Annotated in this window: 56 protein-coding genes; 38 read left to right on the top strand and 18 right to left on the bottom strand. The window is 49.2% G+C overall.

The window, feature by feature from the left end; translation table 11 throughout:
• Positions 1 to 24: 24 nt before the first annotated feature.
• From rpmF to ACNI23_RS17555, 23 genes are all read left to right on the top strand, one after another.
• Positions 25 to 204, top strand: a complete 180-nt coding sequence (rpmF, locus tag ACNI23_RS17665; RefSeq protein WP_015850548.1) for a 50S ribosomal protein L32 — start codon at positions 25 to 27, stop codon at positions 202 to 204.
• Positions 197 to 1222: a phosphate acyltransferase PlsX gene (gene plsX, locus ACNI23_RS17660; protein WP_420250627.1), complete on the top strand. Its 1026-nt coding sequence runs from the start codon at positions 197 to 199 to the stop codon at positions 1220 to 1222. The genes rpmF and plsX overlap by 8 nt, the downstream gene beginning before the upstream one ends.
• 124 nt (positions 1223 to 1346) lie before the next feature.
• Complete coding sequence (locus tag ACNI23_RS17655; protein WP_420250626.1) at positions 1347 to 2333, top strand: beta-ketoacyl-ACP synthase III; 987 nt, start codon at positions 1347 to 1349, stop codon at positions 2331 to 2333.
• 187 nt (positions 2334 to 2520) lie between these two features.
• Complete coding sequence (fabG, locus tag ACNI23_RS17650) at positions 2521 to 3264, top strand: 3-oxoacyl-[acyl-carrier-protein] reductase (RefSeq protein WP_321405048.1); 744 nt, start codon at positions 2521 to 2523, stop codon at positions 3262 to 3264.
• A 35-nt stretch (positions 3265 to 3299) separates the two neighbouring features.
• A complete protein-coding gene (gene acpP / locus ACNI23_RS17645) occupies positions 3300 to 3530 on the top strand; it encodes an acyl carrier protein (protein WP_015850544.1) in 231 nt (76 codons plus the stop codon).
• A gap of 121 nt (positions 3531 to 3651) precedes the next feature.
• Positions 3652 to 4890 (top strand): beta-ketoacyl-ACP synthase II, encoded by a 1239-nt coding sequence (gene fabF, locus ACNI23_RS17640; RefSeq protein ID WP_420250625.1) that lies wholly within the window; start codon positions 3652 to 3654, stop codon positions 4888 to 4890.
• Between the two features lie 346 nt (positions 4891 to 5236).
• Complete coding sequence (gene glyA / locus ACNI23_RS17635) at positions 5237 to 6475, top strand: serine hydroxymethyltransferase (protein ID WP_420250624.1); 1239 nt, start codon at positions 5237 to 5239, stop codon at positions 6473 to 6475.
• Between the two features lie 211 nt (positions 6476 to 6686).
• A complete protein-coding gene (locus tag ACNI23_RS17630) occupies positions 6687 to 7142 on the top strand; it encodes a deoxycytidylate deaminase (RefSeq protein ID WP_420250623.1) in 456 nt (151 codons plus the stop codon).
• Positions 7126 to 8259: a bifunctional diaminohydroxyphosphoribosylaminopyrimidine deaminase/5-amino-6-(5-phosphoribosylamino)uracil reductase RibD gene (gene ribD / locus ACNI23_RS17625; RefSeq protein WP_420250622.1), complete on the top strand. Its 1134-nt coding sequence runs from the start codon at positions 7126 to 7128 to the stop codon at positions 8257 to 8259. The genes ACNI23_RS17630 and ribD overlap by 17 nt, the downstream gene beginning before the upstream one ends.
• Positions 8260 to 8262: 3 nt before the next feature.
• Positions 8263 to 8919 carry a riboflavin synthase gene (locus tag ACNI23_RS17620; protein ID WP_420250621.1) on the top strand — a complete coding sequence of 219 codons (657 nt, stop codon included), beginning with the start codon at positions 8263 to 8265 and terminating at the stop codon, positions 8917 to 8919.
• Positions 8920 to 9061: 142 nt separating this feature from the next.
• Positions 9062 to 10279 (top strand): bifunctional 3,4-dihydroxy-2-butanone-4-phosphate synthase/GTP cyclohydrolase II, encoded by a 1218-nt coding sequence (locus ACNI23_RS17615; protein ID WP_015850538.1) that lies wholly within the window; start codon positions 9062 to 9064, stop codon positions 10277 to 10279.
• Between the two features lie 14 nt (positions 10280 to 10293).
• On the top strand, positions 10294 to 10764 hold the full coding sequence (gene ribH, locus ACNI23_RS17610) for a 6,7-dimethyl-8-ribityllumazine synthase (RefSeq protein WP_420250620.1): 471 nt from the start codon (positions 10294 to 10296) through the stop codon (positions 10762 to 10764).
• A 180-nt stretch (positions 10765 to 10944) separates the two neighbouring features.
• Positions 10945 to 11412, top strand: a complete 468-nt coding sequence (nusB, locus tag ACNI23_RS17605) for a transcription antitermination factor NusB (RefSeq protein ID WP_015850536.1) — start codon at positions 10945 to 10947, stop codon at positions 11410 to 11412.
• Between the two features lie 254 nt (positions 11413 to 11666).
• Positions 11667 to 14162 (top strand): leucine--tRNA ligase, encoded by a 2496-nt coding sequence (gene leuS, locus ACNI23_RS17600; protein WP_420250619.1) that lies wholly within the window; start codon positions 11667 to 11669, stop codon positions 14160 to 14162.
• Between the two features lie 156 nt (positions 14163 to 14318).
• Positions 14319 to 14816, top strand: coding sequence for an LPS assembly lipoprotein LptE (lptE, locus tag ACNI23_RS17595; RefSeq protein WP_420250860.1), 498 nt, complete (start codon positions 14319 to 14321; stop codon positions 14814 to 14816).
• Between the two features lie 22 nt (positions 14817 to 14838).
• Positions 14839 to 15819 carry a DNA polymerase III subunit delta gene (gene holA, locus ACNI23_RS17590; protein ID WP_420250618.1) on the top strand — a complete coding sequence of 327 codons (981 nt, stop codon included), beginning with the start codon at positions 14839 to 14841 and terminating at the stop codon, positions 15817 to 15819.
• A 225-nt stretch (positions 15820 to 16044) separates the two neighbouring features.
• Positions 16045 to 16722: a RadC family protein gene (gene radC / locus ACNI23_RS17585; protein WP_420250617.1), complete on the top strand. Its 678-nt coding sequence runs from the start codon at positions 16045 to 16047 to the stop codon at positions 16720 to 16722.
• A 27-nt stretch (positions 16723 to 16749) separates the two neighbouring features.
• Complete coding sequence (locus tag ACNI23_RS17580) at positions 16750 to 17022, top strand: acylphosphatase (RefSeq protein WP_420250616.1); 273 nt, start codon at positions 16750 to 16752, stop codon at positions 17020 to 17022.
• A 182-nt stretch (positions 17023 to 17204) separates the two neighbouring features.
• On the top strand, positions 17205 to 19724 hold the full coding sequence (gene lon / locus ACNI23_RS17575) for an endopeptidase La (protein ID WP_420250615.1): 2520 nt from the start codon (positions 17205 to 17207) through the stop codon (positions 19722 to 19724).
• Between the two features lie 126 nt (positions 19725 to 19850).
• Positions 19851 to 20840, top strand: coding sequence for a methyltransferase domain-containing protein (locus ACNI23_RS17570; protein WP_420250614.1), 990 nt, complete (start codon positions 19851 to 19853; stop codon positions 20838 to 20840).
• Between the two features lie 133 nt (positions 20841 to 20973).
• The gene (locus tag ACNI23_RS17565) at positions 20974 to 21228 is read left to right on the top strand and encodes an FmdB family zinc ribbon protein (protein ID WP_015850528.1); all 255 of its coding nucleotides are present in this window, start codon (positions 20974 to 20976) and stop codon (positions 21226 to 21228) included.
• A gap of 34 nt (positions 21229 to 21262) precedes the next feature.
• Positions 21263 to 22189 (top strand): hydroxymethylbilane synthase, encoded by a 927-nt coding sequence (gene hemC / locus ACNI23_RS17560; RefSeq protein WP_420250613.1) that lies wholly within the window; start codon positions 21263 to 21265, stop codon positions 22187 to 22189.
• 183 nt (positions 22190 to 22372) lie between these two features.
• Positions 22373 to 22594, top strand: a complete 222-nt coding sequence (locus ACNI23_RS17555) for a hypothetical protein (protein WP_015850526.1) — start codon at positions 22373 to 22375, stop codon at positions 22592 to 22594.
• A 157-nt stretch (positions 22595 to 22751) separates the two neighbouring features.
• On the opposite strand, the gene ACNI23_RS17550 is transcribed toward ACNI23_RS17555, so the two are convergent.
• Genes ACNI23_RS17550 through cobT form a run of 3 tightly spaced genes read right to left on the bottom strand, consistent with a single transcriptional unit; the run spans position 22752 to position 25731 of the window.
• On the bottom strand, positions 22752 to 23555 hold the full coding sequence (locus tag ACNI23_RS17550; RefSeq protein WP_420250612.1) for an arylamine N-acetyltransferase family protein: 804 nt from the start codon (positions 23553 to 23555) through the stop codon (positions 22752 to 22754).
• Between the two features lie 52 nt (positions 23556 to 23607).
• Positions 23608 to 24648 (bottom strand): selenide, water dikinase SelD, encoded by a 1041-nt coding sequence (gene selD, locus ACNI23_RS17545; RefSeq protein WP_420250610.1) that lies wholly within the window; start codon positions 24646 to 24648, stop codon positions 23608 to 23610.
• 3 nt (positions 24649 to 24651) lie between these two features.
• Positions 24652 to 25731 carry a nicotinate-nucleotide--dimethylbenzimidazole phosphoribosyltransferase gene (gene cobT / locus ACNI23_RS17540; protein ID WP_420250609.1) on the bottom strand — a complete coding sequence of 360 codons (1080 nt, stop codon included), beginning with the start codon at positions 25729 to 25731 and terminating at the stop codon, positions 24652 to 24654.
• A 71-nt stretch (positions 25732 to 25802) separates the two neighbouring features.
• On the opposite strand from cobT, the gene ACNI23_RS17535 reads away from it, so the two are divergent.
• Positions 25803 to 26642, top strand: coding sequence for a WcbI family polysaccharide biosynthesis putative acetyltransferase (locus ACNI23_RS17535; RefSeq protein ID WP_420250608.1), 840 nt, complete (start codon positions 25803 to 25805; stop codon positions 26640 to 26642).
• On the opposite strand, the gene ACNI23_RS17530 is transcribed toward ACNI23_RS17535, so the two are convergent.
• The 3 genes from ACNI23_RS17530 to pyrR are packed head-to-tail and all read right to left on the bottom strand — an operon-like array spanning position 26639 to position 28379.
• Complete coding sequence (locus ACNI23_RS17530; RefSeq protein ID WP_420250606.1) at positions 26639 to 27235, bottom strand: hypothetical protein; 597 nt, start codon at positions 27233 to 27235, stop codon at positions 26639 to 26641. The genes ACNI23_RS17535 and ACNI23_RS17530 overlap by 4 nt on opposite strands.
• A complete protein-coding gene (thrB, locus tag ACNI23_RS17525; protein WP_420250605.1) occupies positions 27235 to 27789 on the bottom strand; it encodes a homoserine kinase in 555 nt (184 codons plus the stop codon). Before thrB ends, ACNI23_RS17530 begins: the two co-directional genes overlap by 1 nt.
• Before the next feature lie 53 nt (positions 27790 to 27842).
• Positions 27843 to 28379 (bottom strand): bifunctional pyr operon transcriptional regulator/uracil phosphoribosyltransferase PyrR, encoded by a 537-nt coding sequence (pyrR, locus tag ACNI23_RS17520; protein ID WP_420250604.1) that lies wholly within the window; start codon positions 28377 to 28379, stop codon positions 27843 to 27845.
• Between the two features lie 139 nt (positions 28380 to 28518).
• On the opposite strand from pyrR, the gene ACNI23_RS17515 reads away from it, so the two are divergent.
• Entirely contained in the window at positions 28519 to 31005 is a 2487-nt protein-coding gene (locus ACNI23_RS17515) for a heavy metal translocating P-type ATPase (protein WP_420250603.1), read from the top strand.
• A gap of 1 nt (position 31006) precedes the next feature.
• A complete protein-coding gene (locus tag ACNI23_RS17510; RefSeq protein WP_420250602.1) occupies positions 31007 to 31846 on the top strand; it encodes an arginase family protein in 840 nt (279 codons plus the stop codon).
• Positions 31847 to 31932: 86 nt separating this feature from the next.
• Here the strand turns inward: ACNI23_RS17510 and ACNI23_RS17505 are convergent, their stop codons facing one another.
• Positions 31933 to 32544, bottom strand: coding sequence for a tetratricopeptide repeat protein (locus tag ACNI23_RS17505; protein WP_420250601.1), 612 nt, complete (start codon positions 32542 to 32544; stop codon positions 31933 to 31935).
• Positions 32545 to 33143: 599 nt separating this feature from the next.
• Here ACNI23_RS17505 and ACNI23_RS17500 point away from each other — a divergent pair.
• Positions 33144 to 34520 (top strand): alanine/glycine:cation symporter family protein, encoded by a 1377-nt coding sequence (locus ACNI23_RS17500; RefSeq protein ID WP_420250600.1) that lies wholly within the window; start codon positions 33144 to 33146, stop codon positions 34518 to 34520.
• Positions 34521 to 34654: 134 nt separating this feature from the next.
• On the opposite strand, the gene ACNI23_RS17495 is transcribed toward ACNI23_RS17500, so the two are convergent.
• Complete coding sequence (locus ACNI23_RS17495) at positions 34655 to 35209, bottom strand: TetR/AcrR family transcriptional regulator (RefSeq protein ID WP_420250599.1); 555 nt, start codon at positions 35207 to 35209, stop codon at positions 34655 to 34657.
• A gap of 194 nt (positions 35210 to 35403) precedes the next feature.
• On the opposite strand from ACNI23_RS17495, the gene ACNI23_RS17490 reads away from it, so the two are divergent.
• The gene (locus tag ACNI23_RS17490; protein ID WP_420250598.1) at positions 35404 to 35712 is read left to right on the top strand and encodes an IscA/HesB family protein; all 309 of its coding nucleotides are present in this window, start codon (positions 35404 to 35406) and stop codon (positions 35710 to 35712) included.
• Between the two features lie 191 nt (positions 35713 to 35903).
• Positions 35904 to 36791, top strand: a complete 888-nt coding sequence (locus ACNI23_RS17485) for a tetratricopeptide repeat protein (RefSeq protein ID WP_420250597.1) — start codon at positions 35904 to 35906, stop codon at positions 36789 to 36791.
• Positions 36792 to 36801: 10 nt separating this feature from the next.
• Here ACNI23_RS17485 and ACNI23_RS17480 read toward each other — a convergent pair whose 3' ends face one another.
• Positions 36802 to 37560 (bottom strand): substrate-binding periplasmic protein, encoded by a 759-nt coding sequence (locus ACNI23_RS17480; protein WP_420250596.1) that lies wholly within the window; start codon positions 37558 to 37560, stop codon positions 36802 to 36804.
• A gap of 161 nt (positions 37561 to 37721) precedes the next feature.
• Positions 37722 to 38381, bottom strand: coding sequence for a CBS domain-containing protein (locus tag ACNI23_RS17475; protein WP_420250595.1), 660 nt, complete (start codon positions 38379 to 38381; stop codon positions 37722 to 37724).
• A gap of 354 nt (positions 38382 to 38735) precedes the next feature.
• On the opposite strand from ACNI23_RS17475, the gene ACNI23_RS17470 reads away from it, so the two are divergent.
• The 6 genes from ACNI23_RS17470 to ACNI23_RS17445 all read left to right on the top strand — a co-directional run bounded on the left by ACNI23_RS17470 (position 38736) and on the right by ACNI23_RS17445 (position 43622).
• Positions 38736 to 39086, top strand: a complete 351-nt coding sequence (locus tag ACNI23_RS17470) for a hydrogenase maturation nickel metallochaperone HypA/HybF (RefSeq protein ID WP_420250594.1) — start codon at positions 38736 to 38738, stop codon at positions 39084 to 39086.
• Positions 39087 to 39101: 15 nt separating this feature from the next.
• Positions 39102 to 39758 (top strand): hydrogenase nickel incorporation protein HypB, encoded by a 657-nt coding sequence (gene hypB / locus ACNI23_RS17465; RefSeq protein WP_420250593.1) that lies wholly within the window; start codon positions 39102 to 39104, stop codon positions 39756 to 39758.
• A 109-nt stretch (positions 39759 to 39867) separates the two neighbouring features.
• Entirely contained in the window at positions 39868 to 41202 is a 1335-nt protein-coding gene (locus ACNI23_RS17460) for a sigma-54 interaction domain-containing protein (protein WP_420250592.1), read from the top strand.
• 132 nt (positions 41203 to 41334) lie between these two features.
• On the top strand, positions 41335 to 41805 hold the full coding sequence (locus ACNI23_RS17455; protein WP_420250591.1) for a NifB/NifX family molybdenum-iron cluster-binding protein: 471 nt from the start codon (positions 41335 to 41337) through the stop codon (positions 41803 to 41805).
• Between the two features lies 1 nt (position 41806).
• Positions 41807 to 42166: a NifB/NifX family molybdenum-iron cluster-binding protein gene (locus tag ACNI23_RS17450; RefSeq protein WP_420250590.1), complete on the top strand. Its 360-nt coding sequence runs from the start codon at positions 41807 to 41809 to the stop codon at positions 42164 to 42166.
• 190 nt (positions 42167 to 42356) lie between these two features.
• Entirely contained in the window at positions 42357 to 43622 is a 1266-nt protein-coding gene (locus ACNI23_RS17445) for an iron-sulfur cluster carrier protein MrpORP (RefSeq protein WP_420250589.1), read from the top strand.
• Between the two features lie 106 nt (positions 43623 to 43728).
• On the opposite strand, the gene ACNI23_RS17440 is transcribed toward ACNI23_RS17445, so the two are convergent.
• The 6 genes from ACNI23_RS17440 to rfaD form a co-directional block, all read right to left on the bottom strand.
• Positions 43729 to 44874, bottom strand: a complete 1146-nt coding sequence (locus tag ACNI23_RS17440) for an ABC transporter substrate-binding protein (protein ID WP_420250588.1) — start codon at positions 44872 to 44874, stop codon at positions 43729 to 43731.
• Positions 44875 to 44947: 73 nt separating this feature from the next.
• The gene (locus tag ACNI23_RS17435) at positions 44948 to 45136 is read right to left on the bottom strand and encodes a hypothetical protein (RefSeq protein ID WP_015850502.1); all 189 of its coding nucleotides are present in this window, start codon (positions 45134 to 45136) and stop codon (positions 44948 to 44950) included.
• A gap of 17 nt (positions 45137 to 45153) precedes the next feature.
• Complete coding sequence (gene alr / locus ACNI23_RS17430) at positions 45154 to 46278, bottom strand: alanine racemase (RefSeq protein ID WP_420250587.1); 1125 nt, start codon at positions 46276 to 46278, stop codon at positions 45154 to 45156.
• A 29-nt stretch (positions 46279 to 46307) separates the two neighbouring features.
• A complete protein-coding gene (gene mutL / locus ACNI23_RS17425) occupies positions 46308 to 48206 on the bottom strand; it encodes a DNA mismatch repair endonuclease MutL (protein ID WP_420250586.1) in 1899 nt (632 codons plus the stop codon).
• 133 nt (positions 48207 to 48339) lie between these two features.
• Positions 48340 to 50592, bottom strand: coding sequence for an LPS-assembly protein LptD (locus tag ACNI23_RS17420; RefSeq protein WP_420250585.1), 2253 nt, complete (start codon positions 50590 to 50592; stop codon positions 48340 to 48342).
• 110 nt (positions 50593 to 50702) lie between these two features.
• Positions 50703 to 51680, bottom strand: coding sequence for an ADP-glyceromanno-heptose 6-epimerase (rfaD, locus tag ACNI23_RS17415; protein ID WP_420250584.1), 978 nt, complete (start codon positions 51678 to 51680; stop codon positions 50703 to 50705).
• A 454-nt stretch (positions 51681 to 52134) separates the two neighbouring features.
• On the opposite strand from rfaD, the gene ACNI23_RS17410 reads away from it, so the two are divergent.
• From ACNI23_RS17410 to ACNI23_RS17400, 3 genes are all read left to right on the top strand, one after another.
• Complete coding sequence (locus ACNI23_RS17410) at positions 52135 to 53454, top strand: L-cysteine desulfidase family protein (RefSeq protein ID WP_420250583.1); 1320 nt, start codon at positions 52135 to 52137, stop codon at positions 53452 to 53454.
• A 113-nt stretch (positions 53455 to 53567) separates the two neighbouring features.
• Positions 53568 to 54638 carry an OmpA family protein gene (locus ACNI23_RS17405; RefSeq protein ID WP_420250582.1) on the top strand — a complete coding sequence of 357 codons (1071 nt, stop codon included), beginning with the start codon at positions 53568 to 53570 and terminating at the stop codon, positions 54636 to 54638.
• Between the two features lie 69 nt (positions 54639 to 54707).
• Entirely contained in the window at positions 54708 to 55127 is a 420-nt protein-coding gene (locus ACNI23_RS17400; RefSeq protein WP_420250581.1) for a hypothetical protein, read from the top strand.
• Between the two features lie 227 nt (positions 55128 to 55354).
• On the opposite strand, the gene ACNI23_RS17395 is transcribed toward ACNI23_RS17400, so the two are convergent.
• Positions 55355 to 57358 carry a methyl-accepting chemotaxis protein gene (locus tag ACNI23_RS17395; RefSeq protein ID WP_420250580.1) on the bottom strand — a complete coding sequence of 668 codons (2004 nt, stop codon included), beginning with the start codon at positions 57356 to 57358 and terminating at the stop codon, positions 55355 to 55357.
• Positions 57359 to 57368: 10 nt separating this feature from the next.
• Positions 57369 to 57671: cytochrome c family protein (locus tag ACNI23_RS17390; protein ID WP_420250579.1), on the bottom strand; the 303-nt coding region annotated here is incomplete at its 5' end.

Genomic DNA, 57671 nt, shown 5'->3' with positions numbered 1-57671 from the left:
AAAAACTCTTTAGGAGACTTAGTCATGGCACAGCCGAAAAAGAAAACTTCCAAATCCCGCAGAAACATGCGTCGTTCCCACGACCACGTAGCAACCCCCAACGTAGTATACTGCGAGTGCGGTGAACCCATCATCCCTCACAGAGCTTGCTCTTCTTGCGGTTCCTACAAAGGTCGTCAGGTAATCAATTCCGAAGATGCCTAGCATAATACCCCGCATTGCCGTAGACGCCATGGGTGGCGACTACGGTCTTTCGGTTATAGTTCCCGCCGCGGTGAATGCCGCTAAAACGGGACTTCCGATTACGCTGGTAGGTGATGAGCACATGATCCGGTCCGAGCTTGAAAAGCTTGATACCGGATCATGTGTTATTGATATTGTCCACGCTTCTCAGGTTGTCACAATGGAAGACAAACCTGCCGATGCTATGCGCAAGAAGAAGGACTCGTCAATTCAGGTCGCTTGCAGACTGGTCAAGGAAGGCAAGGCCGACGGTGTCGTCAGTGCCGGTAACTCCGGGGCTACTGTAGCATGCGGCATGTTCACTATCGGCCGCATCAAGGGTGTCCTGCGTCCGGGTATGGCCGGAATTCTGCCCACCGAAAAGAAACCCATGGTCCTCCTTGATGTGGGGGCCAATGTGGATTCCAAACCGGAGCACCTTTTCCAGTTCGGCATCATGGCCGATGTACTGGCCCGTGATGTGTTGGGTTACGAAAATCCGCGCATCGGTCTTTTGACCATCGGTGAAGAGGAAGGCAAAGGCAATACACTGGTAAAGACCACCTACGATATGCTCAAAAATTCATCCTTGAATTTCATGGGTAATATTGAAGGACGCGATATCTTTACCGGGGATGTCGATATTGCCGTTTGTGACGGATTCGTGGGCAACGTGGCACTCAAACTGGCCGAAGGGCTGGCCCACAGTTTCGGCAGCCTGCTGAAAGGCGAACTCAAGCGCGACATAGTTTCCAAGCTGGGAGCCATGCTCGCAATGAAGGCTTTTAAAAGATTCAGTAGACTGTTAGACAAGTCTGAGTACGGCGGAGCTCCGGTCCTCGGACTGAAAGGAATTGTCCTTGTCTGCCACGGTAAAGCCGATTCCCGGGCAGTGGAGAAAGCCATTGAAATGGCTGCTACCTTTGTCAAAAACGATGCTGTCGCCCACCTGAAAGAAGGGTTGGCCGCGCATAAGGAAATCACCGCACCTAAATTCTAGTGTAATGCCCTCGAACTCTTTGCGGGGCACATCACCAGAGCGGACTTCCTGCGGTCCTGTTTCGGACAGTAGGCGCATCACCCGGAAAATCGATCCCTTTCCATCCTAAAACAGGAATGGCGTAATGAGTACTTTCTCACATATCAGGGGCCTTGGTTTCCATGTCCCTGAGCGGCTATACACTAACAGTGATCTTGAAAAATTCGTTGATACCAACGATGAATGGATAACCACCCGCACCGGAATCAAACAGCGCCATGTTGTTGAAGACGAAACATGTCTGGATCTGGCTTATGAGGCATCTGTAAAAGCTCTCAAAGCCGCAGACATGGAAGCGGAAGAACTCACCCACATAATCATCGCCACCTTCACCGGCGATATGCCTGTTCCCACCACATCATGCCTGCTCATGGAGCGGCTGGGTATCAAAAACAGGGCAGCCATGGACCTTTCTGCGGCCTGCTCCGGCTTTGTATACGCTGTTGAGGTGGCCCGGGCACTCATCAATCTCGATCCCTCTTCAAAAATTCTGGTTTGCGGTTCCGAAGTCGTCACCAGCCGGGTCAACTGGGAAGACCGTTCCACCTGCGTTCTCTTTGGAGACGGTGCAGGCGCTGCGGTAATGACTGCCGGCACTGAAGGTGAACCCGGGAGAGTACTCGACACCCTCGTTCGCGCCGACGGCGGTCCGGGCATGAACCTGACCATTAAAGGCGCAGGCTCAGCTTACCCCTATAAAATGGGTGATACCGTAGGCGTTGAGAACTTCGTTGAAATGCAGGGACGTGAAATTTACAAACATGCAGTCCGGTCCATGACCTCCATCTCCAATGAAATACTTGAGAGACAGGGGTTAACCATTAAGGATGTTGACGTACTGCTCCCCCATCAGGCCAACATGCGCATCATCGAGGCCGTGGGCAAAAAGCTGGGTATTGAACGCGAAAAGGTTTTTGCAAATGTGGACAAATTCGGCAACACCTCTGCCGCATCAATCCCCATCGCACTCGCCGACGCAAAGGAATCCGGCTTTATCAAAGATGGGGATCTGGTCCTTCTGGCCACTTTTGGCGGCGGCCTGACCTGGGGATCTTCTTTGGTCCAATTCTAATGCGGTGTTTTCTAAAATTCTGCTGTTTTGCACTGAATTTTAACAACACCTCTGTATAAAAGGGAAAAACAACATTGTGCAAACGCACATGTATGTTTAAACAAATTAATTTAGATTAAATTTGCAGTCAAAGCCGCTTTAGGCTATGAGACGCAGGACTAGATTAATTCAACATAGAGGGAAGTAAATGAGTGAACTGCCAAGCACCGCCCTTGTAACGGGCGGTTCCAGAGGAATCGGAGAAGCCTGCGCCAAGAGGCTCGCCAAAGACGGCTTTGAAGTGATCATCACATACGTAAGCCGCCCCGACGGAGCTGAAAAAGTCTGCGCTGAAATTGAAGCTGCAGGCGGCAAGGCCCGCTCATTCAAGCTTGATTCTTCTGACCGTGAAGCTGTAACTGCCTTTTTCAAGGAAGAGATCAAAGGTAAGGTAAAGCTGGATGTTCTGGTGAACAACGCCGGAATCACCCGTGACGGCCTTCTGGTCCGCATGAAGGATGAAGACTGGGACAAAGTCCTGGACATCAACCTGACCGGAGCCTTCACCTGCCTGCGCGAATCCGCAAAGATCATGATGAAGCAGCGTTACGGAAGGATCATCAACATTTCCTCTGTAGTTGGACAGGCCGGCAATGCCGGACAGGCCAACTACGTTTCGGCCAAAGCCGGCCTCATCGGGCTGACCAAGGCCAGCGCCATTGAACTTGCTCCGCGCGGTGTCACAGTGAATGCCGTTACCCCGGGATTCATTCAGACTGACATGACCGCAGAACTGCCTGAAAAAGTCATGGCGCAGATGATGGATAACATACCGCTGAAAAAACTCGGCACATCCGATGATATAGCAAACGCGGTTTCTTTCCTTGCCAAGGACGAATCCGGTTATATCACAGGCCAGACTCTCGCTGTTAACGGCGGGATGTACATGTAATCAAGAAACACTAAAATAATGATTTGGAGGGGACTATGTCCGCAGCTGAAAAAGTAAAAGCAATTATCGTAGACCAGCTTGGCGTATCCGAAGACGAAATTAAACCCGAAGCTTCCTTTGTTGAAGACCTCGGTGCTGACTCTCTCGACCTGACCGAACTCATCATGGCTATGGAAGAAGAGTTCGACGTTGAAATCGAAGACGAAGAAGCTCAGAAGATCCTCAAAGTCAAGGATGCTATCGCATTCGTTGAAAGCAAGCAGTAGACTGATTGCTTACAAGGGTTTTTTAAAAAGAGCGCCTTATTGCTCCGCACGGGCGTAAGGCGCTCCTTTTGTATTACCCTCCAAAAAAATTAACCCCAACATATTTTACAGGTTTAAATATATGAACAGGGTAGTAGTAACGGGCGTTTCCGCCATCACCCCTATCGGTAATGACATCGATACCAGCTGGGAAAACCTGCTCGCAGGGAAATCCGGTATTGCTGAAATTACCGCCTTTGATGCCAGTGAATTTACCGCCCGCATCGCAGGTGAAGTCAAAGGCTTTGACGCTAAAGAATTCATCCCCGTTAAACAGGCCAAGCGTATGGAAAGGTTCACACAGTTCGCTGTAGCAGCCAACCAGATGCTCATGGAGTCCACCGGACTTAAGCTTGAAGGGGAAGAGCGTGAACGTGCCGGAGTTGTTATCGGTGTTGGCCTCGGTGGTCTCGACACTATCGAGAAACAGCATGCCAAACTGGTAAAATCCGGTCCCAAGAAAATAACCCCATTCTTCATCCCGATCATTATCGGCAACATGGCAGCCGGACAGGTTTCCATCTTTGCCGAAGCGCAGGGCCCGAACCTTTGCATGTGTACTGCATGTGCATCGGGTACCCACGCCATCGGAGCTGCGTATACCGACATCATGCTCGGTCGTGCCGATGTAATGATCTGCGGCGGAGCTGAATCCACCATCACCCCTCTGGGTTTTGCCGGATTCACCGCCATGAAGGCTCTCTCCACCCGCAATGACGATCCCGAAACCGCTTCCCGCCCCTTTGATGCGGGTCGTGACGGTTTTGTTATGGGTGAAGGCGCAGGTCTGCTTCTGCTGGAATCCCTTGAGCACGCACAGAAACGCGGTGCTGAGATTCTTGCTGAAGTTGTGGGCTTCGGTGCATCTTCCGATGCCTACCACATGACCGCACCTCCGGAAGACGGAGCAGGCATGGCTCGGGCCATGAATGCGGCTATCCGTGAAGCGAAAATTGATCCTTCTGAAATTGATCACATCAACGCACACGGTACTTCCACCAAGCTTAACGACTTCTGCGAAACCAAGGCTATCCACAAAGTCTTCGGTGACCACGCTAAAAATATTGCTATCAGCGCAAACAAGTCCCAGATCGGCCACCTTCTCGGTGGTGCAGGCGGTGTTGAGGCAGCTTTTGCTGTTAAGACTATCGCAACCGGCATCATCCCCGGCACTGCAAACCAGATTGAAGCTGATCCTGACTGCGATCTCGATTACGTTAAAGACGGTAAACGCGAACAGCAGGTCAACTACGCACTGAGCAACTCATTCGGCTTCGGCGGAACCAACGGCTGCATGCTGTTTAAAAAATTCGAAGAATAAGATACCTACGGCGGCTGGGGGAAGGGAAACTCTTGCAAGAATTTCCCCTTCCCCAGACTCCATCCCCTTCAAAAAACTTTTTAATATGGCTTTCGCCCTGAGTGGCTCAGGCCACCTGCCCGCAAAGTCCAATAATACTTCCCTTGCAATCTTTCCCGTATACAAATAAGAAAAACCAACTTACCGATTAAATTTGTTTGAAAGGTAATCTTTTTTTTAAATTTACGCAGAAGAAATATTTCACTCGCTCTGGCGAAGCCTAATAAAACAATTTGGGATTCTTAAGCCCTTTTGGGAAAGGGTTTGAGCCGCCGGAGGCAAATAATTTTAAAATCAGGAGCTTGTCATGGAAGAACTGATGATGAAAGACCCGGCAGTAGCGGCTGCAATCGGACAGGAAGTAACCCGCCAGATGACCAAGCTTGAACTCATCGCTTCGGAGAACTTTACCTCCACAGCGGTCCGTCAGGCCATGGGCAGTGTGATGACCCACAAGTACGCAGAAGGTTACCCCGGAAAACGTTACTACGGCGGTTGTGAATTTGTTGACCTCGCAGAAGACCTCGCCCGTGACCGTGCAAAAGAAATTTTCGGCTGCGAATACGTAAACGTACAGCCCCACTCCGGTTCTCAGGCAAACATGGCTGTTTACTTTGCAGCTCTTCAGCCCGGCGACACCGTTCTCGGTATGGACCTTTCCCATGGTGGTCACCTGACCCACGGCTCCCCGGTTAACTTTTCCGGCAAGCTCTTCGACATCAAATTCTACGGTGTTGATCCCGAAACAAAGACCATCAACTACGACAATGTCCTTGAGATTGCCAAAGAGTGCAAACCCAAGATGATCATTGCCGGTGCATCCGCATACCCCCGTATCATCGACTTCGCACGTTTTCGCCAGATAGCTGACGAAGTAGGTGCAGTTCTCATGGTAGACATGGCTCACATCGCGGGTCTCATCGCAGCAGGCGTACACCCTTCCTGCATCGAGCACGCACACTACACCACTACTACCACCCACAAGACCCTGCGCGGTCCCCGCGGCGGTATGATCCTCTCCACCGAGGAAAACGGAAAAGCACTGAACTCCAACATTTTCCCAGGTATTCAGGGCGGCCCGCTCATGCACGTTATCGCTGCTAAAGCAGTTGCTTTCGGTGAAGCACTCAAGCCTTCCTATGTTGAATACCAGAAACAGGTTGTTGCCAACGCACAGGCTCTGGCCAAGAACCTCATGGATGCAGGTTTCGACCTCGTATCCGGCGGTACCGACAACCACCTGATGATGCTGGACCTGACCAACAAGGACATCACCGGTAAAGATGCCGAACACGCCCTTGATGAAGCAGGTATCACCGTCAACAAGAACACCATCCCCTTCGAAACCCGTTCCCCGTTCGTGACCTCCGGCGTACGTATCGGTACCCCGGCTCTGACCACCCGCGGAATGAAAGAAGAAGAAATGATGAAAGTCGCAGGCTGGATCACCGCTGCCATCGACTCCGTCGGCAACGACACCAAGCTGAACCAGATCAGCAAAGAAGTTGCTGAATTCGCAAAAGACTACCCGCTCTTCGCATACTAGGAAGTTCTGCAGGGACAATTACCCGCACAATTTGCCTAACAAAGCGGCGAAGCCAGACTAAAAAAGTTTGGGACTCTTAAACCCTTTTCAAAGGGTTTAAGCCGCCGGAGGCAAAACTCTTCCATCAAAAGCGCGAAGCGCAACATAACCAATAAAAACGGGCCCGAATATTCGGGCCCGTTTTCTCAGCTTCAAAGAAGGGAGCATTTTCATGGATAACAGAATGCCTTGGCCGGACTATTTCATGCGCATCGCGCACCTTGTTGCAGAACGCGCAACCTGCACTCGCCGCAAAGTAGGCGCTGTGGCTGTGCTCGACAAACGCATCCTCGCCAGCGGCTACAACGGGCCGCCCTCCGGCACTGCACACTGCGCTGATGTGGGCTGCATCCGTGAGAAGCTGGGGGTACCCTCCGGCGAACGTCATGAACTCTGTCGCGGCCTGCACGCCGAGCAAAACGTAATCATCCAGTGCGCAACTCACGGCGTATCCATGAAAGGCGCAGAAATTTACTGCACAACCCAGCCATGTTTGATCTGCACCAAAATGCTGATCAATGCGGGCGTAAGTGCCATTTACTATTCTGAAAGCTACCCTGACGAACTTTCCGAGCAGATGCTCAAAGAAGCCGGAGTAAAATTTGCTTTTCTTGAACTCGACGCTTAGCCCGGATGAGAGGTTCATGGCCCGCGCAGTTGAACTCGCCATGCGCGGCCGCAACCGCACCGCTCCCAACCCCACAGTCGGAGCGGTAATGGTTCGTGACGGACAGATTGTAGCCGAAGGTTACCACATGTTCTGCGGCGGGCTGCATGCCGAACGGGAATGCATTGCCGATGCCAGGGCCAAGGGTGTGGATATGAGCCAGTGCACCATGTACGTAACCTTGGAGCCGTGCAACCATCACGGCAAGACCCCGCCCTGCACCGAAGGCATCCTTGAAGCGTCCATCCCGCACATTGTGGTCGGTACCCGCGACCCCAACCCCAAAGCTGCCGGGGGAATCGAATATCTTGAATCCAAGGGAGTGCGTGTTGATCAGGGCGTGCTTGAAGAACAGTGCAAAGACCTGATTTCAGATTTCCTGTGCTGGCAGTTAGAAGACCGTGCTTACTCCATCCTCAAGCTGGCCTGCACCATTGACGGAAAAATAGCCGGAGCTACAGGAGCTCAGGAAGCAGTTTCCTGCCCGGAATCTTTTCAGGATGTGCAGCGCTTGCGATCTATGGTCGGAGCCGTGATTGTGGGCGGAAACACCCTGCGTGAAGACAACCCCAGCCTCAATTGCAGGCTTGATCCCCTGCCTGAAGGATTCAGCCAGCCCAAGGCCGTGGTTGTGACCAATCATCTGCCGCAAAACCACGAAGAATACACCCTGACCACCACCCGCGCAGCTGACACAATTTTCTGGACCAATGCCGGGCAGGCCGCAACGAAGACCGCTTCGGAACTAAAAAATAAAGGAATTGAGGTTTTGCCTCTTCCCAGTAACGAAAAAGGTCTTATACTTGAGAAAGGTTTCACAATGTTGCGCGAAAAGCACAATATTTTGCGCTCTCTCTGTGAAGGCGGCGGCAGGCTTGCCTGCTCTCTGGCAGAACAGGGGCTTGTTGATGAATTCGTCATGTATCAGGCTCCGCGTATTCTGGGGAACATAGATGGCAGGCCTAATTTTGCAGGCTCTGATAATGCACTCATCAGTGAAGCTATGGACCTGCGCATCAGCCGCGTGGAACAAAGCGGCCGTGATTTAAAAATAGTTTTCAAACCCGAAGGACAATAGCCGATGTTCACCGGACTGATTCAGGGAAAAGGACGCATTGAAAATGCAGAGAACCGGGGCAACGAAACCCGATTCAAAGTAAGTGCGCCAAAGATCAATGATTACGAGAAAGGCGAATCCATTGCTATTAACGGAGTCTGCCTCACAGTTGAAACATACAGCGACAGCTGGTTCACCTGTTACGCCAGTAAGGAATCCATGTCGGTGACCAACCTCGGCAACCTTAAGCGTGGCTCCATGGTCAACTATGAACGCGCCCTGGCCATGGGTGACCGCCTAGGCGGGCACATTGTTTCAGGTCATGTTGATTGTCTCGGTTCTGTGGAATCTGTCAGACCTGAAGGTGAATCTAAAATTTACCGTATCAAATTTCCCATTGAACACGGTAAGTATGTGGTCCCCAAAGGCTCTGTCGCCCTTGACGGCATCAGCCTGACAGTCAACGATTGCGGGCCGGATTATCTTGAAGTGAACATCATCCCCGAGACTCAGGAAGAGACCACCATATCTCTCTGGACACCGGGATATGCGGTAAACATCGAAACAGACGTTATCGGTAAGTACGTGGAACGCATGGTCGCCCCATGGACCGGAAAAAAGTCTGAAGACAAACCGCAGAGTAAACTTACAATGGATTTTCTGCGCGAGAACGGGTTTTAGTTGCGCAAGACACTGAAATAAAAAGACAAAAAAACATATTTCACCCTTTCTGTTTTTTGATGTATGAAGACAGACCTGTTTGTTTAAACGGACAGTGATTTTTTAAAAGAACTCCGCTCGCCGGAGAATGAGGATAACGATTATGCCTTTCTGCACTATTGAAGAAGCAATTGAGGACCTCCGCGAAGGTAAAATGGTCATCATGGTTGATGATGAAGACCGTGAAAACGAAGGTGATCTTGTCTGCGCTGCAGAGAAAGTGACTCCTGAAATTATCAACTTCATGGCTACTCACGGCAGAGGGCTTATCTGCCTCGCCATGTCCGGCGAAATGATCGACCAGTTGCAGCTGCCGCTTATGGCCCAGTCCAACGGCTCCCAGTTCGGTACCAACTTCACTGTTTCCATTGAAGCGCGTGAAGGTGTAACCACAGGTATTTCCGCTGCAGACCGCGCCACCACCATTCTGGCTGCTGTTAAAGACGGCGTACAGCCCGAAGATATCGTCACCCCCGGCCACATTTTTCCGCTCCGCGCTAAAGACGGCGGAGTTCTGGTTCGTGCAGGACAGACTGAAGGCAGCGTTGACCTCGCCCGCCTTGCAGGTCTGAAGCCCGCAGGCGTAATCTGCGAAATCATGAAAGACGACGGCACAATGGCCCGCCTTCCCGATCTCAAAGAATACGCAAAGCAGCACGATCTCAAGATCTGCTCCACCGAAGACCTGATCAAGTACCGCATGAAATTCGGCAGCCACACCGTTACCCGCGAGGCTGACGCTGAACTGCCCACCCGTTGGGGTGATTTCAAGGCTTCCGCTTTCCATTCCAGCGAAGACAACCGCACCCACATTGCCCTGATCATGGGTGATGTTAAGCCCGGCGAACCCGTTCTGGTCCGCGTTCACTCCGAATGCCTGACCGGTGATGTTTTCGGTTCCCAGCGTTGTGACTGCGGCGACCAGCTTGCATCCGCAATGTGCATGATCCGCAACGAAGGCAAGGGCGTACTGCTCTACATGCGTCAGGAAGGCCGCGGTATCGGCCTCGGCAACAAGATCAAGGCTTACCACCTGCAGGATCTCGGCTGCGACACCGTTGAAGCCAACGAAAAACTCGGCTTCGCACCCGACCTGCGCGAGTACGGCACTGGAGCGCAGATTCTGGTCCAGCTCGGAATCACCAAAATGAAACTTATGACCAACAACCCTAAAAAGATTGTCGGTCTTGAGGGTTACGGTCTTGAGGTTACCGAACGCGTAGCCATTGAAATGGATGCCTGCGCTGCAAACCTCGATTACCTGAAAACCAAGAAAGATAAGATGGGCCACATGCTGGATCATCTTGAAGATAAAAAATAAAAGGGAGAAGCACCATGTATCATATTAAAACCGTTGAAGGTCAGCTTGACTCCAAAGGTCTGAAAATCGCATTCGTAGCCGGTCGTTTCAACGACATCATCGTTGACAGACTGGTCGGCGGCGCTGTTGACTACCTTGCACGCCACGGCTGCGAAAAGGAAAACATGACCCTGATCAAGGTTCCCGGTGCATTTGAAATCCCCGTGGTAACCAAGAAACTCGCTGAATCCGGCAAATATGACGGGATCGTGGTTCTCGGTGCGGTTATCCGCGGCGCTACTCCCCACTTCGACTATGTCTGCAACGAGTGCGCAAAAGGCGTTGCTCAGGTAAGCTTGGACAACGACCTGCCTATCGGTTTCGGTCTGCTGACCTGCGACACCATTGATCAGGCAGTTGAACGTGCCGGCTCCAAAGCAGGCAACAAGGGCGTTGAAGCAGCTTCCGCAATGCTGGAAACTGTCCGCGTTCTACAGCAGATTTAACTAGAGCTTGTAATTTCCGGCCAGTTTCTCCGGAAACAGGCTTGATTACTGAACATAATTTGAAGGCATACGGTCTCCGTCCCGCTGTTCGGAGACCGTATGCCTGTTGTGTTGTTTAAATAACAATTTAATTGTATCTTGCGTTGCACACCACTTATGACCAGCAACCGCAGGATAGTGATGCAGATGTCCCAGACTAAAGGTTTACGCAGAAAAGGCCGCGTACTTGCTTTTCAGGTATTGTACGGCTTAAGTTTTGTCCCTCCGCATGGCGGATGGACTACTGAACGTATTTACAACCAGAGCCCCGCAGTAATCAGGGAAACAGAAGAAGACCTGATCCTGTTTGCACGAGAACTGCTGATAGGAATCTGGAATGCGCAGGAAGAACTTGACGAAGTTATCGGTCGCTACTCCAAGCATTGGAAGATCGAAAGAATCGCAAAGGTCGAACTGGCGATCCTCCGACTCGCTGTATACGAACTGGTCCACAAGCCCGATATCCCCCTCAAAGTGGGTATCAACGAGGGTATTGAACTGGCCAAGAAGTTCGGCGATGGCAACTCCCGTAACTTCATCAACGGAATTCTCGACGCAGTAGCCCGTGACATCGACACCGGCAAATTCAAAGTTGAGAAAAATTTCTAATTGCTTTCGGCGACCCCTGCCGGGGAGGCCTTAAACCCTTTTAGTAAAAAGGGTTTAAGAATCCCAAAAACTCTTATCAGGGCTTCGCCGCTTTGTATGAATAAATCGTTGTAAACAACTAGGGATTCCAAAGGGGCTTAGCTCCTTTGGCCGCCGGAGGCGAAATCAGTTCGTCAAAAGCGCGATAGCGCCTCTGGTCCAGCTCCCGGCAAGGCCGCCGGAGGCTAAAAATCCCACACAAAAAGGATTTTCAAATGGGTTTTGGGAAATACGAACCGGAATTGATTGAAAACAAGTGGCAGAAGGAATGGACCGAGAAGGGTGCTTTCAATGTGGAAGCCGACGAGTCCCGCCCTAAGTACTATGTACTGGAAATGTTTCCCTACCCTTCCGGGAAAATCCACATGGGCCACGTACGCAACTACTCCATCGGTGATGTTGTAGCCCGTTACAAACGCATGAAAGGTTTCAACGTGCTCCATCCCATGGGCTGGGACGCATTCGGCCTTCCTGCTGAAAACGCGGCTATCAAGCACAACACCCACCCTGCCGAGTGGACCTACGCCAACATCGATGACATGCGTACCCAGCTTAAACGTCTGGGCTACTCCTACGATTGGCGCCGCGAACTGGCTACCTGCCACCCCGGCTACTACAAATGGGAACAGCAGTTTTTCCTCAAATTTCTGGAAAAGGGTCTGGTTTACCGCAAAAAGTCCCCGGTTAACTGGTGCGAAACCTGTCATACCGTTCTGGCTAACGAACAGGTTGAAGAAGGCCTTTGCTGGCGCTGTGACACCGAAGTTATCCAGAAGGAACTTTCCCAGTGGTTCATGCGCATCACTGATTACGCCGAAGAACTGCTTGAGAGCCTTAGTGAGCTTGAAGGCGGCTGGCCTGAGCGCGTTATCACCATGCAGCGCAACTGGATCGGTAAATCCATCGGTGCGGAGCTCGACTTCGAAGTTGAGAACTCCGATGAAACCATCAGTGTTTTCACCACCCGCCCGGACACCCTTTTCGGCGCAACTTTCATGTCTCTGGCAGCCGAGCATCCGATGGTGGAAAAGCTCATCGAAGGCAAGCCTGAAGCAGACAAGGTCCGCGAATTCGTACACAAGGTCTCCAACATGGACCGCATTGTACGCGGTGCTGACGACCTCGAAAAAGAAGGCGTCTTCACCGGCGCATACTGCATCAACCCGCTCAACGGTCAGAAGATGCCCATCTACGTGGCAAACTTCGTACTTATGGGCTACGGTACCGGCGCAGTAATGGCCGTTCCCGCACACGACCAGCGCGACTTTGAATTCGCCAGCAAATACGACCTGCCCAAACAGGTAGTCATCCAGCCTGAAGGTGAAACCCTTAATCTGGCTGAAATGGAAGAAGCCTACACTGCTCCCGGCGTACTGACTAATTCCGGTGAATTCGATGGCATGCCCAACGAAGATGCCAAGGGCGCAATTGTTGATTTCCTCGGCAAGTCCGGCAAAGGCAAAAAGTCAATCAACTACCGCCTGCGTGACTGGAACATTTCCCGCCAGCGTTTCTGGGGCTCCCCCATTCCGGTAATATACTGCGACGAGTGCGGCATTGTCCCCGTACCCGAACAGGACCTGCCCGTTGTACTGCCCGAAGATGCAGTAATGAACGAGGACGGACGTTCCCCGCTGCCGGACATGGAAAGCTTCCACAACGTTACCTGCCCCAAATGCGGCAAGGCTGCAAAGCGTGAAACCGATACCATGGATACCTTCGTGGAATCCTCATGGTACTTCATGCGTTACACCGATTCCCGCAAGGCAGATGCTCCTTTCGACAGCAAGTCTCTTGAATACTGGACTCCGGTAGACCAGTACATCGGCGGTATCGAGCACGCTATCTTGCACCTGCTCTACGCAAGATTCTTCACTAAAATCCTGCGCGATGAAGGTTACACCGAGCTCAGCGAGCCGTTCAAGAATCTGCTCACTCAGGGCATGGTTCTCAAAGACGGTGCCAAGATGTCAAAATCGAAAGGCAACGTTGTTGACCCCAATGCCATGATCAACAAGTACGGTGCGGACGCCACCAGACTGTTCATCCTCTTTGCCTCCCCGCCTGAAAAAGACCTCGAATGGTCTGATCAGGGTCTGGAAGGAGCGCATCGCTTCCTGAACAGAATCTGGAGACTGGCAGAAGAATTCGAAGGCAAGCTCAGCGCAACCGGCGCTTGTGCCAAGCCTTCTATGGAACTTTCTTCCGACGCCAAGAAGCTGCGCCTCAAGGAACACGAGACCGTAAAGCGTGCCAGCCGTGACATGGAGAACAAATTCCAGTTCAACACCGTCATCGCTGCAAGCATGGAGCTGGTTAACGAGATTTACTCTCTTAAAGACAAGCTCATGGAAACTGAAGACGGCCGCTTCGCACTCTCTTCCGCATACAGCACCGTGCTGACCGTGCTTTCCCCCATTGCTCCGCATATCTGCGAAGAGCTCTGGGCTGCCATGGGTTACGAAGGCTACATCGCCGAAGTAGAATGGCCCGAGCATGACGAAGACGCACTTGTTACCGATGAAATCCTGATCATCATTCAGGTTAACGGTAAAATGCGCGGTAAACTCTCCGTGCCCGCTGCGGCTTCCAAGGAAGAAATTGAAGAAACAGCACTTGCCCACGAAAACGTGACCAAGCACACCGATGGCAAAACCATCCGCAAGGTTATCGTTGTTCCCGGCAAGTTGATTAATATTGTGGCGAACTAGGTTTGCCTCCGGCGGCTGGGGAAGGGGAAACTCTTGCAAGATTTTCCCCTTCCCCAGACCCCATCCCCTTCATAAACTTTTTATGGCTTCGCCGCTTCGTAAGTTCAGGTGTGCGACTCACCTATGCAAAGACAAGGAGTTAAAGCTGTGGTTATTATGAATTCTGTGAAAAAGCTGGTCCTGCTGCTGTGTGTTGTTTTTGCTGTATCTGCTTGCGGCTACCATAACTCTGCTACTGAACCGAACAGGGTCAGTAAACAATTCCATGAAGTTGCTATCGCAAAAGTGGAAAACCCCACCCTCGAACGCTGGCTTGAGCCTAAAATACGCTCCATGCTCCGTGATGAAATAACCCGCCGCGGTCAGTTGGTCTGGACAGATAAGTCCAAGGCGGAAGCACTCATCAACATCAGGATTCTGGAGCTTTCCGATGGTAGCCGCATCCTTGGCGATCAGGATGTAACCCTGAAATACGACATGACCCTCAAGGTCCAGATGCAGGTAACCAGCGCTTCTGACGGATCACTGATCTGGAACTCCGGTCCCATGGCAGTGACTGAATCATACTATATCGGTCAGGAAGATGAGACCCAGCAGTTGATAACCAAACTCATGGTCCGCCGTCTCGTAGACCGCATGAATCAGGCTTATTAATTTTTTTCTATTAAGGAATTCCATGCCCAGACCCGGATACATGTTTCTCATCTGCCCTGATGCAGAGCTGCTGCACGCCAACATTGCCGAGCTTCAGGAAAAGCACGGGGCTACAGATTACGAGAAAAAAGTATACTGGGCAGACGAAGACCTGCCTCAGCAATTCTGGGACGACCTGACCCTGCAGACGCTTTTCGGCTCCAGTAAGGTTGTTATCCTGCGCCGCGCACACAAACTCAAAGCTGCGGTTTGGGATAATATAGATAAGACAGTCGCATCCCTTGCCAGCTCCTCTTTTCTTTTTATCTGCCTTGAAAGCCAGTGGAAGAGCAAAGCCGCTCCCATCCCTGCTGTACTGAAAAAACGCAAATGCTGGAAATTCGCAGACAAGCAAAAGTGGGTCTGGAAATCAGCAGGATTGGATCAAAAATCAATTTCAGGTTTTGTGGGGAAATGGGCCAGAGCCAACGGCCTGCACATCGACAGCCCGGTTTTAAATGCGCTTTCACAAGCACTCCCCAAAGACGCACGCGCTGCTCGGCTGGAACTGGACAAACTTGACTTGGCAGCCGGACCTGAACGCAAGATTCTAATGGAACATGTAGGACTGATCGCTCATTCCGAAGAGATGGACTTCTTTGCCTTCATGCGTTCCATGTCCGAAGGCGGCGATCCGGTAGAAATCTGGCGCAGAGTGCTGACCAACCACAGCGAAAAAGATTCGATGATCTTCATGCTCACCGCATCCCTGACCCGTGAAGCACGCGCTCTATGGATGATGATCCACGGTGAGGACTCGGAAGTACGCCTGCCTCCTTTTGTGAAAAAACAGAAACAGGCACTTGCTCAGCGACTGGGTCCGGCCCGTATAGCCAGACTGTTTGATATCGTCATGGAAGCGGAAATAGGCATCAAGACCGGACAACGTAAACCGGAACAGGCACTTGAGCTGCTGGTTGCCTCGCTGACTTCCTTGTTTGCCCCCCCGCAGCGCAGACGCTGATCAGATTCAAAACCTTTTTTGAACCGTGTAAAAAGACCTTTTTTACACGGTTTTTGTGCTTTTAAGCCTGTTTTACACCATTTAATGGGTTAAACAGGTTGCTTTGCACCTGCATCCGGTTTATCTCTTAAAGAAGAAATTCCGTCCGCCGATTTCTCATCAATTTGTCTGAATCAGGCTCCTGTCGGAACTGTACTACTTGCCAAAGCATACTTACTATTTATTATGAAAGACAAACCCCATTACTACGGTCACCGCCAAAGACTGAAAGAAAAGCTGGGCAAAGATTCAACGAGTCTTGCAGATTATGAAATTCTGGAACTTCTCCTCGGACAGGTTCTGCCCAGGCGGGACACCAAACCCCTTGCCAAGGAACTCCTTGCAGAGTTCGGTGGTCTGGGCGGGGTTTTCAGGGCACCTGAAGAACAACTTAAAAAGTTCAAAGGGATCGGTCCGGGTGTTTTGATATTTTTCACGCTTATGCGTGAATTCTGGACAAGAATTGCCGAGGAACCCATGAACGGCAAGGAAGCTATTTCCTCACCGGATGTTGTCTACAAGGCAGCCATGGCCCGAATCGGAAATTTGTCCAAAGAAGAGTTCTGGATTGCACTGGTCAATAACCGCAACAAAGTGATATGCTGGGAGAGGCTATCGGAAGGTACTGTGGACAAGACCGCAGTCTATCCGCGGGAAGTTGTGGCACTAGCCCTGCGCCATAATGCCAGCGGAGTGATTCTGACCCATAACCATCCCGGCGGGGACCCGTCTCCATCTCCTGAAGACACAGAGAGAACCATGGAAATAGCCGCCCTCTGTCAGGACATGGAAATACGTCTGCTGGACCACGTCATCGTGACTGCAGACAGGTTCCACAGCTTCAAGGAAGCAGGATATTTGTAGTTCACCTCAACTCAAAAGGAGGGGCCTATGACCAGAAGCTATCATTGTGTTGTTACCGGCAAGGTGCAAGGAGTATTCTTCCGGGCCTGGGTAAATGACCAGGCTGTGGCGCTGAACCTCAACGGCTGGGTACGTAATCTGAATGACGGTAAGATTGAAGTACTGCTACAAGGTGACGAGGCGAAAGTCGCTGAGATGAGAACCCGACTGCTGGTCGGTCCTCCTGTTTCACAGGTTGCTGACGTAAAGTGTGAATGGATGGATTACGATACCGAGCACAAAGGATTTGAAATCCGCTAGTGCACCCAAAATAAAATCTTCTTTATTTTGGAAAAAAACATCGGGCTCACGGACTAAATTCTGTCCGGCCCTGATAAAACAGATTGTAAAGCTCTCCGGCCCCGGCCTTTCCGGTTCGGGGCCGGAGCTATGATGCTTTTTTAAATAGTGAACGAACCACTTCTGAACGAAAGGATTTTGCGTTGAAGAAAAAGAAATCACCAATCAAACCTTTGAAGCTGAACAAGAAAGACAAAGCGGAAGCTCAAAAGAAGACGCGAAAGGAGTCCTCTCCTGACGCCGGTAATGATCAGGGGCTCAACAAGCCTCCGGTCTCTCCGCTGAATGTCCTGCATGATGCAGCAGAACTGCTGGAAGATGCGGGCTCCATACCCGAAGATGCGCATGTGGATATCCCCACCACTCTTCCGGTACTGGCTGTCCGGGACATCGTTGTCTTCAACTACATGATCCTTCCGCTGTTCGTAGGCCGTGAAAAATCCGTCAACGCTGTAGAAGCAGCCATGACCAGCAACCGCTATGTCATGATCCTGACCCAGAAGGATGAAAGCGTTGAGAACCCCGAGCACGAAGACCTCTACTTAACAGGAACAGTGTGCATGATCATGCGCATGCTCAAGATGCCCGACGGTCGCCTGAAGGTGCTGGTACAGGGTGTTTCCCGGGCCAGAGTAAAGAGGTTCATAGGCTCAGAACCTTTTCATATTGCCGAGATTGAAGCCATACCTGAAGCTGAATCCGGTGAGCTGGATGCTACTCAGGAAGCACTGGTCCGCTCCTCCCGCGAGCAGAGTGAGAAAATTCTGACCCTGCGCGGTATTTCCTCAGCTGACATCATGAGCGTACTTAACAGCGTGAACGAACCGGGCCGCCTTGCCGACCTGATCGCTTCCAACCTGCGTATGAAAGTTGATGTGGCCCAGTCCATTCTTGAGTGCGGAGAACCTGTTAAGAGGTTGACTCTGGTCAACACCCAGCTCACACAGGAAGTGGAAGTGGCTTCCATGCAGAACAAAATCCAGTCCATGGCCAAAGAAGGTATGGATAAGGCTCAAAAAGATTTCTATCTGCGCGAACAGCTCAAAGCCATTAAAAAAGAACTTGGCGAATCCACCGATGAAGCCGAGGAAGCCGAGGAAATTCGTGCAGCCATTGCCAAGGCCAAGATGCCCAAGGAAGTACGCAAGGAAGCGGAAAAACAGCTCCGCCGCCTTGAAGCAATGCACCCTGAAGCTTCCGAAGCCACTGTCATCCGCACCTATCTGGATTGGATGATCGAGATTCCGTGGACCAAGCAGTCCCGCGACCGTCTTGATATTATTGAAGCCAAAAAAATTCTTGATGAAGACCATTATGATCTTGAAAAGGTCAAGGAACGTATCCTCGAATACCTGAGTGTACGTAAGCTGAACCCGTCCATGAAAGGTCCCATCCTTTGCTTTGTGGGCCCTCCGGGTGTCGGTAAGACTTCGCTGGGCCGCTCCATTGCACGCAGCCTGAAACGCAAGTTCCACCGCATGTCCCTCGGCGGTATGCGCGATGAAGCCGAAATCCGCGGTCACCGCCGGACCTACATCGGCTCCATGCCCGGACGCATCATTCAGGGTATCAAGCAGTGCGGCACCCGCAACCCGGTGATCATGCTTGATGAAATCGACAAGCTCGGTTCTGATTTCAGGGGCGATCCATCCTCAGCCCTGCTGGAAGTACTGGACCCGGAACAGAACAATTCCTTCACCGACCACTACCTGAACGTGCCTTACGACCTTTCCAAGGTTATGTTCATCTGCACCGCCAACGTGCTGGATTCCATTCCCCGTCCCCTGCTGGACCGCATGGAAGTTATCCGCATCCCCGGCTACACCGAACATGACAAGGTCAACATTGCCAAACGTTACATCCTTGGACGCCAGTGCAAGGAAAACGGGCTCAAAGAAAGTGAAATGATCATGGAAGATGACATCATCGCCAAGATCATCAAGGAATACACCCGTGAAGCCGGACTGCGTAACCTTGAACGCGAAGTAGGTTCCGTGTGCCGTAAGCTGGCCCGCAAGAAAGCCGAAGGTGAAAAAGGTCCTTTCGAAGTTACCGCTGACAACTTGCACAAGTATCTCGGAATTCCCAAACATCTTGAAGATGAAAAGGAAACCGAACTTCCCGCAGGTGTAGCACTTGGACTCGCATGGACTCCTGTCGGCGGCTCTGTGCTGCATGTGGAAGTTTCTGCCATGCCCGGTAAAGGCAAGCAGCTGCTTACCGGACAGCTCGGTGATGTAATGAAGGAATCCGCACAGGCTGCGGTATCCTTTGCCCGCCGCCATGCAGATGAATACGGCATCAGCCCCAAATTCCACGAAGAGCAGGACCTGCACATCCACGTGCCCGATGGAGCCACTCCCAAGGACGGCCCATCCGCAGGTGTAACTCTGGTTACCGCTCTTGTTTCTGCGCTGACCGGAATCCCGACCAACCCGGAACTGGCCATGACCGGGGAAATCTCCCTGCGCGGACGAGTTCTTCCGGTTGGCGGCATCAAGGAAAAAATCCTCGCAGCCGTATCTCTGGGTATGAAACGGGTACTCATCCCCTCCCAGAACCAAAAAGATCTTGAAGACATTCCCGAAGAATTGTTGAAAAATATCGAGATCACACCTATCGAACGCATTGATGAAGTCTGGCCCATTGCCAAGACCAAGTAATCAATCATCGAAATAGATATCAGAGGCCCGCAAGCACCTAGCTTGCGGGCCTTTCTTTTAGCCATCGACATCATCAGACGGGTGCAATATAAATGCTAAGTTGAATAATTTTAAAATGGAGAAGCCATGCACAAAAGTTCCTATGCCCGCATGCAATGGTTTGTTGAAAACTACTGCAACTCCACAGAACTTAATTTATCAGTTCTGGATATCGGCAGCTGCGCAGTAAACAAAGACGACCCGTTACAAACCTACCGCCCTTTGTTCGCCGGAGATAAGTTCAGCTACACTGGACTGGATATGGTTACAGGTCCCAACGTGGACATTGCAGTGAAGAATCCTTATTGCTGGCGGGAACTTGAAGACAATTCATTTGATGTGGTTATCTCCGGGCAGGTCTTTGAGCATATTGAATTTTTCTGGGAAACAATGAAAGAAATCACCCGTGTACTAAAGCCCGGAGGCCTGCTTTCAATCGTTGTTCCTGGCCCTTTCGGAGTCGCCTACCATGCCTGTCCTGTGGACTGTTACCGTTTCTTTGCCGACGGCATGGTCGCTATGGCCCGTTATGCAGGACTGGAGGTAGTCCATGCTTCATCTGCCGCTGCTCCGGAAAACGCACCTGATGTCTGGTATGAAACACGGGATAGTTTTCTAATCGCCCGCAAGAGTGAAGCTCACCAGCCGCCGGATATGGAAAATTATACTTTTGAAAAGCCGGACCTAGAAAAATTGCGCAACGAATTCATTCCCGACAATTACGAGAATCAAGTCTACTACGACATGTTCGCGATCAGGATTGACGGCAGCGGAACGCTCCATGAGCTGAAAAATCTGGAAATGGTAAATCTCTGGGCACTGCAGGATGATCGCTTCTATATATGGGGGACCGGCGGGCAATACGAACTGCATTACCAACCCCTTGTGCAACGAACCAGACCAAGGAATTTCATCGGTTTTCTGGACAGCAATCCCGAAACGCAGGGGACAGAACTGGACGGATATCCTGTTATGGCACCGCAATATTGCGTACAGGATAAACCGGACGTGGTAATTATCGCTTCCCACGCCCGAAAGGAGATTATGGAAAGCATCAGAAGTCTTCTGACTAAATAATCCTCCTAGCTGATAAAGCAGCCTTGCAATATTCTCAAGCGAACTTATATGTAGGCCAGACATTGCCCCGCCTGACAATTTGGGCTATGCAATTTTTCGCACATGATATTTCAAAGCACGGAGTAAAGAATAAATGCCTATTTTCGAATATAAATGCGCTGACTGCGGCAAGGAATTCGAGGAACTGGTTTTCAACCGGGACGAGTGCCCGCCTTGCCCGGAATGTAAATCCGAGAAAACCGAAAAACTCATGTCTGCCTGTAAGTTCAAGACCGGAGGCGGAGCACCTGACATGGGTGATTACGGTGCTGCTCCCGCTCCGGCAGCATCTTCCAGCAGCGGTTGTGCCGGATGCTCCGGCGGCGACTGTTCTTCCTGCGGCAGTTAGATCAACATAAAATTTCAAACAATACGGCGGAACAATGAGAAAAATTACCATCGCAACACGCGGCAGCAAACTTGCCCTCTGGCAGGCCAACCATATTTCCGACCTTCTGCGTGAAGAGTACCCCGGAATCGAAGTTCAACTGCTCAAGATCAAAACCAAGGGCGATAAGATTCTGGACGTTCCGCTGGCAAAAGTGGGCGGCAAGGGCCTTTTCGTTAAAGAAATCGAAGAAGCACTGCTTGACGGCCGTGCCGACCTCGCTGTTCACAGCATGAAAGACGTTCCCACCGAACTCCCTGAAGGTCTTGAAGTGGGCATCATTCCCCCGCGTGAAGCAGAAACCGACACCCTGCTTTCCGTTAAATACGATTCCCTCAAGGACCTGCCTGCCGGTGCTGTAGTCGGTACCAGCAGCCTGCGCCGCCAGTCTCAGGTTCTGTCCCTGCGTGATGACCTGAAAATCGAATCCCTGCGCGGCAACCTTGATACCCGCGTAGGAAAGCTCCTTAACGGGGAATTCGATGCTATCGTGGTTGCAACTGCCGGATTGAACAGACTCAAACTTTCCGCTCCCAAAAGCGAAATCCTCGGACCTCCGACCTTCCTGCCCGCAGTGGCGCAGGGTGCGCTGGGCATCGAATACCGCATTGAGGACACCGAAATTCAGGACATTCTTGCATTCCTGCATGACGAAATGACTGCACGTCAGGTCAAAGCAGAACGCGGTTTCCTGACCGGTCTCGATGGCGGCTGTCAGGTTCCCATCGCAGCGTGGTCCCAATTGGATGGAGATCAGGTCAAGCTGACCGGATTTGTTGCTGATATCGACGGTTCCAGCCCCATCCGCATGGAAAAGACAGGACCTGCCGATGACGCATGGAATATCGGCCTTGCCCTTGCTGAAGAAGTTCTGGCAGCAGGAGCCAAAGAAATTCTCGATCGCGTTTACGACAAGTGTTAATCAGCTGTTAAACGAATAGATCTAAGCCCGGAGCATGCAACATGCTCCGGGCTTTTTTAATAAATTTATTATTTTTTCATTAAGACCCTAAAGATAAGATTCTACTGACCGATAAGAGATATAAACAGGATTCATGTTCTTTTAAAAACCATCATTTATAACTTCCAAGGATGGAGGTATACAATGTCAAACGGAACCGAACTCAACAAGGTTTCACAGGTACCGCCCGTAAGGGACGAAGATCTTGCGAACTCTATGAAGAACCTGCAGAAGAAGAGACTGCAGCGAAAGGCATACGCGGACCCGGATATGCACCGCGAGCTGGTGAAGATTATTTCTTCCCCTGTCTACAATGCCAATGCAGAGCTGATTCAAGCAGTTACAAGCAGCCGGGGTTCTGCTTAAAAAAATTTCATATAAAGGAATCGCCAATTCCTCCTCATAAAAAGAAAAGGCGCAGGTTTGCGACAACCTGCGCCTTTTGTCTTTTAAATATTTTCTAGGCTCATATGACTAAGAGAAAGAGGGCTACACCTAAACGAATGGCTCTCTTTAACTGAGATTATATAGAGCTTATTTTTTCAAATAATTGATAACTTTCCTTTTGAGTTATCTGAAGACCAAATTCATCAACAAGGGTACTCCTAAGTTGATCTGAATTACTTATCTCTTGAACCTCTGTGCCGGATTGCCGGATTACCCAATACTCCAGATTGCGCAGAGATCTTATTTCGCTCTTTAAGATAAGTGAAGCGACTAAATTATTGACAAAAACAGCGTCAGGGTGCCGATGTGAATAGAAATGGCCCAACTCACAATCAGACTGTCCATAACGCGCAAGCTCAAATCTGTATAAAGAGAAAAACTCACCTTTCTTCAAGACCTGCATATGAAACTCGCCGGGACGGACCTCGGCAATGCGGAATATTTTTTCACCATCAGTAGACTCAACGCCTGACATGGGAACCGGAATACTTGGGCCGTGAGGACCAAAGCCTACGTCCAGAACATATCGTTCGCCTTCATAATCTACCATTGTAATGCGGTGGGTTAACCCGGGATGTATATCCTGATTATAAATTACCCGTGCCAGATAAAGCTGCGGGAAAAAGCCCAGCTCCTCCAGAATCCCAAACAACAGTCCATTCTGTTCAAAGCAGTATCCACCCCGTTTTTTCACTACAATGCGCCGATACAACGACTCGAGATCCAGCGGCAAATCATCACCAAGCTGGCACCCTACACTGCTGAAAGCAAACGTGGCAACGTGACGCCTTACAAGATCACTTAAAAAATCAAAATCCAATTCACGGGTATGCAAATTCAGGGTTTGCAGGTAATTTCCCGCAAGCTCACGCCGTTCCATTCCTTTCTCCTGTTTATTTTTCACTACAGATAAGTAGAACGCCGTATGAGAACTATACAATCCGCAGTCTAGCCACGCCCTCTTCATGGGCAGTGACCTGCCCCACATGGTCGGCAAGGTCGCCAGCTTCCAGCAGTAGATCCTTGGCCTGCTGCAACTTATCTTCAGGCACAGCCAATATCAGGCCTCCCGAAGTCTGGGCATCAAAAATAAGGTCCGTCTTGATGCTGTCGGCATCTGCTGCGGTTTGCACTTGCGAGCTGCAATAGTTGCGGTTGGCGAAACTGCCAGCCGGAATCATGCCCATGGAGGCCAGCTCGACCACATCATCCATGAACGGCACCTTATCAAGCCACAGCTCAACGGCTACACCGGAAGCATCAGCCATTTCCAGCACGTGCCCGCCAAGCCCGAATCCGGTGATATCAGTAGCACCGATCAAGCCCAGCTCGCGGATAACTTTTCCGCCCGCGCTGTTCAGCCTGGATGCCCACTTGTAAACATCCTTTTCAAACCGCTCTGCACCGTCCCAGTCCGCCTTGAGCGCTGTTGCCAGCACACCAGTGCCGAGAGGCTTGGTCAACAGCAGCTGATCCCCTTCACGCAGCCCCTTGTTGGAAGCAAAACCGTCAGGATCAACCATTCCGGTCACCGAGAGGCCATACTTGATCTCATCGTCCTCAACACTGTGACCGCCAGCCAGAACAGCCCCGGCTTCACGGATTTTATCCATGCCGCCCTTTAAAATCTCACGCAGAATTTCAGGCCCCATTTCTTTCATGGGATAGCAGACGATATTCATGGCGGTCCAAGGTTCACCGCCCATGGCGTAAACATCCGAGAGGGAGTTGGCTGCTGCAATCTGTCCGAACCAATAAGGATCATTGACCACCGGAGTGAAAAAATCCACGGTCTGAACCAGAGCTTTGCCCGCAGGAAAAGAGACAATGGCGGAATCCTCGTTCCCGCCCAGTCCGGTAAGAAGGCGCTCATCCTCCACGGCTAAGCCGCACAAAACCTGCTCCAGGTCCCCCGGAGCAATCTTGGCTGCTCAACCGGCAGCTTTAACAGTCTTTACCAATTCTTTTGGCATGACCTAACCTCCTGCATGAACTCCGGCATCGTCATACGTTGCCATTTCATTATAAATATTTGCGGCAGCGCGCAGCATGAACATGGACAGGGCCGCACCTGATCCCTCACCAAGACGCATATCCAGATGCAACAGCGGCCTGCGTCCGAGGGCCTTGATAACTTTTGCATACCCCGGTTCTGCGGAAGCATGGCTGAGGACGCAATAATCGCCAACAGCCGGACAGATTTTCGCAGCCGCAGCATAAGCGGCAGTGGAAATAAATCCGTCAATGCAGACAATCTGCCTGTTCTTGGCTCCACCGATAATCAGACCCGCCAAAGCCGCAATTTCGTATCCGCCAAGAGCTGTAAGGATAGCAAAAGGATCAGCCGAACGCACTACTTCAGCATTGGCTTCCAAAGCACGGCGGACGACTCTGGTTTTACGGACCACTCCGGCAGCGTCAATTCCGCCACCCGGACCGGTTATATCTGCCGGATTCAAATCAAAATATGCACAATAAAGGGCTGTTGAAGGAGTTGTGTTGGAAACTCCCATTTCCCCGGTACCAAGAACTTTAATACCCTGAGCATATGCCTCCTCGGCAAGCTCAACACCCAGTTTTACGGCCCGCAGGCAGCACCCCTTATCCATGGCCGGTCCTTTGGAAATATTATTCGTACCGCAGGCTATCTTACGCTGAATCAAACCGGGATGGTCCGGAAACTCTCCACCCTTGCATCCGGCATCAACAACTATAAGCTCCACCCCGGAAGTTCGTGCCAAAACATTTATGCCCGCTCCTCCGGCTAAAAAATTCTCTACCATCTGGCGGGTAACTTCCTGCGGAAAGTAACTGACATCTTCTTCATTAACGCCGTGGTCACCGGCAATGGTGTATATGCGGGCCGGGTCTGCCTGTGGAGGCTTTCCGCCTGAAGCTACGAACATCTTTACCGCAAGGTCTTCGAGCCGTCCCAGACTTCCTAACGGTTTAGTCAGCCTATCCAGATGGGCTCGAGCCTGTCCTTCCAAAGATAAATCGACAGGCTGAACACTATCAACGATATGCTGCAATTCTTCTGCGGAAAATTTATTCACTGCCTTAACCTCATATTAACGGCCCTGCCGTATTGAGAAACCATAAACGGGTGTGCTAAAGTTCTTTCGAAATGAAGAAAATCTGTATCTTACATGCCAATTGCCAAGGCGAACCAATGGAAGAGCTGCTATTGCTGAATGAAGAATTCAGCACTGAGTACGAAATCCACCGCTTTACCAACTATACCCGAGAATCCATACCAGCGAAACTCATTGCCGAATGCGACCTGCTCCTCTACCAGCCTCTTCTTGGAACAACATGGGGGGATCTGGCTTCGGAAAAAATAATCTCCCAACTCAAAAAAGAAGCCCGATCAATTGCTTTTCCAAGCATGCTTTTCCTGAACTACTGGCCCTTGTGGTCCAGCGCACCAGGCTTTGATTACCGTGACACTTTCTTGGATTCCCTGCTTGAAAAAGAACTCAGTGAATCTCAGATTCTGCACCTTTTCATGAAAACCCGGCTGACCAACATCTATGATTTAAAAGAAATCATGGATAAATCAATAAGTACCGAAAGAATCAAGGAAAGCCGGACCCCGGTAAAATATGTGGACTGGATTCTTGAAAATTACAGGCACAGGCCCCTTTTCAATACCATCAACCATCCACGGACAGAACTGTTATGCATGATCGCAAATACCATTCTGGAAGAGTTGGGGATGGGTCGGCTAAGTGAGCAGGCTTTGCAGAATTTCCCGCCGCCCTTTGCAGACTTTGAGCAGCCCATTCATCCACAGGTGGTAGAATTCTTAAACCTCGAATTCGGCGAACCTCAGCACCGCTACCATGTCTACGGAGCGGAGCTGACTTTTGAGGAATACGCCATGCGTTACATCAAATGCCGCAAAAACAACATTGACGACTTCATAGGATTCCTCATGACCGCCGCAAGGATGGAGAAGAATTAACCATTCAGGTTAGGCGGTCCCATTACGATCATTTCAGCGAGAGTCAGGTCCACTTTAGGCATGGTTCTGATCTTGTTGCCGAGCAACCCCATTTCAAGTCCCACGAGTTCCTTATAGAGCGGGGTACGATCCACAACAGGGACGTTTTCCATATCCTTGGTCAGATCCTGACACTTGAAACATCCGGGAAATGAAAGCTGGCGTCCATTGGGCTGACGCAGGGTATTCACTACACCGTGCATACGACAGATCATAAGTCTGTGCTTGTAAACACCGCAGAGGCCGTCATCATTGAGCGGACACATAATCTTGGGACGCATGCCGTTTTCCAGCATGGCACTGGCATTGCGCACGTAATCTTCTGAGCGCCTAATGTACTCATTGCGTTTGTCTTCAGGAAGCTTGTTCAGTCCCTGCCAGAGGTAGGTCCATTCCACGTAGGTGTGGTGCTGAAAATAACTGGTACAGCAGTTTTCTTCACACCCTTCGCAGGAAAGTCCGATTTTTGCGGAAGTATCAGCATACACAGAGGCCATACGCTCATAAAGAGCATCCAGTTTGCGGAACACGGCCTGTCTGGTCATTTTTTTCATTATATATCCTTAACTTTATTTGCTTCTTTTGACTTGAGCCACTTACAGATCTGTTCGACACACTCATCTGGAGAGCACTGATCAGTATCAACTACGAAATCGGCGTATTCCTCGTAAAGAGGAATTCTTTCCGCATAAAGATTCTCCAGAGACTGTCCCGGAACAATGGCAAGTCCGCGATTAGTTCCGCAACCCACCCGTTGAAGGCAAGTTTCATTTGAAATACGAAGATAAATGACCGGACCAAGATCTTTCAGCCTTTCCATTGCCTTGGGGCCGTAAATAACACTCCCCCCGGTGGAAACAACCGTGCGAATCACGCCGAGACCGGAAACAATGTATTCCTCGGTTTTGCGGAATTCAGGCACGCCGAGATGATCCACTATATCCTGTAGCGGGCGGCCGTAATAGCTCTCGATCACAGCATCGGTATCCATATGCTCCCAACCGAGCTTTTCAGCCAGAAGCGGTGAAAGCGTGGATTTACCCGCTCCGGCCATACCGATCAGGATAACAGAGCAATCCTCTGAAAATTCATTACTCCATTCTTGCATAGAAAATATCAAACCTTCCGGGCGCAAAACGCTCCGTGCTGAGACAGATAAAACTAGGAACGAATGATGACAACCTTATCCTCTTCATCGCGTTCCCTAACCAGTACATTCACGTGCTGATCTTCAAAAGTAACTACTTCCTTACCGACATAATCAGCCCGGATAGGAAGTTCACGGTGTCCACGGTCTACGAGTACGAGCAGCTCCACCCGACGCGGACGTCCGAAATCAAGCACGGCCTCAAGAGCGGCGCGGACGGTTCGCCCGGAAAAAAGCACGTCATCCACCAGAATGATAGATGCGGATTCAATAGCAAAAGGAATCTCAGTGCAGTTGATACTCGGCTGACGGGTCAAGTTAGTCCAGTCATCGCGGTAAAGGTTGATATCCAGCTTTCCGAGTGGAATCTTACGTCCCAGCTTTTCATCAAGAATAAGCTTCAAACGCTCCGCAAGATCAGCACCACGGCGTTGAATACCGATAATAGCAAGATTATCACTGTCGCCACGCCGTTCAGTAATTTCTGAAGCAAGACGATCCAGAGTGCGGGCCATGTCCTTTTCCGAGAGTATTATTTTCTGTTCCTTCATGTTATCCCATCTTAAAAGAGGTTGATTCCTAATATCAAATCTGTTCAGATCACTTTTAAAAATAACCTGCCGGAACTAGCTATAAGTAATGTATGCAGTCAATGCAATCCCCCGCTTTCCGGCTAACAAGGATATAATTATGCACAGCACATTTGAAATCAAGGGAATGACCTGTTCCGCCTGTTCTGCACGGCTGAAAAGAGTCATCGGCAATTTGGACGGTGTTAATAGTGCAACAGTTAATCTGGCAGCAGAGTCATTGGCCGTAGATTATGATCCGGACCGGATTTCCGCAGCAGATATTATTGCTTCCGTAACAATGGCCGGATTCGAAGCAACGGAAAAAATCGAAGGAACCGAACTGACTCTGCCTATTTCTGGAATGACCTGCTCCGCCTGCTCATCAAGATTGGAACGTGTGCTCAACGCGAACGACGGGGTAATCAACGCGCAGGTAAGCCTTGCATCAGAAAGCGCAACCTTAAACTTTAACCCCGCCGCAATTTCACTGCGCCAGATCAGGCAACTCATTGCCGATGCGGGATTTGAGTCAGGACAAATTCAGTCCGCCCACAACGCAAAAGATAATTTTGAAAAGAGAAAGGCTGAAAACGAGGCCAAACTCGGTGAGATGAAAAACAGGCTCATCGCTGCCCTTGCCTTCACCATCCCTCTTTTGACTATCACCATGGGACACATGGTAGGCATGCCTTTACCTTCTTTCATCGAACCACACAGCTCACCGCTGGGCTTCGCCCTGATCCAGCTGATTCTGACCGCACCGGTACTCTGGTTCGGACGCAACTTTTACCAGCACGGCTTTCCTAACCTGATTCGGCGTGCTCCCAATATGGACTCTCTGATTGCTGTGGGAACATCAGCGGCAGTTATATATTCCCTGTGGAATACCATCGAGATAGCAATGGGCATTGATGCTCACGCTCGCGCCATGGACCTTTATTATGAATCAGCTGCAACAATTATTACCTTGATCCTGCTGGGTAAATTTCAGGAAACCCGTGCCCGCTCGCGCACTTCAGATGCGATTGAAAAACTGATGGACCTGACCCCAGCGCAGGCTATCCTGCTGCAAAACGGTGAACAGATTCCCACTCCGGTAGAAGAAATTGGTCCCGGAGACCTGATTCTCATCCGCCCCGGAGACCGGGTGGCTGCAGATGGCAAGGTTGCTGACGGACATTCCGATGTTGATGAATCAATGCTTACCGGAGAATCCATGCCTGTACCCAAAAGTGCAGGTGACGATGTAGCCGGAGGAACGGTAAACACCGGAGGCGGAGCACTGAAAGTGCAGGTCACCAATGTAGGCGAAAACACCGTGCTTGCGCGCATAATCCGTCTGGTACAGGAAGCGCAGGGGTCCAAGGCTCCCATCTCCAGCCTTGCGGATACGGTCAGCTTTTATTTTGTACCCACTGTCATGGCTATCGGCATTGCCGCCGCTCTTGGCTGGTTCTTCTTCAGCGATGAACCATTCACCTTTGCTTTGCGCATCTTTATCAGCGTAATGGTCATCGCCTGCCCCTGCGCCATGGGCCTTGCAACGCCCACCGCCATCATGGTCGGTACCGGTCGCGGTGCGCAATTGGGAGTACTGGTTAAATCAGGTGCGGCACTTGAAACTGCCGGGAAGATCGAAACTATGATCTTCGATAAGACCGGAACCCTGACCTACGGTAAGCCCGAGGTTGCTGAAGCTTTCACAATGGACGGGGAAGATCCGCAGGAACTGCTCCTGCTTGCCGGATCTGCGGAAAAGCAATCCGAACACCCACTTGCAAAAGCAGTTGTCCGCGCTGCAGAGGAAATCGGCCCCCCTCTTCCTGAAACTACCGCTTTTCAGGCTGTATCAGGGCTTGGGATCAATACCGAAACCGCAGGACATCCCATGCTGCTGGGCAACCGTAAATTCCTTGAACAAAGCCTTGTCGGTGGTCTGGACAATAATGCTGCGAATGAAGCAGCTCTGCGCTTTGCTGCTTCCGGTCAAAGCCCCCTTTACATTGCTAAAAACGGTAACCTTGCCGGGATTCTGGCTATTGCAGATCGCATCAAGGATGAAACTCCCCAGACCATAAGCAAACTCCACGCACTGGGAGTACAGACGGTTATGCTTACCGGGGATAATGAAAAAGTAGCCCGTGCCATTGCCGACAAAGCTGGAATAGATAAAGTCATCGCTCAGGTCATGCCTGACCGCAAAGCCGAAGTGGTCAACAATGAAAAAGAAGCTGGTCATAAAGTGGCCATGATCGGGGACGGCATCAACGATGCTCCGGCCCTTGCGTCCGCCGACCTTGGCATCGCCATGGGCACCGGGATTGATGTTGCAATCGAATCAGGTGACGTAGTACTGATGAAAGGCGATCTGAGCGGAGTACTCACAGCTCTTTCACTGAGCAGAGCAACAGTTCGCAACATCAAGCAAAACCTATTCTGGGCCTTTGCCTTCAACATACTTGGTATTCCTGTTGCAGCCGGACTGCTCCACATATTCGGGGGGCCGACCCTTTCCCCCATGTTTGCTGCAGCGGCCATGTCCTTAAGCTCGGTTACGGTGGTCAGCAATGCCCTGAGGCTCAAATTCTTTAAACCGGAAGATTAACTTGAAAGACCTCACTCTTGTTTTCCCGCAATGGCAGGGATCAATCGATAACGAAGCTCTACATAAGGGAGCTTATGCACTGGCAGAAGGTATAAGAAATCTTCCTGCTGTCACTACTGTGAAAATAGAACCTTTCAGGAAACTTAAAGCCGGGGGCTCCATTGCCGGACAGGACGAGATTGTTCAGCAGTTGAAGAATGCCCTTTCCATAATTGAACAGGCTAAACCGGAACGCGTCCTACTGCTGGGCGGGGACTGCGGAACCGAACTCGCTCCTGTTTCATGGATGTCACGCAAACACGGTGATAAAATGGCCCTGATCTGGTTTGACGCCCACCCTGATCTGAACACCCCGACAACCTCTAAGTCAGGCCGTTTCCAAGGGATGGCTCTTTCTGCCATTCTTGGAAACGCAGGACCGGAAATCAATACGGCAATGTTCGATCCGCTTAACTCCGGACAGGTGTTCCTTGCCGGAACCAGATCTTTTGATCCCCCGGAACTGGAATTCATTGTACGCAACAAGATAACATTTTTCGGACCCGGAGAACTTGAACGGGACCCGGCATGGTTGGGAAAACAAATCAAAAAAGCAGGATTCAGCAAAGTTTACATCCATCTTGATGTGGACGCAGTCGACCCTCTCGGTTTCGGGCATGGTAAACCGACTCCGCCGGCAGGACTCAAGTTCGGAAACGTCCTTAGAATCATCGAAGAAGTAAACAGCAGGCTGGACATATGCGGAATTGGTATAACAGAATTTCACCCCGGAAATGAAAGAGGGATAGAAAAAGCTGCTTTATTGATTGAAAAGACACTTCACGGATTTATCTCTAAGTAAAATCATCAAAAGAACAAAGCCGTACGGCAACTATTAATGCAGTACGGCTTTTATACATTGGAAACACGAAGTATTATATCAAAACATCAAGACAAATCCCTAATCATATCCTTGACCAGCTTCCCGTTGGGAGTTCGTGCCCCCGGATTCATCTGCACCAACCCATTCCATGCCTGAATAGCACCGGCTTTATCTTTAAGGTCGTAATAAAGAACAATCCCTTTATTTAAGCGCGCAGTTTCATGTTTCGGAGAGGCAAGAATAGCCTTATCAAAACTCTCGACCGCCTTTTGCGGATTGCCGCTACGGCGGTACATGACTCCTAGATCGGTAAGTACATGCGCATTATCAGGCTCTATCGCAAGTGATTTACTGTAGGCATCTATAGCTTTGTCATACTGATCTGTATCAAAATACAGGTTACCGAGCTTCGTCCACAGGTTTACGGAATCCGGCTGGGATTCCAAAAGTTTTTTTGTCTCTTCAATCTGCTGCGCGAATCCACCTGCGTTCCCGGATCCACCTGCTACATGCGGTGTAGACGAATCCTTCAACGCAGGCATGAATACCCCGCCAAAGAATAGCCCCACAGCCAATGCTGCGACCACGATAATGATCATGTTGCTATTTTTTTTGCTATTGCCCGAAGACTGTCTTCCTTTTGTTGAGGATTTTCTCCCCTTTTTTTTCTTTCCCAAACCTTTCTCCCTGTCACTTCCGGCCTCAAATTCCGAAGTGCTTTTCATGTAAATTGCACATGCAAAGTGCAACAAATTACCGCTTTGTGCAAAATTGCGTACATTTAAGCACAAAACACATTGAAAACAACCGCCAGTCATTATTTCCTACATTAATCAGCAATAGCCATACCAGTCTTCACCCGTAATGATTCGCAACACTTTTATGACAAAAATGAATATTCAAAAATTATCAAATTTCATAAATTTAAATATTTCTCAAAATTCGACCTTAATTTTTAGCAAAACGAAATATGCAGTTTTTATTTTATCTATTTGAAAGTTTTTTAACTTATACAAAGTTAAAACAACAAACTACAGAAATGTAGTTTCTAAATACAAAACACCGAAAACAACAAGCAATAGAAGATAAACACTTTAACGTTTTGCATTAAAAACAGTTACTATTTTGAGCCAAATAAAAATTCACAATAAATTTCTTGCTCATTTCTTCTGCTTTATGTACGTAGTTCAGAATATTATTTTGCAAAGGGGCAATTCTGCGAACCTGTGCTATGAATTCGCAGGATTTTGGTGCTAAAAAAAACAAGGGATTATTTATGGATTTCATGACTTCACTGGACGCTATTGTAGGTAAGATCGGCGCATTTGCATGGGGACCACCTATGCTGATTCTCCTGGTTGGTACGGGTTTCTGGCTGACCCTCGCACTGCGCGGCGTTCAGTTCAGCAAATTGTTCTACGCATTGTACCTTGCACTTATCAAACGCAAGGAAGAAACAGATGAACCCGGCGACATCACCCACTTTCAGGCCTTGATGACCGCTCTTTCCGCGACAGTAGGTACCGGTAACATTGCAGGTGTTGCTACCGCGGTTGCAGTCGGTGGACCGGGTGCTCTTTTCTGGATGTGGATCACCGGCCTCGTAGGCATGGCCACCAAATACGCTGAAGCTGTTCTGGCTGTTAAATACAGAGAAGTTGATGAAAACGGTGAAATGAGCGGTGGCCCGATGTACTATATTTCCAAGGGTCTCAACATGCCTTGGCTTGGTACACTCTTCGCGATTTTCGCATCCATCGCTGCCTTTGGTATCGGTAACATGGTACAGTCTAACTCCGTTGCTGATGCGGTTGAAGCAACTTACGGTGTTTCTCCCTACATCACCGGCGGCCTGCTGATGATCCTGACTGCTGCCGTTATCCTCGGTGGTATCAAGAAAATCGGTAAAGTTACCGGAATGCTTGTACCTATTATGATCGTGTTCTACATGGCAGGCGCATCATATATCATCCTTACCAACCTCTCCGGTGTTCCCGCCGCTTTTGCTCTTATTTTCGAGCAGGCTTTCAACCCCACTTCCGCAGTTGGCGGTTTTGCAGGCGCAACCGTAATGCTGGCTATCCGCATGGGTGTTGCCCGCGGTGTATTCTCCAACGAATCCGGTCTCGGTAGTGCTCCTATCGCAGCTGCTGCGGCGCAGACCAAAGAGCCTGTAACCCAGGCCCTGGTCTCCATGACCCAGACTTTCATCGATACTCTTGTCGTTTGTACCATGACAGGTCTTGTTCTCATCCTCACCGGAGCATGGTCCAACGGTACCACCGGTGCAGAGCTGACCACAATAGCCTTTTCTGCGGGCATGTCAGGCGGTGCGCATATCGTTACCATCGGCCTGATTCTTTTCGCCTACTCCACCATCCTCGGCTGGTGCTACTATGGTGAAAAATCCATGGAATACCTGTTCGGTGTAAAGGCAGTACTGCCCTTCCGCCTCGTATTCATCTGCTTCGTAGGTGTTGGTGCCATCGCCAAGCTCAGCTTCGTATGGAACCTCTCCGACACATTTAACGGTCTTATGGCTATCCCCAACCTCATCGGTCTGATCATGCTGACCCCGGTTGTTGTAAAAGAAACCAAGGCCTACTTCGCCAAGCAGGACACAAAAGCAGCCACACAGACTGAAAACAAATAGTCTGCTACGGATAAATGCACATAGAATCCCCCGCCCGGAATACGGACGGGGGATTTCTTTTATTCACTGACACTGAGCAATAAAAAAAGGCTGCCCCGCTAAGGACAGCCTTTAAGTAATCATTTCAGCAAAATCTAATTCAGAATACTGCGACGACAGAATTCAACAGCCTCAGCGCGGACATCCCTGCGATCAGGCCAGTAAAGCTGCATTCGGGTCAGACCGAAGATAATGGTCATAACCACAGTTGCATTTTCTTCCACAGCCACATCACGAACAGTGCCCTTTTTGATACCGAGCTTGATGCAATCCTCAAGAATCAATTCAAGGTTCTTCAGAAAAACAGCCATCAGACGTTTAGAAGAATCAAGCAGTCCGTAAGTGGAAAGCATAATTTTCATATCGATTTCATTCTCTTCTACAAAAGAAAAATACTCATTCATAATCTCTTCAATAGAGCAGTCGTCACGGTCTAACTTCTGGCGGATGGCTTCGATATAATAAGAGAAACTTTCCTCAAGAGCATCCAGAATATGAAGCAGGATGTCTTCTTTGCTTTCAAAATGTCTATAGATGGTACCTTCAGAAATATTGGCCATTTTTGCCAGATTGGCGGTAGTGGCTTTGTGGAAACCCACCTCTGAAATCATTTCCTTGGCTGTTGCGAGGATGATATCCTTGGTTTTCATTCTACGGTCTCCCTTGAGCGTCCGAACGCCCTTGATCAAGTTAAAAAATATTTAATTAGAATTATGTCGGATTACTAACACTCTTTCTGAACTGTATTATTTACCCCATGCAAGAAGCAAGGTCAACCTGAGTAGATTGACAAAAACTGATAGAGAACTTAATTTGTATAGATAAATCCTATGAGGAGGAAACAATGGTTGAAATTACCGAAGCTGCGCAAAAACAGCTTGAAAACTATTTTGCAGATAAAGATAGGACCCCCATCCGCATCTACCTTGCCACTGGTGGCTGAGCTGGCCCCAGGCTGGCATTGGCTCTGGATGAGTCAAAAGATAACGATGAAAGTTTTGAAGTAGAAGGTTTTACCTTCCTGCTTGATAAAGACCTTAACGAACAGGGCAGCCCCTTCCGCGTTGACCTCAGCTATACTGGTTTCGTAATTGATTCCAAGCTTGAGCTCGGCGGCGGCGAATGCGGTTCCTGCTCTGGTAGCTGCGGTTAAGTCGCAGCACAGGAAAAGTTTTACTCTTTTCCTGAACGCGTTAACCTGACAGTTCAAGCCTTTTCGGGCTTTTAAGGCCGTCTCTTTTGAGGCGGCCTTTTTTTTATTTCTTAATCATAAGAATACGTACTTTCCAGACGAGCAAAGCCTGTGTAAAATGAATCCCACTTGACTAAATAATGGAGTTTAACGTGAGGAAACGGGAAAAGATTCAAGGTGTTTTTTCAGCTAAAAAAAAATCTGTAATCGGAACAGGTACGACAAAAAAAAGGACTGAACAAACCACATACTGGTACGCAGAAGAGCAGGAGAACGGAGTCCTGAATGTTCAGGCCCTGAATACCAATTACATCCCCACCGGACCGCAGGCTGCGGTAGAAATGGAGATGTTTTTGAAAGATTACCATCCCGAGCCTGAAATTTATCTGAAAAAAGTCATCCCTAATGTTGATAAGCTGGAAAAAACTATTTCGCTGGGCGAAAGTCACAGAGCAAAAGGCGAAAGCTACAGTGCCGAATATGAATTCAACAAAGCCATGAGTCTTGATGAATTAAATGTGCGCGTTAATTTCGGACTGGGGCTGACTTATCTTGATCGTGGGGAAATGGAACGGGCAGATGATATTTTCAAAAGGCTGATTGGGCTTGAGAGCTGCTATGAACCGCAGCACAAACACCTGTTCAATGAGTTCGGGATATCCTTGCGCAAAAACGGTATGTTAAAGCAGGCTCTTGAATACTACCTGAGAGCAGAAAAGCTGGTTGAAGAAGATGAAAACCTTCATATGAATATTGCCCGGGTCCACTTTGAACAGGGAGACCTCAAGTCATGCCTTGAACACCTCAGAAAGGCTTTGCGTTTAAACAAAAGTCTTGAAGAGGCTTGCATCTTCCTAAACTTTCTCAAAGGAAAAGGATTCATCGAAGAATGCACTCTGGATCAGGTCATTGAAAAAACTGCTGATGATAACAAAGCTCTGGAGTCACTGCTGAAAAGTAATCCAACACCGGTTATACATACCACAAGTACACAGGCCCGCAAAAATGACTCCTTAACCGATGAACTTAATTTTCTGTAATCAAAAGCAACTAATCCGGGCACTTTTCAATCCATTTTTCCTGAATCTTCCGGATAGTGCCCCGGTCCACCAGAGTATTAAACGCCTTCTGCCAGCGAAGGACCTTTTCCTGATCTGTAGACTTTGAAATGGTAAGATAAAGCTTAACATTATGGAAAGTGAGAATAGGAACGGCCCTTTTGCGAAGTTCTAAATCATTACTGAGGAACCCCGACACGCCTATATTGGATGTTGCCACCAGCTCAACCCTACCACGAAGAAGTTTTTTAAAATTGGCCTCCTGAGAATCCATTACCTCAAGATTAGTAAACCCTTTGCTTTTTAAAAACTGAGCCCGGGCATCATTGCGATAGACCCCGATGCCGGAAACATTTTTCGCATCTTCAAATGTCTTCACCTTATCTCTGACACCTTTCAAACCATAAAAAACCCATTTATAACAAGCAATAGGTCCGATCCAATGGAACTGATCTTCCCGCTCTTTAGTCCTGGCTGTGGAAAAAAGCATTACGTCCGAATGATTAAGAAGATGCCTGTAGCCACGCGCCCAAGGCATTACTTCTATAGTCGCAGTGCAACCAATTTCCTCTTTCAAAGCCTCAACAACTTCAACTCCGAATCCGGACAGCCGCCCGTTCTCCTGAATAGTTGAAGGATAACTGAGTTCAGTAATAATTCTGAGCCCACAATCATCTGCCACCCCCACAGAGGGCGTAAAGGACAAAATCGACACAACAGCCAACAACGAAACAACTATACGGTACACCATAAAATCGGGCTCACTTATTGCTCTATTGGTAAATGTAAACACTCCCTCTATTTATACTCTTATTGAACCTTAAAAACAACAAAAGCTCAAAAAAAAGCCGGAAACAGAGGGTCTGTATCCGGCTTCATTCTCTCAGGCATTACGCCGGGGAAAATATGAATTTATTTGGTGGACCATTCAGCCATGAAATCTTCAGGACCAACCACCAGATATTTACGTTCTTGGAGTGCCGCAACAACGGGAGAAGGGTCTTCGGTGTCGACACGTATAACCACCATTCTGCGGTTATTGTGGTGAAAAAGGCCGGTACTGATAATATTGTACTTCATATTGGAAATAATCCCGGCCACCTCGTAAAGGACACCGGTCCGCTCTTCAACATCTACAACAATTCGGGAACCGCCCTGCTTAAGCCCCATCTCTTCAACCAGCAGCTCAAGCATCTTGTTACGGTTGATATAACCGATGAGTTTCTTATTTTCATCGACAACAGCAAGACCGGAAAGATTCATTTCGAACATAAGGTCTGCCGCTGCTTCAATTTCGGTTTCCGGCGGAATGGTGGTGATGTTCTCACGCACAACTTCCCGAACGGTAATTTTACTCAGCAGGTAGCTGAGTTCATGTTTATCCAGAGAGCTTATTACTGAAGGCAAGGCCGCACGGACATCTTCTTTGGTGACATACCCTACGAGGTTTTCCCCGTCTTTAACAAGAAGCATCCACAACTGATTGTCTTCCAGAATTTTGTCCGCTTCCTTGACCAAGGTATCAGGAGTTACGGTCACAAAGTCCTTGAGCATTTTCAGTCCCACATACATCTGCATGTCCTCCAAAATCCGGAAAGAGCCCGGTGCGTAAAAAAGTTTAAATATTCAAAGGATCAGGCGCGCAAAATCCGACCGCAAACATGCAGCCGAATCCCCCGCTGATATATCCCCGTGAAATGCCGCCGGACATGACGGCAAGATGAAACACCCCCTCCATACCCAAGCTTTCATCCACTTGCAAGACATGCCCGTACTTGCATTCATTTTTTATTTTATCATACCAACCATAAAGAGAGCTCCATCATTACTATGAACTACACTTATTATTAATCGTGCTACGATAGTTAGCGATTTATGCGTTAAAGCACCTTGCCCCTGATAATTTTTTGAGTTAGTCCAGATTCCATGCACGAAATGTCAATAGCGCAAAGTATACTTGCAATCATTGAAGAGGAAATGGAAAAGCAACCCGGTGCCAGCCTCAAAAAAGTTGTGGTAGGTAACGGTGCGCTTGCGGGAGTAGTCTCCGATGCTCTCACTTTCGGTTGGGAAGCAGTTACTGTTGGAACCTCCCTTCAAGGGTCGGTTCTTGAAGTTAACGAAATCCCCATCAAAGTACGCTGCGGCGGGTGCAAGAACGAATTTTTACCCGAAGACAAACTTTATATGGCATGTCCGGAATGCGGTCTGGAAATAGGTCATGAAGTACTTCAGGGCAAGGAATTGCAGATCGAAAGCATCGAGATTGATGATTAACTTAAGGAGTTAGAAATGGGTGAAATCCCTGTGGTACGCAATATTCTGGAAGCAAATGACAGAATTGCCGATGAACTGAACAAATTTTTCAAAGAAAAAAATATTCTCTGCCTCAACCTGATGAGCTCACCCGGGTCCGGTAAAACCAGTCTGCTGGAAAAGACCCTCGCTGACCTCAAAGGTGAATTCAAGATGGCCGTCATCGAAGGTGACCTCCAGACAGACAACGACGCACGCCGTGTTGCCGCAACCGGAGCACAGGCCGTTCAGATCAATACTGAAGGCGGATGCCACCTTAACTCCAGCCAGGTAAAGGAAGCACTTTCCCTGATCGACCTTGAAGGACTCGATATTCTTTTCGTGGAAAACGTGGGCAACCTCGTATGCCCCGCTGAATTCAATGTTGGTGAAGATCACAAGATCACCCTGCTGACCGTAACTGAGGGCGATGACAAACCTGAAAAGTATCCCCTTATGTTCCATATTTCTTCTGTCATGATCCTTAACAAAATCGACCTCCTGCCCTACGTGGATTTCGATCTTGAAAAGGCCAAACAGCATGCACGTAAACTGAACGCAGACATCGCCCTTTTCCCTCTGTCCTGCCGCACACGGGAAGGACTGGAAGCATGGTACGAATGGCTCCGCAAAGCCCGCGCTGAAAAAGCATAATTTTTGTCTCCGACGGCTGTGGAAGCGAAACTTTTAAAGAAGTTTTGCTTCCACAGACCCCATCCCTTCAAAACCTTTTATAAGGCTTCGCCCTTTTGATGGATGTTTCATGAAATTCCCTAGCAACCTGCCGTGCTCCGCAGTTCTTGACTCTTTAGCAGACGGGGTGTTTACGGTAGACCGGGACTGGAACATAACATTCTTTAACGAAGCTGCCAGCCGAATCACCGGAGTCCATCCCGAAGAAGCGGTTGGCTCAAAATGCTGGGACGTTTTCCACTCCAGCCTTTGCGACGGTGACTGCGCCCTGCGCACCTGCATGAACGATTGCGGACGCATCTCCAACAAATCCATATTTTTCATCCACGCTGACGGACGCAAGGTTCCGGTTTCCATCAGCGCCGCACCACTTGTTGACGGCGATGGAAAACTCATAGGCGGCGTGGAAAGCTTCCGTGACCTGACTGATATTCAGATGATCCGCCGTGAGGTGGAAGATTCATGGCGCTTTGAAGACATCATCGGTAAAAGCGCACAGCTTGGAAAAGTATTTTCCATCCTGCCCCAAGTCAGTAAAAGTGAAGCCACTGTTCTCCTGCTTGGAGAATCCGGCACGGGTAAAGAACTTTTCGCCCGGGCCATTCATAACCTCAGTGAACGTAAAGATGGCCCTTTTGTAGCTGTAAACTGCGGCGCCCTGCCTGATAATCTGCTGGAATCAGAACTTTTCGGTTACAAGGCCGGAGCCTTTACCGATGCCCGCAAAGACAAGGCCGGACGCTTCGAACTGGCTGCAGGTGGCACAATTTTCCTTGATGAAATCGGGGACATGCCTGCCAAATTACAGGTCAAACTGCTTCGCGTATTACAGGAAAAAACTTTTGAGCCGCTTGGGGCGGTGCAGAGCGTGAAAACCAACGTCCGGGTTGTAGCCGCCACCAATAAAAATCTGTCAGAACTGGTGGAACAGGGTGCATTCCGACAGGACCTCTACTACCGCCTGAATGTAGTGACCCTCAACCTTCCTCCGCTCAAGGCGCGGGTCGAGGACATCCCTCTCCTGATCAACCACTTTGTAAACAGGCTCAATGCCCTGCAAGGCAAAGATATCGACGGTATTTCCGAAGACACACTGCACATCCTCATGCGCCATCCCTTCCCCGGCAATGTGCGGGAACTGGAAAACATCCTCGAGTTCGCTTTTATTCTCTGCCCTTCGGGCTTTATTCAGGTCGAACACCTGCCGGAATATCTCCAGCCGAAATCAAAAGAAACAGCCTCACACGAAGACATGCCGCTGACCATGGATGAAATCAAATGCATGGCTGTGCGTCGTGCTCTTGAGCGCAACAACGGCAAGAAAATGGCCACCTGCCGCGAACTGGGTATTTCCAAAGACACCCTTCGCCGCACCATCGCGCGCTGCGATGACATGGACGCATAATTAGCCCGCATATCTACCTTTTCGGCTAATTTTGATCTAAAACCCCCTCTCTCCATCTCTTCCAAATTCTAATAAATATCCGATTTAATTCTTTTTTATCCTCATGGCACAAACTATGCCTTATAGCCTTCCATGAGAGGAAACGAAGGACGCAATACCAACTCAACGCTGCTTTGTTTAGCCTGCTACGAAGACAGGCTGGCCTCCGTATTTGACAATGCCCCGGACCTGAAATTGTTCCGGGTGGATGACAATAAAATTTGTCCCGCAGGCTACCTATCCCTTCCCTCAAAAGACCCAAAGGACAGGACATCCGCCATTACAGCCTGCGGGGCAACGTTTTTAATATGCGGTGCAATCTGCGGTTGCACTATGAATGAACTGGAACAGGCCGGAGTTAGAGTTGTACCGTGGATTACGGGAATGACCGAGCAAGTGCTCTCCGCCTATCAAAAGGACTGTCTGGAAGACCATGTCATGCCCGGATGCAGGGGCAGAGGCAGGTGCGGACAGGGAAACAGGGGCTTCAGGGCCAGAAAGGGTGTGCAGGATACAATGCACCCCTGCGAACCGACCCTGGACTCAGTGCACAGGAGTAAATAATATGAAAATCGCCATCAGCTGTCAGGGCAATGATCTCAACGGAGATATCGACCCTCGTTTCGGTCGCGCAAAAGGCTTTCTGGTCTGCGATACCGATACCGATACTCAGGAATACATCGACAACACCCAGAACCTGAATGCGGCTCAGGGTGCAGGAATCCAGTCTGCCCAGAACGTAGCCGCCACCGGCGCAACTGCGGTAATCACCGGACACGTAGGCCCTAAGGCCTTTACCGCACTAGATAAAGGCTCCATCGAAGTCTACCTCGTAGGCGGAGGGACTGTTGCAGAAGCCCTGTCTTCCTTTAAAGACGGCAAGCTCGAAGCTGCTGCGGATGCGGACAAACCGGGCCACTGGTAAAATTTCCTTTATCGCGTTCAGTCATGCCTTTTCTCCTCTCCCTTGCTCTGCGGGCATGACTGAACCTTTCAACCATTGACAAGTCAGGTTCACGTCTTAGTTTACCTTGTAATGCCTATTGTGACAGATTGGACAATCTGTTTTTAATAATGACTACCCCCTCTGCCAATGAGGGTCAGGAGATTGATATATGAGCGATCACGCATGCGGAAGCTGCTCTTCATCAGGTTCCGGCTGTTCTTCTTCCGGTTGTTCTGAAGGTTGCAGCCCCGAAGATATGAAACTGAAAAAAACCCTTTCCAGAATCAAACACAAAATCGTGGTTATTTCCGGTAAAGGCGGCGTCGGTAAAAGTACTGTAGCAACCAATATTGCCGTTGCTCTCTCTCTTGCCGGTAAACAGGTCGGACTGCTTGACGTTGACGTACACGGTCCCAGTGTTCCCCGCCTGCTCAGCCTGCAGGATGAGAAACCTCACATCGGGCATGAAGTGATCGAACCCATCTCCTGGTCCAGCAATCTCTGGGTTATGTCCCTCGGCTTCATGCTGCCCAGCAAAGACGATCCGGTAATCTGGCGTGGTCCCGTAAAAATCGGCATGATCAAACAATTCGTACAGGATGTTGCATGGAACGACCTCGACTTCCTCGTCGTTGACTGCCCTCCCGGAACCGGTGACGAACCTCTTTCCGCATTGCAGACCCTCGGTCAGGACGCTCACGCAGTTATCGTAACAACCCCGCAGGGCGTTGCTATTGACGATGTGCGCCGTTCCGTTAACTTCTGCAAACAGGTCGGCAACCCCGTTCTCGGTATTGTAGAGAACATGAGCGGATTCGTCTGCCCCGATTGCGGAAATGTACACGATATTTTCAATTCAGGCGGCGGTGAAGAACTTGCCAAGGAAACCGGAGTCAAGTTCCTTGGTCGCGTACCTCTTGACCCCGAAGTGGGCCGTTCCGGTGATGAAGGTTACCCCATCATCCGCACTGACCACGAAAGCCCCACCGGCAAGGCTCTGAACACCATCATCAAGCCCATGCTGGATCTCACCGACACTTTGCAGGAGAACAATGAAATGCCTAAGCCTGAAGAGCTTCAAGCTAAAAACGGCATGATCAGAATCGCAGTACCCGTTGCAGCAGGCAAACTCTGCATGCACTTCGGGCATTGTGAACAGTTCGCACTGATGGACGTTGATGTCGCCACCAAGGGAATTGTTGCCACCAACATGGAAACTCCCCCGCCCCACGAACCGGGTGTGCTTCCCAAATGGATCGCAGATCAGGGCGTACAGCTGGTACTCGCCGGCGGCATGGGTTCAAGGGCACAGTCCCTGTTCACCGATGCAGGCGTAAAAGTCATTGTCGGTTCCCCTGCTGAAGCACCTGAAAACGTGGTTTCCAGCTACCTTGCAGGAAGCCTCCAGACAGGCTCCAACACCTGCGACCACTAGTCGCAAGACTAGGCATAATATAAGCCATAAGTACATCTACCGTACATATCTCGACCGAAACAGCCTGTGGGAAATCCCGCAGGCTGTTTTGCTTTAAAAGGAAAATTTATTTCAGATCAATAATATCCTGCACTGTGATATGACCGTCGCGGAAAGTTGAAATGATGACATCCTTATCCGGGTCGCCGTTATTGTTATAGTCAAAAGTCCCGGTCACCCCGTGGAAGGGGGGCATGTCCACCAGAGCATCATGGATAGCTACCGGATTATCGGTTCCGGCTATTTTTGCAGCATTGAAAAGTGAATTAACAGCGTCATAAGTCAAGGCTTCAAGTTCACTGGGATCCACACCGTTTGCTTTCTTGTAGTCCCTTTCAAACTCCGCAGCCCCTTTAATTGGCAGGCTTGGAACCCAATGATCAGTATAATAGCTGTTTTTGAATAAGGGATTGCGTTCCAGTTCAATGGAATCCCATGAATCACTACCCATAAGAATGCCTTTGAAACCAAGTTTGCGGGCCTGAGCTACCTGTAATTGAACTTTTTTGGTGTTATTAGGCAGAAAGAGTATTTCTGCGCCAGCCTCAATTATCTTCTTCAACTGGGAGGAATACTCTCGATCCCGTGCGACATACCCTTGAAAAGAAACAACCTTTCCTCCGCAATTCAAATAATCTTCTTTAAAAAAGCGGGCCAGTTCGGCACTGTAAGGACTGGAAGAATCGAACAAAATTCCCACATCCTTGTGGCCAAGGTCGTTTTTGGCAAACTGGGCCAAAGCTTCACCCTGCACGGTGTTTGTGTAAGAAACACGAAAAGAATATTTAAAAGAAGTCAGCTTATTGGTACCCGCTACCGGTGTAATAAAAGGTACCTTGTGCTCCTCACATACTTTGGCAACAGCCAGCGCCACATTACTCTTTGCAGCCCCGACAATGGCAGAGACTTTTTCTTTTTGAATCAACCTGAGTGTGACCTTAGCGGCCATTTCAGGATCGCCGTTACTGTCCGCCGGAAACAGCTTAACATTATGCGGCTCTCCGTCTAATTCCAGCCCACCGGACTTATTGACCTTCTCTGCAGCATAACGCGCGGCAGTAACAATGTAGTTTCCTTTCCTGAACAGTTCACCGCTGGTAACCGCAACAACTCCGACCTTGAATTCACCGGATGTTTTTTTATCTGAACACCCTGAGAAAAGACAAAAGACCAGAGCGAAAAGGAGGACCGGAATAAATCTGTTTTTTTTCATGAAAAACTCCGATTTGCAGTTACAGCGGGAAAAGACAAAAGGCGGCCTCTACAGACCGCCCTTCACCTCAGGGCTAGATACCAGCCATGCAGTTGTAAAGTTCTTCGCTCACCTCGATACGCACAATGCCGTCTTCGATATAAACGCGGATGTTGTTTTCAGGAATCAAAGCCATATCCATGGCTACGTTCACCCATTTATCCCTGAGTTCCGCCGGATCAACATCCTTAAGCGGATGACTTTCTGCTACTTTCCAAGACATGTTATATCTCCCGTTTTTTATTTTTTATATGTCCTCGGATTCATCCCCAGAAGACAAAAAATTTCATAAGTAATGGTCTGCCACCATCCGGCTAAATCTTCGGCACTGATGCGCCCTTCACCTTTTCCGCCCAGCAGGTAGGCGGTATCACCGAATTTAACATCTTCAATATGGCTGACGTCCACAATACAAAGCTGCATGCACACCCGGCCCAGAATCCTGGCCCGCTTCCCGTGAATGCAGACCTCTCCGACACTCGAAAGTCCTCGGCTGTATCCATCGGCGTATCCGGCACAGACAATGGCAACTGTCATGTCCTGCTCTGCGGTATAGGTACAACCGTAACTGATTGCCTGCCCCTTTTTGAGCTCCCGTACAGCAGCAATCTTGGTCCGCACCTGCATGGCAGGTTTCAGGTCGCGGCCGCACTCGCTCCAACCGGTTCCGAGCAACGGGTTGGAGCCGTAAAGGGCAATTCCCCCGCGCTGGGCGGAATAATGAACCTGATCATGAACCAGAATTCCGGCAGAGTTGGCAAGTGATGCTTCCAGCTCATATCCGGCATCTGCAAGACGCTTCAAAATACCGGAAAATGTCTCCGCCTGCGCAGACATATACCCCTCGTATGCCGGATCATCAGAAGTGGCAAGGTGCGAACTGGCCAGTACCGGACAGATTTGAGGATTGATTTTCAGCCACTCAATCAGCTTATCCAGCTCATTGACACTGAAACCGAGCCGGGACATCCCAGTATCAAATTTCAAACTGATTTCGACTTTACGACCCTGAGCAGAAACAACAGCGGAAAGCATTTCCAGCTGTTCAAATTCACCGATAAACGGAATGATCTTGTTCTGCGCCGCATTGAAACAATCTTCCTCGTTGAGCGGACCGAGCAATGAAATGATTCGCTTGCTGCAACCGCTTTTACGCAGTTGCATGCCTTCACCAACTGTGCCGACAGCGAAAGTATCTGCCCCTTCTTCTTCAAGGGCACGGGCAACTTCTATCAGTCCGTGACCATAGGCATCAGCCTTTACCACGCCGTACACCCTGCTTCCTTTCTCTTTAAGCAGCCGGTAATTATGGCGAATGGCATTTAAATCAACTTCAACTTCAAGTGTATTATATCCGATAGTCATTGGAGATCTCCGGTTGAGATTGAGACTGGCTATTTGCGTTTGAAAAGTTTCTCCATTTCCAGCGCGGACCAACTGATCAGGACAGGACGCCCATGAGGGCAATATTCCCGTTGCGGGCATTTTACCCAAGCTTCCAGCAAAGAAAGAGCTTCATTGACTGCCAGCGGCAGGCTTGCCTTGATGGCTGATTTGCAGGAAAGCATGATCCAGAGGTCATCCAAAGTCTTGGCCTGTCCGTCCACCGCTGCTTTTAAGTACTCCCTTGCTTCTCCGGTTTCAAGTGCCGGAGGAATACCGCGCATGGAAAGTGTCTGCCCGGACTCAAGCTCCAGCATGAAGCCCGCAGCCTGCAAGTCTTCCCACATTTCCTGTACCCGCTGAACTTCAGTGGGATGCAGAACAATATCGATGGGTAATGCCAGCGGACGCGATTCACCGCGAGTACGCAGGGATTTCATATTCTCGTAGATCACCCGTTCATGGGCTGCGTGCTGATCCAGCAGACCGAGAGAACCGTTCGGGAGTTTCAGAACCAGATAGGTATCAGCAACCTGCCCCAGATACTCGATACGCGAACCGGGAACATAAATGGGACCAGCGGCGCATGATCCATACTCTTGCGGTTCAGGCACAGAAAGCGGATTTTCCTGCGCTGCATAATCCATGGCCTGTTCATGAAACATACCCGGTTCAGGGCGGGATTCAGCAACAGATGCAGACGTAAAATCAGACTTAGGCAGACCTGAGCCCACTTCCGGTTCATCATCCAAGGCTGTAAAATCTGTATTCTTAAATTCGTTCCAGCTGGAAAATTTTGCTGCAGGCTCGATGGGCAAGGAGACACTTTCCGATAACTTCTTTTCACGAACAGCTGGACGGACCGGCATTTCAGGCTGACTTTGTATAGGGCTGCCTTCATCCATAATGCCAAGCTCATAGCGAGAAAGAGCCTGCCCGATGCCATTGCGAATAATGCTGAAAACCGCACTTTCTTCCTGAAACCGGACTTCCATCTTTGCCGGATGCACGTTCACATCAACCAATTCCGGAGGCAACTCCAAAAAGAGCACCGCCTGCGGATATTCACGAGAAATCAATCGCCCTTTGTAGGCTCCACGAATGGCGCTAAGCAGCAGCTTATCCTGAACGGGACGACCATTGACAAACATAACAATGCGGTCACCTCGGCCTTGCGCCAGTCCGGGAATACCGGCACAGCCATGCACTTTCATCTCCCCGGCTTCATGTGAAAATTCAAGCAGGGATTCACAGATATTACGCGGCCAGAATACGGACAAACGCTCCGGCAGAGATTGTCCGGCCGGAAGCCGAAACTGCTCCCGACCATTGGAGGTAAAAGAGAATCCGGCATCAACATTGGCAAGGGCAATCTTAAACATTACCTGGTTGCAACGACGCGCTTCGGTGCTCTCTGTTTTCAAAAATTTCAAGCGGGCCGGAACATTGAAAAACAGGTCACGAACTTCAACCGAAGTACCTCCCGGGATAGCAGCCGGACCTTCATCAACCACATCCCCGCCCTCAACATTAATAAACCATCCTTCATCGGCTCCTTTACGGCAGGAGCTCATCTTAAAGCGCGAAACCGAGGCAATACTGGGCAAAGCTTCACCGCGGAAGCCGAAACTGGTGATAGCGCTCAGATCTTCAACATTGGAAATTTTACTGGTGGCATGGCGGGTAACAGCCAGCTTTAACTCATCAGCTGCGACACCGAACCCGTTGTCCTTCACGGAAATAAAGCCTTGTCCACCGCGCTCAACAGCAACATCTACCTGTGTGCTGCCTGCATCAATGGAGTTTTCCACCAGTTCCTTAACTACGCTTGAAGGCCGCTCCACTACTTCACCGGCGGCAATCTGGTTACGCAGTGAAGCTGGAAGGACATGAATTTCAGGAGTGCTCATAATGATATATCTATCTGGTATTTTTATTTATCTGTGTAAGTCAAAATTTATAATCCCGAGATTACAATAAGCAAGGCCCCCCGTCTACACATCAGTAGTCGGGGGGCCCGGTAAGTTCTGTCGAAGATAAGGTCTAAAATCCGCTCATATCGATAAGATTGAAGTTAACACCGTAACGTTCATCAACAGTGGTCTTGGAGGCAATGAAATCCAAGGAAAAGCACTGATGACTCCAACCCACTGACGCTGTTTTCTCAAGGTCGCGGTCAGAATTAAGATCGGTTCTGAATTTACCGCCAATCCGCAGATTCCAAGGCAGCTTGGCTTTCATGCCATAACTGATGATCTGCATGTCTGTGTCCTGCTGACGTTTATATTCATCAATCTTGCGCAGGTAATCGTACCCGAGAGAGAACTCCGCATACTCATCGTAAAAGAGCTTAAGAATATTTTCATGCTCAGTGACTTCACCCAGATATGGGGAAATCCATGTTCTGGAGGTGAGGTTTACGAAATTATAGGGAGTAACAATAATCTCGGCCATGAAGTCAGAGAAGGGACGGCGTTCATACTCACTGAGTTCTATGGAACGGTTTTCTTCGTCAATGTCATACCCCTGTTCCAAACGTACCCGCAGGAATTCAAGATAGTCATTTTCAAGAACCGGATTACCATCAGCATCCATAACCACTGTTACACGGTTACGGTCGAAAACGTTGGTAAGAGAGAAGACAAGATCGTTCTGCTCAGAAATACGGTCACGAGAATCAAAGTAAGGCAACTTGGTCTGAGACGCAGAGTCATCCTGAACCCATGAATATTCCAAACGAGGAATCACATTATGCTTCATGCGGGTCCAGCCGGACTGCCCTACATTTTCCTTGGTAACTACAGGAGCGGATTCCAGATCAAAGACGCGGTAAAAATCAGTAGCCGCGCTGATTCCGGCATCGGCCAGAAAACGGAACTGAGTAGAATCGTGACTACCATCAGAAGTAGAGTTCTGGAAAGATGTTCCCAGATAATTGGTGGCCCTTACACCTGCATAAGGAATAAAGGTAATTCCACCGGCTCGCACAGGCATGCTGAATGAAGGCTTGATGTCAATACGTCCACCGGTGGTGCCGTATTCACGCCAGAAATAGCTTGATTGAAATTCACCTTCCCACTCAATGGGAGTCCCGAAGAAATTATTCTTAAATGCGTAAGCGGAAAGCTGCGGCATTGTCTGAAGAGTCGGGTCCTGTGTGGAAGGAGCGTTGTCATTACGGTAAAGCAGGTTTTCCGTGTACTGTGCCATGGCCGAAACAGAGTAATTATCCCAACTTCTGGCTATGAGGGCGGTACTGGTTCTTTCGTTGGCATCTGCAGTGGCTATGTCACGCCCGAATTCATCAAGAAAGGAGTCACGGGTGGCTTCGTAACCATTGGAGCCGGAACGAAATTCACGCAGATAATCCTGGTCGGATACGAGGTCCATATCAAAGATGGTCTGCCAGTCTGGATTACCGAGATATCCGTTGTATTTAGACCTGATCCACCAGCGGTTCTGGTTGGGCCTGATCATGCTGTCACTAAAGGAATAACTTGCATCGTTGGCGTTGTTGTAACTTTTGCTGTCGTACAACCAATCAGCACGCCATGATCCTTTTGTATTCACATCTTCGGAATGACGGAATTCAACACCGGGCCTGAATCCGCGTTTGCTCAGGTATTCCGGGTAGAAGGTCATGTCCATTTCATCATTGATAGCCCAGTAGAACGGCAGGTTGAACCTGTTTCCGAGACGGTTTGAGTTACCGATTTCAGGATCAAGGATACCGGACTGGCGTTCACGCTGTACCGGAAGTTCCATGTAAGGAGTGTACATAACCGGGACACCCTTAACTTTGAACTTGGAGTGCCAGAGGCGGGCATAACCGTTGATGGTGATATCACCTTCACCGGACTCAAAGGACCAAAGAGGATTCTCGCCCTCACAGGCAGTCACTTTTACATCCTTGAAGCTATAAGTGGCTCCGTTATGCTTTTCAATGAATTCACTTTCAAAATAGACATGGGGCTTAGCAACAAAAACGCGGCCCTTTTTAAGCCAGCCGACCATATTATTAAGGTCGAATTCAGCTTCAGCCGCATCGTAAAAGTCGCCCTTTATCTGCGCTTTCACATTACCGCGCAGATAAATCCATTTGGTAGCCTGATAAAAACGGGCAAAATCAGCCTTAATGTAGTTATCGCCACTGCGAAGGGTTACATCCCCGTAGGCCTGAAGGTATTCGCTGTCGCTTTCCACAATAAGTTTATCTGCGGAAAACTTCCACTGCTCACCTTTCTGCTCCACGCCATTATTATCGGTCATGGGCACGGTCATCTGTTGCTGTGCCATTGAAGCACACGGCAGACAAAGAAGAAGTAAAACTACAAAGATGACGAACCTGGATTTCAAAACAACCTGCCCTTTAATATTCAAAATGTCCCGGCTAACCGGATTAACAATTAACTCTTGAGATAAGGATCTTCCTGAGCCAGATAATTCTGCACATAATCTTTAGCCGCATCTTCCAACGAAGTGAACGGCTTATCATAGCCGGCTTCCACCAGCTTGCTCATATTGGCCTGAGTGAAATACTGGTACTTGTCGCGGATAGTCTCCGGCATCTCGATGTAGCTGATGTTCGGCTCAACATCCATCGCTGCGAAAACAGACCGTGCAAGTTCATTCCATTCACGGGCCTGTCCGGTACCGATATTGAAGATACCATTAGCCTGCGGATTCTGCAGGAACCACCACATAACGTCCACGCAGTCCTTGATATAAACAAAGTCGCGCTTCTGGCCGCCGTGGGGATATTCAGGCTTGTAGGATTTAAACAGTTTCATCTCACCGGTTTCACCGATCTGGTTAAAAGCCTTGCAGATAACACTCTTCATGTCGTCTTTATGGTATTCGTTAGGTCCGAATACATTGAAAAATTTAAGGCTCACCAGCTTATCCAGCACTCCGCCGCGCTTGGCCCAAAGATCAAAAAGCTGCTTGGAGTAACCGTACATGTTCATGGGTTTGAGGCGGTCAATGCCTGCATGATCGTCATCAAAGCCGAACTGTCCGTCACCATAGGTTGCAGCACTGGAAGCATTGATGAAACGCACATCATGCTGGAGGCAGAAACGGCAAAGCATCTGGGTATAGCGGTAGTTGTTCTCCATAAGAAAATCCGCATCCTGTTCTGTGGTGGAGGAACAGGCACCCATGTGGATTACAGCATCAGTTTTAAAGGGATCGTCACCTTCGAGAATGAATTTGAAAAACTGATCCCTGTGGATGTAATCCTCGTAGCGAAGATTGACTAAGTTTTTCCATTTATCAGTCTTAGCAAGGTTATCGACGATCAGAATGTCGTCGATTCCCATCTGGTTTAATTTCCAGACCATGGCACTACCGATAAAACCGGCTCCGCCAGTTACAATATACATATATAATTTCTCCAGCTATCTTAAGCAGATATAAACGTCTATTAGTACTATCACACAATACAAGTTGCCGGATGTTACTTATTTTTCTGACACTTTTCAACTACATTTAAGTTAAAAGACCCTATTTACACAAAAACAAACGCAATAATTTTCTCTCAACATCCGTTGATGCACAAAAAGCTCAGTTTTTAAATAAAAGACAACGCCGATATAGATAAAGTTATGTTGTACACAACAATTTAAATCATATTTAAGCATTCACCATCCCATCATTACCATAATTCAACTTTATACTTCTTGTTTTTAATCTTGCTTAATTGTATTTTAATGTTATCCTTATTTAAGCACAAACATTATTATGATTTTTTCTAGACTTTATTTATATACGAACCTTACTTATCCAAACAGACTTAGACCTCAACAGTAAATCAACAGAAGAATTCAAAGGATTGTCATGAAATACTCTGTAAAAGAAATCCTCCATCTCGAAGTTTCCCCAGCTCTTGGCTGTACCGAACCTGTCGCAATTGCACTTGCCACTGCTGCCGCAGCTTCAGTGATGCCCGATAAAAGGCCGGATAAAATCGAAGTCTGGGTTGACCCGAATATTTATAAGAACGGGCTGGCCGTAATTATCCCCGGCACTGGAGGACTGAACGGACTGGACACCGCAGCAGCTTTGGGAGCACTTTACGGAGAACCGGCACTTGGACTTGAAGTTCTTGAGCCTCTTGATGAGGAAAGTGCTAAAGACGCCTGCAAATACAAAGACAAAAAACCTGTTACAGTAAACTTGCTTGAAAACAGGCATGGAATTTATGTCCGCGCTCTGCTTACCTTCGGTCCCGATCACGTTGAAACAATAATTGAAGGCGTACACGACAATATTATTTCTCTGACCCTTAACGGAGAACCGGTTAAGAACTCTACTCTGGTCAAAGAACAACTGGCACAAAAGGCTGATGTCTCCAAGCTCGAAGAGTTCATTAAGACTCTGTCCCTCGATGATCTGGTAGATATGATTAACGATCTTGACGAGCAGGATTTTACGTTTCTTAAAGAAGGGATCACTTACAACATGCGCCTTGCTGATTACGGGCTTAAACACGGTTCGGGTCTGGGCGTAGGGGCTACCTTTGAAAAGCTGGCCCGCATGAAAATCCTCAACAGAGACATGATTCTGGCCGCCCGCACCATAACCTCAGCCGCATCTGATGCCCGCATGGGCGGTATCAAGCTTCCGGCAATGAGTTCAGGCGGATCCGGAAACCACGGCCTGACAGCAATCCTGCCCATTTATGCAGTGAGTGAATTCGTGGACTGCTCCGAAAAAACCATGCTGGAGGCCATCGCCCTCAGCCACCTTGTAACCGCGTACGTGAAAGCCCAGACAGGAAGGTTATCCGCTGTATGCGGATGCTCTGTCGCAGCCGGAGCCGGGGCCACAGCCGGGATCACCTATCTTATGGGTGGAACCCCGCCTCAAATGGCTGGAGCCATCACAAACCTTACCGAAGATCTTGCCGGAATCATCTGTGACGGGGCTAAATGCGGATGTGCATTAAAACTTGCAACTGCGGCAGGCACAGCTGTCCAAGCCGCCCTCTTTGCCATTCATGGAGTAAACGTACATTCAACGGACGGCATTATCGGCAGCTCCCCTGAACAGACCATGCAAAACATAGGCACCCTGAGCACACAGGGTATGATCGATACCGACAGGACCATTCTTAAAATCATGCTTGAAAAGCACTTCCTAGGCACAGAAAATTAAAAAGACCATAAAAATAACACAAAACTATTGATTAAGCCCTGCCAATACCTTAATTTTGGTAGAGTAATAAAACTAATTAAAACCGTTAACCAACATACCGGAGGACTTTCATAATGTTCAAAAGAAAAGTTTCATTAATCCTGACTGTTGCCTTAGCCGCTCTTCTGGCCTTCGGCTCCATGGCCTCAGCTGAATCCAGAATCGTTCTTAAACCCAAAGTTGATGCTTTCGCATACTTTGTTGATACTTCACCATCCATGTCCCAGACATATGATGCCACCGGCACTCCTAAAATTATCGCCGGAATCAACGCTCTGAAGAGACTCAACAATGTTGTTCCCGAACTGGGATACGACTCTGCTCTTTACGCGATGCCCGACTTTGCAACGTATTCCCCTAAGTCCATGTTCACCAGAGCAGCCATGGCTAAAGGAATCGCATCCGTTCCCAGCGACCTGCCTTTCTTCCAGTCCACCCCGATTGGAACAGGTTTTTCCGACCTTAACGGCGTTGTCAAAAACTGGGGCGGTAAATTCGCGGTGATTTTTGTTTCCGACGGTCTGACAAACTCCGGACGCAATCCTGTCCGTATCGTTTCCGATATGGCAAAGACATACGGTGACCGTTTCTGCCTGCACATCATCAGCGTAGCCGACACCGCACGCGGTAAGGCCAACCTGAAGCGTCTCGCAAGCCTCACTCCTTGCGGCGTTTATGTTGATGCCAGTGCACTCGCTGACAAAGCAGTTCTGGATAAATTCGCTCAGGATGTCTTCTACACTCAGGAAGAAGAACTGATCGTTGAAGTTGTTGAAGAAGTTGTAGTTCCGGTTGTTCCGGTTCAGGAAAAAATCGTTTTCCGTAATTTCAACTTTGGTTTCGACAAGTACCAGATCACTGATGAAATGGTTCCGGCACTGACTGAAGCTGCAACCATGCTTGAAGAATTCCCGAACCTTAAGGTTATGGTCGGCGGTCATACTGACTCCTCAGGTTCCGAAGCTTACAACCAGGGTCTCTCCGAGCGCAGAGCCAAGTCTGTGGCAGACTGGCTTGCAGCCAACGGCATTGCTCCTGAACGTCTGGAAGTTAAGGGATATGGCGAAATGAATCCTAAATACGACAATAAGACCAAAGAAGGACGCAAGCTTAACCGCCGCGTTGAAATCGACGTAGAAGACTAAAAGCCACATAAGCATTAAAAAGGGTGGAAAGATTTATCTTTCCGCCCTTTTCGCAATTTGGAGAACCCCATGAGACTTGCCAGTAAAATTTTAACATCTGTTTTTATCGTCATGCTGCTTTGCTCAGCTGCATATGGCTCCCACTCCGGAACCAAGGAAGAACTGGATACCTTTACAAATTTCGCCATAGGCTGGGTTGTCAAGCTGAACAAAAGCCACATCAAAGGCTTCAGTCGTATGGAAGTTCTACTCCAAAAAGACGGGACCTACCTCGCCAGATACCACGCGATTTCACCCGATACCATTACCTGCAAAGTAAAAAAGACCAGCAAAAAAAGTAAAGGAATGGTCGGACTGCTCAAGTACATGGAGACAATCTACGAAAGCACCGGCAAGACCCCGCAGGAAGCACGCGCAAGCAAATTCAAACCCGTAAAAAATATTCGCATAACAGAGATTTTCAGCAACTCAGGTAAGGGCTGGCGTTAAGTATTAAGCATCATTTTCACACTGAAAATAGCCTCATAACAAACGATACGAATGTCTTTATTCTGTAGTGCAGCGCAAGACTGTCAATGAGTTGCGAACTTGTATAGTCCAGCATATCCCTGAAAGTCATCCTTTCAGGGGGTTCATTTTCCTTATGTGCCCATCATAAAAGAAGTCCCCTCTCGCTACCTGCGGGAGGGGACTTTTAATTACTTTAACGGTTAATGCTACTTGAATCTTTCCACCAACTGACTCAGCTTCTGAGCCATTTCCGCTACTTCCTGAATGTTGGAGTTTGCATTCTGGATACCGTCGGACAGAGACTGTGAAAGGCCGTTGATCTCAGTAACGCTGTTGTTAATTTCATCACTGGTCGCAGTCTGCTGCTCTGCTGCGGTGGCAATAGCCCGGACCATGTCGGCAATGGTCTCACTCTCGTTGACGATCTGGCTGAGTACGCCTCCAGCTCCTTCCGCCATCTGCACGGTATTCTCAACCCTGCCGCGCACTCCGCTCATCTCGGAGACTACCTTGTCGGTAGACTGCTGAATGAGTGTGATTGCGCTCTCAACCTCATTGGTTGCGCCCATGGTTTTCTCTGCGAGCTTACGGACTTCGTCAGCTACAACAGCGAATCCACGTCCGGCTTCACCGGCTCGAGCCGCCTCAATGGCTGCGTTCAGAGCCAACAGGTTGGTCTGGTCGGCAATATCATTAATAACAGACATTACTTCGCCGATATTGATGGCCCGCTCCGAAAGGTCGGCGAGCATGTCGGAGAGTTTATCCGTGGTTTCTGTTACAATATGAATCTCGGACACTGTGTTGCTGACAACCTTTCCACCGTCGCGGGCAACTGAGTTGGCCCTGTCGGAGGCTTCAGCGGTTTCCCCGGTATTCTGTGCAACTTCAAGAACTGTAGCGTTCATTTCTTCCATTGCGGTTGCAACCTGTCCGGTCTGCATCGCAGTAGTATCGACACCTGCAGTCAGTTCATTCATCTGATGAGAAAGCTCAGTGGTGTAGGAAAGCAAAGCCTTGGAGACTTCGGTAACCTCATTGGCTACTTCAAGCAAAGATTCCTGCTGCTGCTCAATATGCTTACGACTGGCTTCCTCTTCGGTAAGGTCGACCATTACCGCGATTGCACCAACTGTCTCTTCTTCAGCATTAAGAAGCGGGCAGACCTGATAGCGCAACGGGAATTCAACACCGTCTTCACGGTTGAATCTCAGCAGGCCTTCAGGGCAATCACTGGAAGAGATAGCCTCTTGAGTCAGAGATTTTCCATCAACCCTGAAAAAATCACCGACATCCATTCCTATAAGGGCATCTTCAGGTTTGTTGAGGATGTCGCGCATCGGTCCGTTAACGAAATCAATTTTGCTGTCACCGTCAGTTACGATCATGGGCACGGTTATACCGTTAAGTACACCGCGGTTGTAAACCAGCTGGTCTTTAATCTGACGGGCCATTTCACCAAGATGATCTCCAAGCGAGCCAAGTTCGTCACTGCTGTTCACTGCAAACTGTGCGTCAAGATTACCCTTGGCAAAATCACTTGTAGCACCGGAGATAATCTGAATACGATTCACAATTGATCTACGCATGAAGAACAGAAGAGCGGCAAGCAGAGCGACAAAGCCTCCGAATGAAAGCGCGGCCCCTTTGAATTGGGACTCATGAAATGTTGCAAATTGAGGTGAAACATCCTGCACCATCACCAAGGTTCCGAGTACAGGCTGTTTCCTGCCGTGACAGTGATAGCAGGCCTTCTCATTCTCGATGGTTTCAACCTCAACAAAAACCTCTTTACCGCCTATTTCTGAAAGGAGGCCGCTCTTGAGGGTTTTCTTAAGGCTTTGCCCGACAAGATTATTAATATCCTTGTCGCGAATTACATCTTTAATGTCGGAACGTATGTCCCCTGTGCTAGTAGAATAGGTGACATTTCCCTTGAAGTTGGTCAGGTAAATGGCAACATCGGAATATTTCTTTGAAACGGTAGCAAACTTTTCAGTTGTACCCCTGTTATCACCCTTGGCCATGGGCTCGCGGATGGCCAGCTGCAGCATATCCGCAGTTTTGTATGCATTCCTTTCAATCTCTTCCATCATGGTAGTGCGCTGCCAGAAAGAGTTTGCCAGAAACAGAACAATAAAAGTCGTAGCAGTGAGCAATGAGGTCAGCACCATGACCTTGTTACCCAGGGAAGTCTTAATAAATTTCATAACGACCTCCCTAATGAGCTCCGCCGAAAATCAGCGGCTTGTAATTGAAGTTGTTAACCCGTTCTGCATTGTGGCAGACTTCACACTCCTCGATGGTCATCTTCCTCTTGATAAGATCAGGATCGCCGTCTTCAACATGAAGAGACCCAGGACCGTGACAAACCTCGCATCCTGCATCTGCAAGATGGGGAGTTTGCTCAAAAGAAACGAACCCGCCGGGTTTCCCATACCCGGTAGCATGACAGGTAAAGCAATCATTAAGCTCGTCAGCATCAAGATCTGAAGCCATGATCTTCACGCTTTTACTGGAATG

This window comes from Maridesulfovibrio pacificus (SeqCode), from assembly GCF_048612815.1.
GTDB lineage: Bacteria > Desulfobacterota > Desulfovibrionia > Desulfovibrionales > Desulfovibrionaceae > Maridesulfovibrio > Maridesulfovibrio pacificus.
Note: the sequence above shows the minus strand (reverse complement) of the source record. Positions and strands in the feature narration are given on the sequence as shown.

Excerpts from the sequence above, each read along its gene's own strand:
- hypB (WP_420250593.1), top strand. The coding sequence starts at position 39,102 with ATGGGTGAAATCCCTGTGGTACGCAATATTCTGGAAGCAAATGACAGA.
- ACNI23_RS17445 (WP_420250589.1), top strand. The coding sequence starts at position 42,357 with ATGAGCGATCACGCATGCGGAAGCTGCTCTTCATCAGGTTCCGGCTGT.
- thrB (WP_420250605.1), bottom strand. The coding sequence starts at position 27,789 with ATGCAAGAATGGAGTAATGAATTTTCAGAGGATTGCTCTGTTATCCTG.
- ACNI23_RS17400 (WP_420250581.1), top strand. The coding sequence starts at position 54,708 with ATGAGACTTGCCAGTAAAATTTTAACATCTGTTTTTATCGTCATGCTG.
- ACNI23_RS17565 (WP_015850528.1), top strand. The coding sequence starts at position 20,974 with ATGCCTATTTTCGAATATAAATGCGCTGACTGCGGCAAGGAATTCGAG.
- ACNI23_RS17395 (WP_420250580.1), bottom strand. The coding sequence starts at position 57,358 with ATGAAATTTATTAAGACTTCCCTGGGTAACAAGGTCATGGTGCTGACC.
- ACNI23_RS17500 (WP_420250600.1), top strand. The coding sequence starts at position 33,144 with ATGGATTTCATGACTTCACTGGACGCTATTGTAGGTAAGATCGGCGCA.
- ACNI23_RS17440 (WP_420250588.1), bottom strand. The coding sequence starts at position 44,874 with ATGAAAAAAAACAGATTTATTCCGGTCCTCCTTTTCGCTCTGGTCTTT.
- lptE (WP_420250860.1), top strand. The coding sequence starts at position 14,319 with ATGAATTCTGTGAAAAAGCTGGTCCTGCTGCTGTGTGTTGTTTTTGCT.
- acpP (WP_015850544.1), top strand. The coding sequence starts at position 3,300 with ATGTCCGCAGCTGAAAAAGTAAAAGCAATTATCGTAGACCAGCTTGGC.
- ribH (WP_420250620.1), top strand. The coding sequence starts at position 10,294 with ATGTATCATATTAAAACCGTTGAAGGTCAGCTTGACTCCAAAGGTCTG.
- ACNI23_RS17630 (WP_420250623.1), top strand. The coding sequence starts at position 6,687 with ATGGATAACAGAATGCCTTGGCCGGACTATTTCATGCGCATCGCGCAC.
- ACNI23_RS17480 (WP_420250596.1), bottom strand. The coding sequence starts at position 37,560 with ATGGTGTACCGTATAGTTGTTTCGTTGTTGGCTGTTGTGTCGATTTTG.
- rpmF (WP_015850548.1), top strand. The coding sequence starts at position 25 with ATGGCACAGCCGAAAAAGAAAACTTCCAAATCCCGCAGAAACATGCGT.
- plsX (WP_420250627.1), top strand. The coding sequence starts at position 197 with ATGCCTAGCATAATACCCCGCATTGCCGTAGACGCCATGGGTGGCGAC.
- ACNI23_RS17475 (WP_420250595.1), bottom strand. The coding sequence starts at position 38,381 with ATGTATGTGGGACTGAAAATGCTCAAGGACTTTGTGACCGTAACTCCT.
- alr (WP_420250587.1), bottom strand. The coding sequence starts at position 46,278 with ATGACTATCGGATATAATACACTTGAAGTTGAAGTTGATTTAAATGCC.
- ACNI23_RS17450 (WP_420250590.1), top strand. The coding sequence starts at position 41,807 with ATGAAAATCGCCATCAGCTGTCAGGGCAATGATCTCAACGGAGATATC.
- ACNI23_RS17550 (WP_420250612.1), bottom strand. The coding sequence starts at position 23,555 with ATGGAACGGCGTGAGCTTGCGGGAAATTACCTGCAAACCCTGAATTTG.
- ACNI23_RS17495 (WP_420250599.1), bottom strand. The coding sequence starts at position 35,209 with ATGAAAACCAAGGATATCATCCTCGCAACAGCCAAGGAAATGATTTCA.
- pyrR (WP_420250604.1), bottom strand. The coding sequence starts at position 28,379 with ATGAAGGAACAGAAAATAATACTCTCGGAAAAGGACATGGCCCGCACT.
- nusB (WP_015850536.1), top strand. The coding sequence starts at position 10,945 with ATGCAGATGTCCCAGACTAAAGGTTTACGCAGAAAAGGCCGCGTACTT.
- ACNI23_RS17535 (WP_420250608.1), top strand. The coding sequence starts at position 25,803 with ATGAAGAAAATCTGTATCTTACATGCCAATTGCCAAGGCGAACCAATG.
- ACNI23_RS17420 (WP_420250585.1), bottom strand. The coding sequence starts at position 50,592 with ATGGCACAGCAACAGATGACCGTGCCCATGACCGATAATAATGGCGTG.
- glyA (WP_420250624.1), top strand. The coding sequence starts at position 5,237 with ATGGAAGAACTGATGATGAAAGACCCGGCAGTAGCGGCTGCAATCGGA.
- ACNI23_RS17530 (WP_420250606.1), bottom strand. The coding sequence starts at position 27,235 with ATGAAAAAAATGACCAGACAGGCCGTGTTCCGCAAACTGGATGCTCTT.
- ACNI23_RS17655 (WP_420250626.1), top strand. The coding sequence starts at position 1,347 with ATGAGTACTTTCTCACATATCAGGGGCCTTGGTTTCCATGTCCCTGAG.
- fabF (WP_420250625.1), top strand. The coding sequence starts at position 3,652 with ATGAACAGGGTAGTAGTAACGGGCGTTTCCGCCATCACCCCTATCGGT.
- hemC (WP_420250613.1), top strand. The coding sequence starts at position 21,263 with ATGAGAAAAATTACCATCGCAACACGCGGCAGCAAACTTGCCCTCTGG.
- ACNI23_RS17555 (WP_015850526.1), top strand. The coding sequence starts at position 22,373 with ATGTCAAACGGAACCGAACTCAACAAGGTTTCACAGGTACCGCCCGTA.
- fabG (WP_321405048.1), top strand. The coding sequence starts at position 2,521 with ATGAGTGAACTGCCAAGCACCGCCCTTGTAACGGGCGGTTCCAGAGGA.
- mutL (WP_420250586.1), bottom strand. The coding sequence starts at position 48,206 with ATGAGCACTCCTGAAATTCATGTCCTTCCAGCTTCACTGCGTAACCAG.
- ACNI23_RS17405 (WP_420250582.1), top strand. The coding sequence starts at position 53,568 with ATGTTCAAAAGAAAAGTTTCATTAATCCTGACTGTTGCCTTAGCCGCT.
- radC (WP_420250617.1), top strand. The coding sequence starts at position 16,045 with ATGAAAGACAAACCCCATTACTACGGTCACCGCCAAAGACTGAAAGAA.
- ACNI23_RS17410 (WP_420250583.1), top strand. The coding sequence starts at position 52,135 with ATGAAATACTCTGTAAAAGAAATCCTCCATCTCGAAGTTTCCCCAGCT.
- rfaD (WP_420250584.1), bottom strand. The coding sequence starts at position 51,680 with ATGTATATTGTAACTGGCGGAGCCGGTTTTATCGGTAGTGCCATGGTC.
- ACNI23_RS17470 (WP_420250594.1), top strand. The coding sequence starts at position 38,736 with ATGCACGAAATGTCAATAGCGCAAAGTATACTTGCAATCATTGAAGAG.
- ACNI23_RS17455 (WP_420250591.1), top strand. The coding sequence starts at position 41,335 with ATGAGAGGAAACGAAGGACGCAATACCAACTCAACGCTGCTTTGTTTA.
- ACNI23_RS17620 (WP_420250621.1), top strand. The coding sequence starts at position 8,263 with ATGTTCACCGGACTGATTCAGGGAAAAGGACGCATTGAAAATGCAGAG.
- ACNI23_RS17580 (WP_420250616.1), top strand. The coding sequence starts at position 16,750 with ATGACCAGAAGCTATCATTGTGTTGTTACCGGCAAGGTGCAAGGAGTA.
- holA (WP_420250618.1), top strand. The coding sequence starts at position 14,839 with ATGCCCAGACCCGGATACATGTTTCTCATCTGCCCTGATGCAGAGCTG.
- leuS (WP_420250619.1), top strand. The coding sequence starts at position 11,667 with ATGGGTTTTGGGAAATACGAACCGGAATTGATTGAAAACAAGTGGCAG.
- ACNI23_RS17460 (WP_420250592.1), top strand. The coding sequence starts at position 39,868 with ATGAAATTCCCTAGCAACCTGCCGTGCTCCGCAGTTCTTGACTCTTTA.
- ACNI23_RS17515 (WP_420250603.1), top strand. The coding sequence starts at position 28,519 with ATGCACAGCACATTTGAAATCAAGGGAATGACCTGTTCCGCCTGTTCT.
- ACNI23_RS17570 (WP_420250614.1), top strand. The coding sequence starts at position 19,851 with ATGCACAAAAGTTCCTATGCCCGCATGCAATGGTTTGTTGAAAACTAC.
- ACNI23_RS17615 (WP_015850538.1), top strand. The coding sequence starts at position 9,062 with ATGCCTTTCTGCACTATTGAAGAAGCAATTGAGGACCTCCGCGAAGGT.
- ACNI23_RS17435 (WP_015850502.1), bottom strand. The coding sequence starts at position 45,136 with ATGTCTTGGAAAGTAGCAGAAAGTCATCCGCTTAAGGATGTTGATCCG.